53 protein-coding genes are annotated in these 54,899 nt (G+C 70.7%); 24 read left to right on the top strand and 29 right to left on the bottom strand.

Translation table 11 applies throughout. From position 1 onward, the window contains the following. Positions 1–43: 43 nt before the first annotated feature. Positions 44–358, bottom strand: coding sequence for a heme-degrading protein HmuQ (gene hmuQ / locus KPL78_RS00265; RefSeq protein WP_219760643.1), 315 nt, complete (start codon positions 356–358; stop codon positions 44–46). 57 nt (positions 359–415) lie between these two features. On the opposite strand from hmuQ, the gene KPL78_RS00260 reads away from it, so the two are divergent. Beyond that, a complete protein-coding gene (locus KPL78_RS00260) occupies positions 416–1,417 on the top strand; it encodes a hypothetical protein (protein WP_219760642.1) in 1,002 nt (333 codons plus the stop codon). Here KPL78_RS00260 and KPL78_RS00255 read toward each other — a convergent pair. Continuing rightward, entirely contained in the window at positions 1,404–1,835 is a 432-nt protein-coding gene (locus KPL78_RS00255) for a WapI family immunity protein (protein WP_219760641.1), read from the bottom strand. The genes KPL78_RS00260 and KPL78_RS00255 overlap by 14 nt on opposite strands. 7 nt (positions 1,836–1,842) lie before the next feature. Then, a complete protein-coding gene (gene gltX, locus KPL78_RS00250; protein WP_219760640.1) occupies positions 1,843–3,246 on the bottom strand; it encodes a glutamate--tRNA ligase in 1,404 nt (467 codons plus the stop codon). Between the two features lie 198 nt (positions 3,247–3,444). On the opposite strand from gltX, the gene KPL78_RS00245 reads away from it, so the two are divergent. After that, positions 3,445–5,565 carry a ComEC/Rec2 family competence protein gene (locus KPL78_RS00245; RefSeq protein WP_219760639.1) on the top strand — a complete coding sequence of 707 codons (2,121 nt, stop codon included), beginning with the start codon at positions 3,445–3,447 and terminating at the stop codon, positions 5,563–5,565. 14 nt (positions 5,566–5,579) lie between these two features. Here KPL78_RS00245 and KPL78_RS00240 read toward each other — a convergent pair whose 3' ends face one another. After that, positions 5,580–6,563, bottom strand: a complete 984-nt coding sequence (locus tag KPL78_RS00240; RefSeq protein WP_219760638.1) for a Bug family tripartite tricarboxylate transporter substrate binding protein — start codon at positions 6,561–6,563, stop codon at positions 5,580–5,582. A gap of 27 nt (positions 6,564–6,590) precedes the next feature. Continuing rightward, positions 6,591–6,980: a hypothetical protein gene (locus KPL78_RS00235; RefSeq protein ID WP_219760637.1), complete on the bottom strand. Its 390-nt coding sequence runs from the start codon at positions 6,978–6,980 to the stop codon at positions 6,591–6,593. An 87-nt stretch (positions 6,981–7,067) separates the two neighbouring features. On the opposite strand from KPL78_RS00235, the gene KPL78_RS00230 reads away from it, so the two are divergent. Then, on the top strand, positions 7,068–8,168 hold the full coding sequence (locus KPL78_RS00230) for an isocitrate/isopropylmalate dehydrogenase family protein (protein WP_219760636.1): 1,101 nt from the start codon (positions 7,068–7,070) through the stop codon (positions 8,166–8,168). Positions 8,169–8,188: 20 nt separating this feature from the next. Here the strand turns inward: KPL78_RS00230 and KPL78_RS00225 are convergent, their stop codons facing one another. After that, positions 8,189–8,830, bottom strand: coding sequence for a lysozyme inhibitor LprI family protein (locus KPL78_RS00225; protein ID WP_219760635.1), 642 nt, complete (start codon positions 8,828–8,830; stop codon positions 8,189–8,191). Between the two features lie 108 nt (positions 8,831–8,938). After that, a complete protein-coding gene (locus tag KPL78_RS00220) occupies positions 8,939–9,754 on the bottom strand; it encodes an SDR family oxidoreductase (protein WP_219760634.1) in 816 nt (271 codons plus the stop codon). Between the two features lie 227 nt (positions 9,755–9,981). Between KPL78_RS00220 and KPL78_RS00215 the strand changes: the two genes are divergently transcribed. Together KPL78_RS00215 and KPL78_RS00210 are read left to right on the top strand one after the other, a co-directional pair. Further along, entirely contained in the window at positions 9,982–11,004 is a 1,023-nt protein-coding gene (locus KPL78_RS00215; protein WP_219760633.1) for an amidohydrolase family protein, read from the top strand. 124 nt (positions 11,005–11,128) lie between these two features. Then, on the top strand, positions 11,129–12,553 hold the full coding sequence (locus tag KPL78_RS00210) for an alkaline phosphatase family protein (RefSeq protein WP_219760632.1): 1,425 nt from the start codon (positions 11,129–11,131) through the stop codon (positions 12,551–12,553). A gap of 344 nt (positions 12,554–12,897) precedes the next feature. Here the strand turns inward: KPL78_RS00210 and KPL78_RS00205 are convergent, their stop codons facing one another. Both KPL78_RS00205 and KPL78_RS00200 read right to left on the bottom strand, forming a co-directional pair. After that, on the bottom strand, positions 12,898–14,697 hold the full coding sequence (locus tag KPL78_RS00205) for a lytic transglycosylase domain-containing protein (protein WP_255568478.1): 1,800 nt from the start codon (positions 14,695–14,697) through the stop codon (positions 12,898–12,900). A 139-nt stretch (positions 14,698–14,836) separates the two neighbouring features. Next, complete coding sequence (locus KPL78_RS00200; protein WP_219760630.1) at positions 14,837–15,643, bottom strand: uracil-DNA glycosylase; 807 nt, start codon at positions 15,641–15,643, stop codon at positions 14,837–14,839. Between the two features lie 85 nt (positions 15,644–15,728). On the opposite strand from KPL78_RS00200, the gene KPL78_RS00195 reads away from it, so the two are divergent. The 3 genes from KPL78_RS00195 to KPL78_RS00185 are packed head-to-tail and all read left to right on the top strand — an operon-like array spanning position 15,729 to position 18,201. Beyond that, entirely contained in the window at positions 15,729–17,357 is a 1,629-nt protein-coding gene (locus KPL78_RS00195; RefSeq protein WP_255568477.1) for an electron transfer flavoprotein-ubiquinone oxidoreductase, read from the top strand. Beyond that, the gene (locus KPL78_RS00190) at positions 17,354–17,599 is read left to right on the top strand and encodes a hypothetical protein (RefSeq protein WP_219760629.1); all 246 of its coding nucleotides are present in this window, start codon (positions 17,354–17,356) and stop codon (positions 17,597–17,599) included. The genes KPL78_RS00195 and KPL78_RS00190 overlap by 4 nt, the downstream gene beginning before the upstream one ends. Further along, positions 17,593–18,201: a glutathione S-transferase family protein gene (locus KPL78_RS00185; protein WP_219760628.1), complete on the top strand. Its 609-nt coding sequence runs from the start codon at positions 17,593–17,595 to the stop codon at positions 18,199–18,201. The genes KPL78_RS00190 and KPL78_RS00185 overlap by 7 nt, the downstream gene beginning before the upstream one ends. A gap of 70 nt (positions 18,202–18,271) precedes the next feature. Here KPL78_RS00185 and KPL78_RS00180 read toward each other — a convergent pair whose 3' ends face one another. Next, positions 18,272–18,892 carry a Tat pathway signal protein gene (locus KPL78_RS00180; protein WP_219760627.1) on the bottom strand — a complete coding sequence of 207 codons (621 nt, stop codon included), beginning with the start codon at positions 18,890–18,892 and terminating at the stop codon, positions 18,272–18,274. A gap of 90 nt (positions 18,893–18,982) precedes the next feature. Here KPL78_RS00180 and KPL78_RS00175 point away from each other — a divergent pair, with 90 nt between their 5' ends. The 3 genes from KPL78_RS00175 (at position 18,983) to KPL78_RS00165 (ending at position 21,478) form a co-directional block, all read left to right on the top strand. Beyond that, a complete protein-coding gene (locus KPL78_RS00175; protein WP_219760626.1) occupies positions 18,983–19,630 on the top strand; it encodes a NeuD/PglB/VioB family sugar acetyltransferase in 648 nt (215 codons plus the stop codon). Then, complete coding sequence (gene dctP, locus KPL78_RS00170) at positions 19,627–20,592, top strand: TRAP transporter substrate-binding protein DctP (RefSeq protein ID WP_219760625.1); 966 nt, start codon at positions 19,627–19,629, stop codon at positions 20,590–20,592. Before KPL78_RS00175 ends, dctP begins: the two co-directional genes overlap by 4 nt. An 82-nt stretch (positions 20,593–20,674) precedes the next feature. Continuing rightward, positions 20,675–21,478: an enoyl-CoA hydratase/isomerase family protein gene (locus KPL78_RS00165; RefSeq protein ID WP_219760624.1), complete on the top strand. Its 804-nt coding sequence runs from the start codon at positions 20,675–20,677 to the stop codon at positions 21,476–21,478. 345 nt (positions 21,479–21,823) lie between these two features. Here the strand turns inward: KPL78_RS00165 and KPL78_RS00160 are convergent, their stop codons facing one another. From KPL78_RS00160 to KPL78_RS00150, 3 genes are all read right to left on the bottom strand, one after another. Beyond that, entirely contained in the window at positions 21,824–22,372 is a 549-nt protein-coding gene (locus tag KPL78_RS00160) for an NADPH-dependent FMN reductase (protein WP_219760623.1), read from the bottom strand. A gap of 124 nt (positions 22,373–22,496) precedes the next feature. After that, entirely contained in the window at positions 22,497–22,958 is a 462-nt protein-coding gene (locus tag KPL78_RS00155) for an STY0301 family protein (RefSeq protein WP_219760622.1), read from the bottom strand. A gap of 17 nt (positions 22,959–22,975) precedes the next feature. Then, positions 22,976–23,920 carry a mitochondrial fission ELM1 family protein gene (locus KPL78_RS00150; RefSeq protein WP_219760621.1) on the bottom strand — a complete coding sequence of 315 codons (945 nt, stop codon included), beginning with the start codon at positions 23,918–23,920 and terminating at the stop codon, positions 22,976–22,978. A 63-nt stretch (positions 23,921–23,983) separates the two neighbouring features. Here KPL78_RS00150 and KPL78_RS00145 point away from each other — a divergent pair, with 63 nt between their 5' ends. The 5 genes from KPL78_RS00145 to KPL78_RS00125 all read left to right on the top strand — a co-directional run bounded on the left by KPL78_RS00145 (position 23,984) and on the right by KPL78_RS00125 (position 29,000). Beyond that, positions 23,984–24,703: an orotate phosphoribosyltransferase gene (locus KPL78_RS00145; protein WP_219760620.1), complete on the top strand. Its 720-nt coding sequence runs from the start codon at positions 23,984–23,986 to the stop codon at positions 24,701–24,703. Continuing rightward, a complete protein-coding gene (locus KPL78_RS00140; RefSeq protein WP_219760619.1) occupies positions 24,703–26,352 on the top strand; it encodes a peptide ABC transporter substrate-binding protein in 1,650 nt (549 codons plus the stop codon). Before KPL78_RS00145 ends, KPL78_RS00140 begins: the two co-directional genes overlap by 1 nt. 451 nt (positions 26,353–26,803) lie before the next feature. Beyond that, positions 26,804–27,727 carry an ABC transporter permease gene (locus tag KPL78_RS00135; RefSeq protein ID WP_369412579.1) on the top strand — a complete coding sequence of 308 codons (924 nt, stop codon included), beginning with the start codon at positions 26,804–26,806 and terminating at the stop codon, positions 27,725–27,727. Further along, positions 27,724–28,548 (top strand): ABC transporter permease, encoded by an 825-nt coding sequence (locus KPL78_RS00130; RefSeq protein ID WP_219760618.1) that lies wholly within the window; start codon positions 27,724–27,726, stop codon positions 28,546–28,548. Before KPL78_RS00135 ends, KPL78_RS00130 begins: the two co-directional genes overlap by 4 nt. A 59-nt stretch (positions 28,549–28,607) precedes the next feature. Further along, positions 28,608–29,000, top strand: a complete 393-nt coding sequence (locus KPL78_RS00125; protein WP_219760617.1) for a hypothetical protein — start codon at positions 28,608–28,610, stop codon at positions 28,998–29,000. Between the two features lie 107 nt (positions 29,001–29,107). Here KPL78_RS00125 and KPL78_RS00120 read toward each other — a convergent pair whose 3' ends face one another. Beyond that, complete coding sequence (locus KPL78_RS00120) at positions 29,108–29,473, bottom strand: hypothetical protein (protein WP_219760616.1); 366 nt, start codon at positions 29,471–29,473, stop codon at positions 29,108–29,110. Between the two features lie 537 nt (positions 29,474–30,010). On the opposite strand from KPL78_RS00120, the gene KPL78_RS00115 reads away from it, so the two are divergent. The 3 genes from KPL78_RS00115 to KPL78_RS00105 all read left to right on the top strand — a co-directional run bounded on the left by KPL78_RS00115 (position 30,011) and on the right by KPL78_RS00105 (position 31,930). Further along, a complete protein-coding gene (locus KPL78_RS00115; RefSeq protein ID WP_219760615.1) occupies positions 30,011–31,300 on the top strand; it encodes an NAD(P)/FAD-dependent oxidoreductase in 1,290 nt (429 codons plus the stop codon). Positions 31,301–31,327: 27 nt separating this feature from the next. Continuing rightward, positions 31,328–31,531 carry a YgaP family membrane protein gene (locus tag KPL78_RS00110; protein ID WP_219760614.1) on the top strand — a complete coding sequence of 68 codons (204 nt, stop codon included), beginning with the start codon at positions 31,328–31,330 and terminating at the stop codon, positions 31,529–31,531. Between the two features lie 114 nt (positions 31,532–31,645). Continuing rightward, positions 31,646–31,930 carry a hypothetical protein gene (locus tag KPL78_RS00105; protein ID WP_219760613.1) on the top strand — a complete coding sequence of 95 codons (285 nt, stop codon included), beginning with the start codon at positions 31,646–31,648 and terminating at the stop codon, positions 31,928–31,930. Here KPL78_RS00105 and KPL78_RS00100 read toward each other — a convergent pair whose 3' ends face one another. The 3 genes from KPL78_RS00100 to KPL78_RS00090 form a co-directional block, all read right to left on the bottom strand. Then, the gene (locus KPL78_RS00100) at positions 31,931–33,748 is read right to left on the bottom strand and encodes an ABC-F family ATP-binding cassette domain-containing protein (RefSeq protein ID WP_219760612.1); all 1,818 of its coding nucleotides are present in this window, start codon (positions 33,746–33,748) and stop codon (positions 31,931–31,933) included. It abuts the gene before it with no gap. A 377-nt stretch (positions 33,749–34,125) separates the two neighbouring features. Further along, positions 34,126–35,415, bottom strand: a complete 1,290-nt coding sequence (locus KPL78_RS00095) for an adenylosuccinate synthase (protein ID WP_219760611.1) — start codon at positions 35,413–35,415, stop codon at positions 34,126–34,128. 4 nt (positions 35,416–35,419) lie between these two features. Further along, positions 35,420–36,559, bottom strand: a complete 1,140-nt coding sequence (locus KPL78_RS00090) for an ATP phosphoribosyltransferase regulatory subunit (RefSeq protein ID WP_219760610.1) — start codon at positions 36,557–36,559, stop codon at positions 35,420–35,422. 201 nt (positions 36,560–36,760) lie between these two features. Here KPL78_RS00090 and KPL78_RS00085 point away from each other — a divergent pair, with 201 nt between their 5' ends. Together KPL78_RS00085 and KPL78_RS00080 are read left to right on the top strand one after the other, a co-directional pair. Then, on the top strand, positions 36,761–36,919 hold the full coding sequence (locus KPL78_RS00085) for a hypothetical protein (protein ID WP_219760609.1): 159 nt from the start codon (positions 36,761–36,763) through the stop codon (positions 36,917–36,919). 99 nt (positions 36,920–37,018) lie between these two features. Further along, complete coding sequence (locus KPL78_RS00080) at positions 37,019–37,570, top strand: hypothetical protein (protein WP_219760608.1); 552 nt, start codon at positions 37,019–37,021, stop codon at positions 37,568–37,570. A 54-nt stretch (positions 37,571–37,624) separates the two neighbouring features. On the opposite strand, the gene serA is transcribed toward KPL78_RS00080, so the two are convergent. After that, positions 37,625–39,211, bottom strand: coding sequence for a phosphoglycerate dehydrogenase (serA, locus tag KPL78_RS00075; protein WP_219760607.1), 1,587 nt, complete (start codon positions 39,209–39,211; stop codon positions 37,625–37,627). 3 nt (positions 39,212–39,214) lie between these two features. Next, positions 39,215–40,390, bottom strand: a complete 1,176-nt coding sequence (locus tag KPL78_RS00070; protein ID WP_219760606.1) for a phosphoserine transaminase — start codon at positions 40,388–40,390, stop codon at positions 39,215–39,217. Between the two features lie 116 nt (positions 40,391–40,506). On the opposite strand from KPL78_RS00070, the gene KPL78_RS00065 reads away from it, so the two are divergent. Further along, positions 40,507–41,529 carry an AI-2E family transporter gene (locus KPL78_RS00065; RefSeq protein WP_219760605.1) on the top strand — a complete coding sequence of 341 codons (1,023 nt, stop codon included), beginning with the start codon at positions 40,507–40,509 and terminating at the stop codon, positions 41,527–41,529. Here the strand turns inward: KPL78_RS00065 and KPL78_RS00060 are convergent. The 3 genes from KPL78_RS00060 to glmM form a co-directional block, all read right to left on the bottom strand. Continuing rightward, positions 41,513–42,334, bottom strand: a complete 822-nt coding sequence (locus KPL78_RS00060) for a DUF1217 domain-containing protein (protein WP_219760604.1) — start codon at positions 42,332–42,334, stop codon at positions 41,513–41,515. The genes KPL78_RS00065 and KPL78_RS00060 overlap by 17 nt on opposite strands. Before the next feature lie 34 nt (positions 42,335–42,368). After that, positions 42,369–43,178, bottom strand: a complete 810-nt coding sequence (thiD, locus tag KPL78_RS00055; protein ID WP_219760603.1) for a bifunctional hydroxymethylpyrimidine kinase/phosphomethylpyrimidine kinase — start codon at positions 43,176–43,178, stop codon at positions 42,369–42,371. Between the two features lie 385 nt (positions 43,179–43,563). Continuing rightward, a complete protein-coding gene (gene glmM / locus KPL78_RS00050) occupies positions 43,564–44,934 on the bottom strand; it encodes a phosphoglucosamine mutase (RefSeq protein ID WP_219760602.1) in 1,371 nt (456 codons plus the stop codon). Between the two features lie 116 nt (positions 44,935–45,050). On the opposite strand from glmM, the gene KPL78_RS00045 reads away from it, so the two are divergent. Together KPL78_RS00045 and KPL78_RS00040 are read left to right on the top strand one after the other, a co-directional pair. Further along, a complete protein-coding gene (locus KPL78_RS00045; RefSeq protein WP_219760601.1) occupies positions 45,051–45,275 on the top strand; it encodes a hypothetical protein in 225 nt (74 codons plus the stop codon). Positions 45,276–45,348: 73 nt separating this feature from the next. Further along, positions 45,349–46,248 (top strand): MBL fold metallo-hydrolase, encoded by a 900-nt coding sequence (locus KPL78_RS00040; RefSeq protein WP_219760600.1) that lies wholly within the window; start codon positions 45,349–45,351, stop codon positions 46,246–46,248. A 4-nt stretch (positions 46,249–46,252) separates the two neighbouring features. On the opposite strand, the gene folP is transcribed toward KPL78_RS00040, so the two are convergent. The 7 genes from folP to KPL78_RS00005 all read right to left on the bottom strand — a co-directional run. Next, positions 46,253–47,299: a dihydropteroate synthase gene (gene folP, locus KPL78_RS00035; protein WP_255568473.1), complete on the bottom strand. Its 1,047-nt coding sequence runs from the start codon at positions 47,297–47,299 to the stop codon at positions 46,253–46,255. A gap of 435 nt (positions 47,300–47,734) precedes the next feature. Further along, entirely contained in the window at positions 47,735–49,660 is a 1,926-nt protein-coding gene (ftsH, locus tag KPL78_RS00030; RefSeq protein ID WP_219760599.1) for an ATP-dependent zinc metalloprotease FtsH, read from the bottom strand. Then, the gene (tilS, locus tag KPL78_RS00025; RefSeq protein ID WP_219760598.1) at positions 49,657–50,964 is read right to left on the bottom strand and encodes a tRNA lysidine(34) synthetase TilS; all 1,308 of its coding nucleotides are present in this window, start codon (positions 50,962–50,964) and stop codon (positions 49,657–49,659) included. Before tilS ends, ftsH begins: the two co-directional genes overlap by 4 nt. A 381-nt stretch (positions 50,965–51,345) precedes the next feature. Further along, on the bottom strand, positions 51,346–52,206 hold the full coding sequence (locus KPL78_RS00020; RefSeq protein ID WP_255568472.1) for a tol-pal system YbgF family protein: 861 nt from the start codon (positions 52,204–52,206) through the stop codon (positions 51,346–51,348). Positions 52,207–52,251: 45 nt separating this feature from the next. After that, positions 52,252–52,713, bottom strand: coding sequence for a peptidoglycan-associated lipoprotein Pal (gene pal, locus KPL78_RS00015; RefSeq protein WP_219760597.1), 462 nt, complete (start codon positions 52,711–52,713; stop codon positions 52,252–52,254). 109 nt (positions 52,714–52,822) lie between these two features. Then, the gene (gene tolB, locus KPL78_RS00010) at positions 52,823–54,178 is read right to left on the bottom strand and encodes a Tol-Pal system beta propeller repeat protein TolB (protein ID WP_219760596.1); all 1,356 of its coding nucleotides are present in this window, start codon (positions 54,176–54,178) and stop codon (positions 52,823–52,825) included. Next, positions 54,175–54,899: hypothetical protein (locus KPL78_RS00005; protein WP_219760595.1), on the bottom strand; the 725-nt coding region annotated here is incomplete at its 5' end. The genes tolB and KPL78_RS00005, both read right to left, overlap by 4 nt.

Genomic DNA, 54,899 nt, shown 5'->3' with positions numbered 1-54,899 from the left:
CGAGTGAGGGCACAATCCCCCCGCCTGGGCAAGCAGCGCCAGGTCAGGCCGAGATGGTCTGCAGCACCTCGAAGCCTTCGAACTGGGGCGGGCCGATGGTGGTTGGCTTGGCCTGGCCGGCGCCCGCATGCGCCTTGCGGAACTGGTCCGAGCGTGTCCAGGCTTCGAAGGCGTCCTTCGACGCCCACAAGGTGAAGGAAGAATAGAGGATGTGGTCCTCCCGCTCTGGTCCCTTCAGGAGGTGGAAGGTGACGAAGCCCGGCACGTCCTTGAGATGGCTGTCGCGGGTTTTCCAGCGCTCCTCGAAGGCTTCGGCTTCGGTGGGGATGACGCGGAATCGGTTGGTGGCGATGAACACGATGGGGTCCTCATTCGATGCAGGCATCCGGCTGCCGCAGCGCGCCGCAGGCCCACGATGACGGGGGCCGGCGCTCTCGAGGTGGCGGGCGAATTCTACCACGCCTGGTTCACCGGCACAGTCCTGCACGCCGTGGCGCGCCATGGCGAGGAGACGGCGGCGGAGCTGATGTTCCGCGTCTTCCGCCACCAGCAGCAAACGACCTTCCTGCCGGGGCTGAAGAAGCTGGGACTGGACGGGCTGCCGCCGGCGGTCGCGGCGGCGCGGTATCACTACCTCTCGAACTTCATCGGCGGTGTTGGTGTCGAATATGTCGAGGAGAGCCCGCGCAAGGCCTGGATCCGCTATCCGCCGCCGCGCTGGGTGTGGCCGGGGGCGACGATCTGCGGAATTCCGTCATCCGTGAACGCCGCGATGCTGCGCGGCTGGCATGCGAACAACGGCGTGATGCTGGGGCGGCTCGGCCTCGGCTTCGTCTGCACGGGGCAGACGGTGGATGGCGATCCGGGGCTCGAAGGCTACTACGTCGAGCATGATCGCGACCTGGCTGAGGATGAGCGGCTGCGCTTCGCGAAGCAGGAAGCCATGCCACGCTTCGATCCGGCCGCCGCGCCGGCGCTCCCGGCCGCCGACTGGCCGGCGGAACGCATCGCCAAGGCGAAGCGCGGCTATGCGATGGAATATGCGCGCACCGTCATGCAGGTGGCGATCGGATTGCTGGGCGAAAGCGAGGGCGGTGCGCTGCTGGGGCATGCCGCGCGGCTGGTGGGGATGCAGCACGTCCATGCGCTGGCCGCGGCGCTGGGCGTGACCAGCCTGCCGGATTTTCTCTGCGCGATGGCGCGGGCCGAGGGCGATGCCGAGGCGACCCTCTCCGCGCAACCGGACGGTAGCGTGGTGCTGCGGCGCCAAGCCCTGCCGCTGTTCCGCGGCATCGACACGACCCCCGCCATGCAGGCGGCGTGGGAGGAATTGATGCGCGGCGCGCTGCTCGCCTGGGACCGCTTCGCGCGGCTGGAACGCATCGGCCCGATGGCCTGGCGGATCAGCGCGGGCTGACGGGCGGGAAGTGCCGGACCATCGCGCGCAGTGAGGCGAGCAACGCAGGCAGGTCGCTCTGGTCGAGCGCGAAGGTGAAGCTGTGTGACTGCGTCAGGTGATCCGGCGTGATCGCCACGTGCATCGTAACCTGCCCGAGCGTGCCGGCCTGTAGCGTCACATCCAGGCCCGGCTCCAGGCAGTCGGGGTGCGCGCTGCCACGCAGATCGTGATGCAGCACCGCCACGGCCTCCGCGAAGGCGGCGAGTTCCACGCCGCGCAGCCAGGGCCCGTGCAGTTCCACCACCGCGCCGGGCGCTTCCACCCGCGCGATGGCCTCGATCCAGTCGCGATCCCAGGCATCGGCGCTGTCCGGCGCCGCGCGGCGCAGGCATTCGATGGTCAGCCCGGCGGTGCGCAGCGCCGCCTCGCCGGGCATGGCCGTGTCAGGCTTCGCCGTTGGCCGCGGCCAGGATGCGGAGCAGGCTCTCGTCGCGCCCCAGCGCCCAGAGCACCGCATTGATCGGCGGGCTGGTCAGGCTGCCGCACAGCGCCGCGCGCAACGGCTGTGCGATGTCCTTCAGCTTGACCTCTTTCACATCGGCATAGTCGCGCAGCCACTGTTCGAGATCCGCCTTCTCCCACGGCGCGGCGGAGAGGAATTCGGCGAGGTCGGCCAACCGCGTCCGCGCCTCCGGCGTCAGCGCGGCATGCGCCTTCTCGTCGATCGCGGGCAACCCCTCATGCACGACGAAGGCGGCGGCGCCGGCCAGTTCCTCCAGCGTGCGGGCGCGTTCCTTGAGGTCCGGCATCAGCAGGCCGACGCGCTCGGCGCCATCGGTGCCGAACAGCGTGCCGCGCTTCGCGAGGATCTCCAGCACCTCCCGCGTCAGCCGCGCATCGTCGGTCTGGCGCAGATAGACGCCGTTGAGATGCGTCAGCTTCGCATAGTCCATGCGCGACGCCGAACGCCCGACATCCTTGATGTCGAACAGTTCGATGGCGCGGTCGCGCGGCACGATCTCCTCGTCGCCATGGCCCCAGCCTAGGCGCAGCAGGTAGTTGCTCACCGCCTCGGGCAGATAGCCCTCGTCGCGGAAGTCGAGCACGCTCACCGCGCCGTGCCGCTTCGACAGCTTCGCGCCGTCGGCGCCGTGGATCAGCGGGATATGCGCGAAATGCGGCCGGCGCCATCCCATCGCGTCATAGACCATGCATTGGCGGAAGGTGTTGGTCAGGTGGTCGTCGCCGCGGATGACATGGGTGATGTCCATGTCGTGGTCATCCACCACCACCGCATGCAGATAGGTCGGCGTGCCGTCCGACCGCAGGATGATCATGTCGTCGAGCTCGGCATTGCCGACGCGGACCTCGCCCTGCACCAGGTCTGCCACCACGGTCTCGCCGTCGATCGGCGCCTTGATGCGGATGGCGAAGGGCTTGCCCTCCTGCTCCGGGCCGGGCTCGCGATCACGCCAACGGCGGTCGTAGCGGGGCGGGCGGCCCTCGGCCATCGCCTTCTCCCGCATCTCCTGCAGTTCCTGCGGCGTCGCCCAGCAGCGATACGCCTTGCCCATGGCAAGCAGCGCATGGGCGATCTCGGCATGGCGCGCCTCGCGCGCCGCCTGGAAGACCGGCGGCTCGTCCGGCGACAGGCCGAGCCAGGCGAGGCTTTCGAGGATCTGGTCCACCGCCGCCTGGGTCGAGCGTTCCTTGTCCGTGTCCTCGATGCGCAGCAGGTAGGTGCCGCCGTGGTGCCGGGCAAAGAGGTAGTTGAACAGCGCGGTGCGTGCCCCGCCGATATGGAGGTAGCCGGTGGGGGAGGGAGCGAAGCGGGTACGGACGGTCATATCACCTGAACTCGGTCGCGGAGGCGCCCCTCATACCAGCGGTGCCCGCCGATGGCACCCTCGGCATGGCAGGGGGTTGCAGGCTGGCCGGGCGCGGCGACCGCCCCCTCTGCGCGCAGGCACTCCTCGCCGCCAGCCTCCCTGGCTAGAATGAACGCAGGAGTTGTGGAACCCGGACCTGTCCAGCACCATCGCGCGATGTGTCCCCTGCGTGCCCTGGCTTGGCTGAACGCCCTCGCCGGCCGGGCAGGGCTGCTGCTGGCGGGGGAACGGGGGCGGCTCGCGCCCTGGCTCGCCGTCGCCATGGGCGCCGGCATCCTGGTCTATTTCGGATTGCGGCAGGAACCCTCCGGCTGGACCGCCGCGCTTGCCCCGGCGCTGATACTGGTCGCGGTGCTGGTCGCACCCCGAGCACCGCATGCCGGCTGGGCGATCGGGCTGCTCGGCGCGGGTGCGTTGGGCTTCGCCGCCGCGGCCTGGCATGCCGCGGCCGCCCCGCCGCTTGCCACGCCGCCGCGTGGGGCGGTGATGCTCAGTGGCATCGTCCAGGATGTCGACCTGCTGCCAGAAGGCCGGCGCCTGACCCTGTCCGAGGTCCGCTTCGCGCCGGACGACCCACCGCAGCCCCGCAGCTTCCGGGTCCGCCTGCGCGCCAATGATCCGGCGCAGACCGCGCCGGGGGATCGCGTGACGGTTCGCGCCCTGGTGCGGCCGCCCTCGGCGCCCGCTTATCCGGGCGCCTGGGACTTCCAGCGCGCGGCCTTCTTCGCCGGCCAGGGCGGGGCGGGTTTCGCCATCGGGCCGGCCGAGGTCATCACCACCGGCGGGCGCGCGCGGCCACTTTCCGGCCTGCGCAGCACGCTGGAAGCGCGCGTGACGGCGGTGGTGCCCGGCCCAGCCGGGGCAGTCGCCGCCGCGCTGCTGACCGGCGGGCAGAGTGCCATTCCCCGCCCCGACATCACCGCCATGCGCGATGCGGGACTCGCACATCTGCTCTCGGTCTCCGGCCTGCACATCGCCATCGTCATGGGCGTCAGCTTCTTCGTCGTGCGGCTGCTGATCGCCTGCTGGCGCTGGGTCGCGTTGCGGGTGGACGGCAAGGCCTGGGCGGGCATCGCCGCCCTTGTCGCCGGCGGATTCTACATGGTGCTGACGGGGTCGCAGGTGCCGATGCAACGGTCCTTCGCCACCGCCGTGCTGGTCACGATCGCACTGCTGACGGGGCGGCAGGCGATCTCCCTGCGCAGTCTGGCCCTGGCGGCGGCGGCGGTGATGCTGCTTTCACCCGAGGCGTTGCTCGGCCCGTCCTTCCAGATGTCCTTCGCCGCCGTGTTGGCGCTGATCGCGGGATGGGAGGCGCTGAAGGCCCCGATGGCCCGGCTGCGCGGCGATGGCGCCTGGTGGCGCAAGGGGCTGGTCTTCGGGGCGGGGCTGCTCGGAACTTCGGTGCTGGCGGGGCTGGCGACGGCGCCCTTCGGCCTCGCCCATTTCGGGCGTCTGCAATGGTACGGCGTGGCGGCGAATGCCGTAGCGGTGCCCCTGACCTCGATGCTGGTCATGCCGGCAGGGATGGTCGCCGCAGCCCTGATGCCCTTCGGCCTGGAAGGCCCGGCACTGGCGATCATGGGCTGGGGCTGCGAGGCGGTGCTGGCCGTGGCACGCGAGGTCGCCGCCTGGCCCGGCGCGGCGCAGGTGGCGCGGCCGATCCCGGCCTGGGGCCTGGTCGCCACGGGGTTCGGGATGGTGTGGGTCTGCCTGTGGCGGCTCCCTTGGCGCTGGTTCGGTGTACCGGTGCTGGCGCTCGGCCTGGCGAGCCCCGTCCTGCATCGCCCACCCGACCTGTTCGTCTCCGGGGATGCGCGGCTGATCGGCGTGGCGGCGGATGGCGGGTTCTGGCTGCAGCGGCAATCGGGGGCTTCGGCCCTGACGCGCGACAGCTGGCTGCGCACGCATGGCCTGACCGAGGCGCAGCCTCTCCCCGCGACGGGCACGGTCGCCGTGGGCTCGATCGCCTGCACGCCGGGCGCCTGCCGCCTGCATGACCGGCCCGAGGTCGTGCTGCTGCGGCGCGACCCGCCGGATGGCTATTGCGGCCGCGCCGCGCTGCTGGTCTCGGCCGAGCCGATCCGCGGGCGATGCGCTGGCAGCCAGGTCCTGGACCGCTTCTCCGTGTGGCGGAACGGGCCGCACGCCGCCTGGTTCGACAGCGACGGCGTGCGTGTCCTGTCCGACCGGGCCTGGCGGGGAACCCGCCCCTGGGTGCCGCCCCCGCCCGTGCCACGCAGCCGGGAGGAGGCGCCACCGGCAGCGGTAGAATAACCCCGCTTGGGCGCTCAGCCTTCCAGCCGCACGTTGGCCGCCTGCGCGACCTCCCGCCACTTCGCGATTTCCGTGCGAATGAAGGTGGCGCATTCCTCCGGCGTCTGCGGGTCGGCAACCGCGCCCATCTGGGTGAAGCGCTCGGCGATCGCCGGGTCCCGCAGCACCGCGACGACATCGGCGTTGATCTTGCGGACGATCTCCGCGGGCGTTCCAGCGGGGGCGACCAGCGCGCTCCAGCCTGCGGCCGAATACCCCGGCACCAGCGTCTCGGCGATGGTCGGCACTTCAGGAAGCTGCGGCACGCGCTGCGCGGAACACAGCGCGATCGGCTTCACCCGGCCCTCGCGGATATGCGGCAGGGAGGACGCCACGGAATCCGTCATCAGCTTCACATTGCCGGCGATGACATCGGCGATGGCCGGCCCGCTGCCGCGGTAGTGCACGATGTTGAAGCGGATATTCGCGCGCAGCATCAGCAGCTCGGCGGCCATGTGCTGGCTCGTCGCCGGCCCGGCGGAGGCCATGTTCAGCGCCCCCGGCTGCGCCCGCGCCGCCGCCGCGAGTTCCTGCATCGTGGTGTAGGGCACGGATGGATGCGCCACGACTAGCAGCGGCACCATCGCGACGTTGGAGATGCCGACGAAATCCTTCTCCGCATCATAGGGCAGGCGCGGCAGGACCGAGGGATTGATGCCGAGCGGCCCCGATGTCCCCGCGATCAGCGTGTAGCCATCGGCTGGGGACCGCGCCCCGGCTTCCATGGCGGGCGCGCCGGCGCCGCCGCCTCGGTTCTCCACCACCACGCGCTGCGGCCACCGCTTCGACAGCTCATCCGCGACCAGCCGCGTCAGGATGTCCGAGGCCTGGCCCGGCGGGAAGGGCACGATGATGCGCACGGGGCGGTTGGGCCAGTCGGACTGCGCCTGCGCGACGGCAGGCAGCATTGGCAGGCTGGCGGCCCCGAGCAGCGCCCGGCGGCGGATGATGGCGGACATGCGGTTTCCTCCCGAAGTGGCCGCATCCTATCCGCGGGGCAGCGCATCCTCCAAGCGGGCCTGGGCGCGGCGCGCGGCGTCGCGGCGGCGGGCGGCGGCGCGACGATCGCGCAGCGTGCCGATCACCTTCTCCGCGCTGCGGGCTTCCGCGAGGGCCGCGCGTTCCGCTTCCTCCGCGGCCTCGGCGCGTGCCGTGGCTTCCCGCTGCGCCTGGCGCAACGCCAGGCCATGGGCGAGGAAGGTGCCATAGGTGACCGGAGCCTCGCCGGGCTGTTCGGCAAGCAGCGTGGCCTCCGCCGCGGCGGCGGCCTGCTGCTGGCGAATCAGGGCGACGCGCGCCTCGGCAAGGCTGCGCTGGGCGGCCTCGACCTCGATGCGGCGGAGCTTTGCGAGCGTGGCGAGCGGATCGCGTGGCATAATGCCGGAACACTGCCACAACGATCCTTGCCGCCCGGTGAAGGCCCGTGGGAGATATCGCGCCAAGCACATCACCGAGGAAGCGACATGCCCCTGCCCTCCAACACGCTGCGCATCGCGGTCCTGCCCGGGGACGGCATCGGCACGGAGGTGACGGCGGCGACGATCGCGGTGCTGGAACCGCTCGCAAAGCGCCACGGCATCGGCCTGGCCTATGAGGAGCTGCGCGCCGGCGCCTTCTGCTATCGCGACACCGGCACGGCGATGAGCGAGGAGACCTTCGAGAGCGCCGCGAAAGCCGACGCGATCCTGCTCGGCGCCATGGGTTGGCCCGAGATCCGTACGGAGGACGGGACGGAGATCGCGCCGCAGCTCGACCTGCGCTTCCGGCTCAACCTCTATGCCGGCGTGCGGCCGTTCCGTGCGCTGCCGGGGGTACCGGTGGCTCTCGCCGATCCGCGCGCGCGGGACATCGACCTGGTCATCGTGCGGGAGAGCACCGAGGGCCTGTTCTTCTCCCGCGACCGCGGCACGGTCACTCATGACATGGCGGAGGAGACGCTGCGCATCACGCGGGGTGTGACGGAGAAGCTGGCGCGCTTCTCCTTCGGCCTCGCGCAGCAGCGCGCGGCACGGCGCGGGCGCCAAGGCACGGTGACGCTGGTGGACAAGGCGAATGTCTTCCGCGCCTTCGCCTTCATGCGCGGCATCTTCGCGGAGGTCGCGGCGAGCTATCCCGATGTCGCGCATGGCGCGCACTACGTCGATGCGATGGCGCTCGACCTGGTGCGCAAGCCGTGGGCCTTCGACGTGCTGCCGACGGAGAACATGTTCGGCGATATCCTCTCCGACCTCGGCGCCGGTCTGATCGGCGGCATGGGCTTCGCGCCGAGTGCCGATATCGGCGACACCCATGCCGTGTTCCAGCCGGCGCACGGCACGGCGCCTGACATCGCCGGCACGGGCATCGCCAATCCGACCGCGACGATCCTGTCAGCCGCGATGATGCTCGACTGGCTGGCGGGCAAAGGTGCGGGGCAGGCCTATGCCGATGCGGCGGCCGAGCTGGATGCAGCGGTCGACGCCGCTTTCGCAAGCGGCCTGCGTACGGCCGATATCGGCGGCCAGGACGGCACCGCAGCCGCGGCCAAGGCCGTCGCGGCGCGGATCGGATCCGCGCCGGATTGAGCCACGTGCATTCCGGCGCTCTATCCGCCCGAACGTAGATAAGGTCCTTCGAAGGTGGCGTTGAGCCCGCAGGGGCTCGACCCCGCCCTTTGCGTCAGCTGCACTCCACCTCGGTCGGCGCTGACGACGATCTCGATGTCGTCGCTCCGGCCAATGAGCCGTCCGGACACCTCATGCGCCTCCACCGTCAGCTCGCAGGTGCTGACATTGCCACTGTCCATGGCGGTCTGGATCGTGATGCGCCACCGACCCTGGACGATCGCGGCGATCTGCATCTCGCCTGTGAATCCGGCCCGCGCATAACGCCAGCGTCCCGTCCAGCCGTCAGGGGCCGTCGCGCCCGAGAGTTCCGCGATACGGCCCCGATAGAGCCCGGCGAGACATTCGGTGTTCACAGCGCGATCGGCGCGACAGGCCGCATCGCGGGACCGGATCCAGGCGCGCTGCTCATCGGTCAGCACCTGCCTCTGCTGTCCCTGCGTCGATGCGCGCTTCTGCGCATAGATCTGGCTGAGCTGCCGATCGAGCTGCGCGAGCTCGGGCGCCGCGCAGATCGCCCTCTCGATCGCACTGGCGGCCCGGGCGCAATCGAAGCTCGCCTGGGCCCGCGCATGCTCGGACACGACGCAGAGCGCCAGCACGCCCAGCAACACCATACGCATCCCGGCAACTCTCCTGGTCATGGGCGCAACAGAACGGTTCACCCGGCGCGCATAACCAGGGACCAGCCCGGCGGCAACGGCCCGACGGCCGCTCCGTCGCGGCGCGGTTCAGGGAGCCCCCGGCCCCGCCGCCAGCCACACTGCATCGGCGGCGAGCTCGGGCCACCCGATCGGCCGCATCGCCGCCGGAGCCTGCGGCGTACCCGCATCCCATCGCCCGGCGGTGATGCGCTGCCCCGTCACGCCATCCGCCGCATCCGACAGCAGCCAGGCGAGCGGCGGCCCCATGATCGCCGGCCGCAGCATCCGCTCGCGCGGCCAGGACGCACCCGCGCCGATGAAGGCCGTATCGGTCGGCCCACCCGGGATCAGCACATTCACCGTGACGCCGCAGCCGGCCAATTCCTCCGCCCAGACGGCAGACGCCGATTCCAGCGCCGATTTCGTCGCCCCATAGGGCAGCACGCGCAGCATGGTGCGGAAGGAGGTGGTGTTGTTCACCACCCTCCCCCAGCGCGCGGCCTTCATCATCGGCAGTGCGGCGCGCGTCAGCAGCATCGGCGCACGGACATTGATCGCGAAGAAGCGATCCCAGGTGGCGGCGTCGAGCTCTTCGATGGTGGGCAGCCGCGTCTCCGCATCCGGTCGCAGGGAGGACGGACCGATGCCAGCATTGTTCACCACCGCATCGATGCGCCCGAACCGCGCGATCGTATCGTCGATGGCTGTCGCGCAACCGGCCTCGGTCGCGAGATCGGCGAGGATCGGATGCAGCGCCGCGCCGGGATGTGCGGCGGCCAGCGCCTCCAGCGCCGCCGTATCACGATCGAGTGCGGCCACCGAATGTCCGGCGGCAAGCGCCGCCGCGACCATGGCTCTGCCGATGCCACCGGCCGCCCCGGTGATGAGCACAATGCGCGCCATGCCGTTCGTTCCTGTCGTTTCCCGCGACGGAGCCTGCCGCCGAACCGGTCCCCTGGCCAGGGCTGACCGCGCCGCCGCAGCGGTCTATCGTCCCGTCCCGGAGAGGGAACGGGCATGCGCGTGACGATCGCGGGCAAGACTGCGACGAAATCGAACATCACGCCGGCCCGGCGCGAACGCCGCGCATGGATGCGCTCTCCCCACCCCACGCCATCCTGGAGAACCGCATGAGCCAGCATTACCTTCCCGTCCGTGACGCCTGGCTGGCCGCGCGGCAGGAGGAGATCCTCGATCCCGGCCAGCGCATCGTCGATCCGCATCATCATCTGTGGGAACGGCCGGGCTGGCGCTATCGGCTCGATGACATCCTCGCCGATATCCGCACCGGCCATGACGTGCGCGCGACGGTGCTGGTGCAGGCCCGCGCCTTCCATCGCGCCGACGGCCCGGAGGAACTGCGCCCGGTCGGCGAGACGCAATACGCCGCTGGCGTCGCGGCGATGTGCGAGAGCGGCATCTACGGCGATGTCCGCGTCTGCGCCGGCATCGTCGGCTTCGCGGATCTGCGGCGCGGCGCCGATGCGGGCGCGGTGCTGGACGCGCATATCGCCGCCGGCAATGGCCGCTTCCGTGGAATCCGCCACATCGCGACCTGGGACCCTGATCCCGAGATGCTGAACCCGGCCTATACGCCGGCCGAGGACATGCTCGACAGCGCGGAATTCCGGGCCGGCATCGCCGAACTCGCCAAGCGCGGCCTGTCCTTCGATGCCTGGATGTATTTCCATCAGATCCCGAAGCTCACCGCCCTCGCGCGCGCCTTTCCCACCGTGCCGATGGTGCTGAACCATTGCGGCGGCGTGCTCGGCATCGGGCCCTATGCCGGCAAGCGTGACAGCGAGGTCTTCGAGGCCTGGTCGATGCATATGCGCGACCTCGCCACCTGCCCGAATGTGATGGTGAAAGTCGGCGGCCTCGGCATGCGCCTGCCGGGCTTCGGCTTCGAGGATGGCGAGATCGCGCCCTCCTCCCAGACCCTCGCCGACGCCTGGAAGCCCTGGACCGATGCCTGCATCGCCGCCTTCGGCACGGCCCGCTGCATGTTCGAGAGCAACTTCCCCGTCGACAAGGGCAGCTACGGCTACGCCGCGGGCTGGAACGCCTTCAAGCGCCTGGCCGCGGAGGCCAGTCCGGAGGAGAAGGCCGACCTGTTCTGGCGCAGCGCGACGCGATTCTATCGCCTGCCGTGACAGCGGTCTGTCACCGTCACGTCACCGTCCTGTCATCCGTCCATCGCCGCCTGCATGCCATGCGGGCGGCGCATCTTCAGGGGATCAGGACCATGTCGCATACCACCATCGCCGGGACCGCGTCGTGACCCGCATCATCATGGTCGCGCTGGACGGCATGCGTCCGGACATGATCGATGCGGCAACGACGCCGCACCTCGCCGCCCTCACCGCGGAGGGCACGCGCTTCGCCAATGCGCGCAGCGTGTTTCCCTCCGAGACGCGCGTCGCCACGCCCTCGCTCATCACCGGCTGCCGGCCCGGCGGGCATGGGATGGTGGCGAATACCCTGTTCGATGCGTCGGTCGCGTCCGATCGCCTGCTGCGCACCAAGTTGGTCAGCGACGTGATGACGCTCGCCAACGGCGCGGAATCGCCCTTGCAGCGGCCGAGCCTCGCCGAACGGCTGGCCCCCGCCGGACTCAGCTTCGCACTGGTCAGCGCAGGCACGCAGGGTGCGGCGCAGTTGCTGCATCCGGCGGCGGAGCGCCTCGGCTCCTTCCGCTGGAATGTCGAGGACACCGATGGCGCCACCGCCGCCGAGGTGCGCGACGCCCTTGGCGCCACGCCGCCGCACGAGACGCCCAACATCCCGCGCGTGGACTTCGCCGGGCGCGTGCTGCTCGACCACGTGCTGCCGAAGCACCGGCCGGATGTCGCGCTGCTGTGGCTGTCGGAACCCGACATCTCCTTCCACTGGGGCGGTCTGCGCGCGCCGCACACGTTGCAGGCGTTGGCGGCCGCCGATGCGGTGCTCGGGCGCATCCGGGCCTGGCGTGACACGCAGCCCGATGCCTCCGAGATCGGCATCGTCGTATTGTCCGACCATGGCCATGTCACCGGCCGCGGCAAGCGCTGCCTGCGCAGCGAGCTGATCCGCGCCGGCTTCCGCGCCGGCACCGGCATGGCCCCGGATGTGGACGTGGTCGTCGCCCCCGCCGCGGCGCCGGGGATGTGGCTGCGCGACCGCGCCCTCGCCCCGCAGATCGCCGAGTTCCTCGCCGGCCAGGATTGGGCGGGGCCGTTGCTCGCGCGCGATCCGTCGATCCTGCCGGAAGGGCGGGCGATGCCGCTGTCGGTGCTCGGCAGCGGCCACGCCCGCAGCGCCGATCTGGTCGCGACCTTCGCCGGGTCCGAGGCACCGGACGAATGGGGCCTGCCCGGCCACGCCCCCTTCGACGCGCCCGACGTGCCGGAAGGCGGCGGCATGCATGGCGGGCTGCATCGCTCGGAACTCGCGACCGTGCTGGTGATGCAGGGCGGGCCGTTCCGCCGCGCGGCGGTGGCGCAGGAAGCCGCCGACCTGACGGATATCGTGCCGACCGTGCTGCATCTGCTGGGCCAGCCGGTGGATGGCATGGAGGGGCGGCCACTGCTCGGCGCGGTGGACCGCGCCGCGGACGCGGCGCCGGCGCGGGAAGTTCTGCACCTGCCGGGCGGCTTCGTGCTCGAGGCGATGCGCGGGCCGACGGGGCGATTCTATCCGACCGGGCTTCGGCGGGCAGGCTAGCGCGCAGCGAGAGACCAGAGAGGGGCTTTGCCCCTCTCCGGACCTGGTCGGCAGTGCCGCCACGCCCCCCCAAGGCCGAAAGGCCTTTGGAACCCTCAACTTGGCACTGGGCGCCGCTGACCGGCTCAACGCCTAGAGCCGCCTTCGCGCACCAGGCGCATTTGGCGGGCACAGACCGCCTGTCGTGCCCAACATGCCCAGCATCCTGGGGCAACCCATTGGCGGGGCGGTTCCGACAGGCGGCGCCCCTGCGATTGCCGCCGCCTCGAATCTATCCGGGCCATCGGGAAGTCCCTTCAACCCTTGGGGCCCGGACATGAGCATGGCCGCTCTCCGGCCGCCTCTCACCGCGCCGCGGTCCGCCACCCTCCTGGCACATCCTCGGTCCCGCTGAAGCGCGGGAAGGCCCCGCGTACCAGTGCCTCCAGGCTCGGTGCAGCGAGGCCCAGCCGGGAGGCATAGATCCACGAATAGGCCAGCACGCGCTGCACGTAGTGCCGCGTCTCCTCGAAGGGGATGGCCTCGATGAACAGGAAGGGGTCGTCGCGATGCCCCGCCGTCGGCAGCCAGCGCGCCAGGTTGCCCGGCCCCGCATTATAGGCGGCGAGCAGCCGGATCAGGTCGCCCTGCACCGACTCCTGCCCGGCGAGCTGCAACAGGTAGCGCTGCCCGATCTCCAGCGAGAGCCCCGGATCATGCAGCCGCGCCGCGCCTTCCGCGCGGAAGCTCGGATCGCCGGCGACATAGGCGGCGGTGGCGGGCATCACCTGCAACAGGCCGCGCGCGCCGGCACGCGACACAGCGCCCGGATCGAAGTTCGATTCCTGCCGCGCCAGGCCGTAGAGCAGCGCCGGATCGACGCGGAAGCCCTCGGCGGGTTGGAGCCGCGGCAGCGGGAAGCGCTGCAGGTCGCGCGGCCGCCCATCCGCCCCCTGCGCCAGGCCGGCGAGTTGCGCACCGAGATTGGTCATGCCCGCGCGGGACGCCACGGCCAGCATCGCGCCCGCCAGCGCCGCATTGCCGCGCGCGGCGGGCCACAGGGCGCGCAATTCGGCCTCGGCGCGCGCGGTCTGGCCGACCTGCAACAGGGCGAGCGCCCGCCAGCCACCGGCCGATTCCGCGAGCGCGGCCGCCCCGGCCTCGTTCGCCGTGCCATGCCAGGCGAAGCCCGGGGCCAGCCCCAGCGCTCGCCGCGCCAGCAGCCCGTGGAAGGTCCGCGGTTCCTGCGCCGCCTGGAGCATCCAGGGGACGTATTGGGTGGGCCGCCTTGCGCGTACCGCCGCCCGTGCCGTCCAGAAGGCCGCCGAGGCCCGCGCCGCCGCCGAGGCACCCTCGGCCCGCGCGGCCGCCTCGAAATAGGGCAGCGCCACGTCGTAGCGTCCAAGGCCCCAGGCGGCGAGCCCGGCGGCGAAGGCGGCTCGGCCGGTCTTCTCGCGCCCGCCGCGGGCGGCCTCGCTCGCCAGGCGGAAGGCCGCCGCGTCCTCGCCCCGACGGAACAGCGCCTGGGCGATATCGGCGCGCAGCGCGGCGGCATAAGGCGCCGTCATGCCACGGGTACGGCGGATCTGGTTCAGCGCGCCCTGGGTGTCGCCGGCGGCGGCGCGCTCCCGCACATCGCGGTCGAGGGCCGGATTGCGGACGAAACCGCGGGCCGGCGGCTCGCTCTCCTCGGGCACCGCCTCGCCATCCTCGGGCAGGGCGCCTTCCTCGGGGGCGGGCGGCAACGCTGCGCCCTGTGGCGACAGGGCGACCAGCAGCGCATGCAGGCGCGGCGCATCGGGCTGATCGCCATAGCGGGCAAGCCAGGCGCGCAGCTCCTCGGCCTGCGGCGCCACCGCGCGGGGGCCGAGCCAGCGATCGGCGAGGATCGGGCCATCGAGGCGACGGTCGCGCAACGCCTCCTGGTCGCGTTTCGCCGCCTCGTATTCGCCTGCGGCCTGGAGGCGGAAGATGCGCGTGATGCGCGCCGCATCGGGGGCGGCGAGGGGTCGGGGCAGTCCGACCGCGCCGCCGCCAGGCTGCGCCGGGACGGGGGCGGCCGAGGCGGTCTGGTCGGCCCGTTGCGCCTGGACCGGAAGGGGGGTTCCGAACCAGAGCGGCAGGCCGAACGCGGCCAGAAGAGCCGCCGGCCTGCACCGGGCCATGGGGCAGATCGCGCACATGGCGAGTCGCGACTAACGGCCGCTCAGCCGCTGGCGCAATATCCATGATCGAGACGAATCCCGCTTTTCAGGATCACCCTTCACGATACCAGGACCTTGCGGCGGGTTCTCCACGCGCGGTCTACGCTCCATCCGCGTCGATGCTGCGTCGCAGCATGAGCAGATCGGCCCAGGCATCGCGCTTGGCCGCCGGGGTCCGCAGCAGATAGGCCGGATGCAGGGTGGCGAGCGCGGGCACGATGCCGAGCCCCTCCACGGATATCGGATGCCACTTGCCGCGCAGCCGGGTGATGCCGTCCTTGGCCCGCAGCAGCGCCTTGGCCGAGGTGCCGCCCAACAGCACCACGCGCCGCGGCTTCACCAGCGCGATGTGGCGCAGCACGAAGGGCAGGAAGAGCGCGATCTCGGCATCCGTCGGCGTGCGGTTGCCGGGCGGGCGCCAGGGCAGGATGTTGGTGATGCAGAAGCCGCCCTCATCGCGCCGCAGGCCGATCGAGGCCAGCATCCGGTCCAGCAACTGCCCCGAAGGCCCGACGAAGGGCCGCCCGAGCCGGTCCTCCTCCCCGCCCGGCGCCTCCCCGATGAACATGAGGCGGGAGGCGGGGTCGCCGTCGGAGAACACCAGGTTGGTCGCGGTCTCGCGCAGGGAGGACCCGTCGAAGGCGCGGATCGCCTCGCGCAACTCGTCGAGAGTGGTCGCGGCAGCGGCGGCCTCGGCGGCGCGGCCGGCGGCCGGCGGGGCCACTGCGACCACGGTGGCGGAGGCTGCCAGCGGGCGCGGCGCCGGCGGCTCCCCGGCCGCCGGGATGACGGGCATGGGCCGTGCAGGGGCGCTGCGGTCGGGCGGCGCATCCTCCAGCGCCTCCTCCGCCCCCCAATCCAGTTGCAGCGCCAGCGCCGCGAGCAGACCCGCCCGATCAAGCTCCATGGATGCGATATCGGCCCGGCGCGGGGTTCCGTGCAACCCGGGGTGCCGCTAAAGGAGCCGAGTCAAGCGAGGAGAATGCGGGGATATGTCCGTCGAGCGCGAGGCCATGGAATTCGACGTGCTGATCGTGGGGGGTGGCCCGTCCGGCCTCGCCGCGGCGATCCGCCTCAAGCAGCTCGCGCCGGATGCCTCGGTATGCCTGGTCGAGAAGGGCTCCGAGATCGGCGCCCACATCCTCTCCGGTGCGGTGCTCGAACCCCGGGCGCTCGATGAGCTGATCCCCGACTGGCGCGACGACCCGCCGGCGCTGGCCACCCCGGCCGCCGAGGATCGTTTCATGTTCCTCACGGAGACGAAGGCCTACAAGCTGCCGACGCCGCCGCAGATGAACAACCACGGGAACTACATCGTCTCGCTGGGCAATGTGTGCCGCTGGCTGGGGGCGAAGGCCGAGGCGCTGGGCGTCGAAATCTATCCGGGCTTCGCCGCCTCCGAGACCATCATCGAGGACGGCGTGGTCAAGGGCGTGGTCGCCGGCGTCATGGGCATCACCAAGGATGGCGAGGAAGGCCCGAACTACCAGCCGGGCATGGAACTGCGCGCGCGCTACACGCTGTTCTCCGAAGGTTGCCGCGGCTCGCTGACCAAGAAGTTGTTCGAGACCTTCAACCTGCGCGACGGCGTCGAGCCGCAGACCTTCGGCATCGGCATCAAGGAGCTCTGGCAGGTTCCCAAGGCGAACCACAAGCCGGGCACCATCTGGCATTCGACCGGCTGGCCGCTGAAGTCCGACACCTATGGCGGGTCGTTCCTCTACATGCTGGGCGAGGACCTGATCTCGACCGGCTTCGTGGTCGGGCTCGACTACCCGAACCCCTGGCTCTCCCCCTTCGAGGAGTTCCAGCGCTTCAAGACCCACCCCTCGGTGAAGCCCTTCTTCGAGGGCGGCAAGCGCATCGCCTATGGCGCGCGCGCGATCAACGAGGGCGGCTTCCAGTCCATCCCGAAGCTGGTCTTCCCGGGCGGGATGCTGATCGGCTGCACGGCGGGCTTCCTCAACGTGCCGAAGATCAAGGGCACGCACACCGCGATGAAGTCCGGCATGCTGGCGGCCGAGGCGGTCGCCGCCGCGCTGCCGAACGAGAGCGCCCCGGCGCAGCTCGACGGCTACAGCGATGCGGTGAAGAACAGCTGGATCTGGCCGGAGCTGAACGCGGTGCGCAACATCCGCCCAGGCTTCGCCAAGTGGGGCCTGTTCGGCGGCATGCTGAACGCCGCACTCGAGACCTACGTCACCCGCGGCAACTCGCCCTGGACGCTGGCGCACCACAAGGACAACGAAAGCCTGAAGAAGGCGTCGGAGTCCGAGAAAATCGCCTATCCCAAGCCCGATGGCGTGCTGACCTTCGATCGCCTTTCCTCGGTGTTCCTGTCGAACACCAACCATGAGGAAGACCAGCCTGCGCATCTGAAGCTGATCGACCCGTCGCGCTGGAAGGGCGTGAACTGGGACCAGTTCGCGAGCCCCGAAAGCCGCTACTGCCCGGCCGGCGTCTATGAGGCGGTGGGTGTGGAGGAAGGCGAGCCGCGCCTCGTGATCAACGCGCAGAACTGCGTGCACTGCAAGACCTGCGACATCAAGGACCCGTCGCAGAACATCGACTGGTGCACGCCCGAGGGCGCGGGCGGTCCCAACTACATCGGCGGCATGTGAGCGCACCGCATCCCGTCATCGGCGTGCTGCGCGCCGGTGCGCTGCTCGGCATGGGCTGGGTGGTGGCCGCGGGTCTCGCCTGGGAATTGTTCGGCCTGCCCTGGGCTGTGCTGATCCTGCTCGTCTGGCTGCTGCTGCAGCGCCTGCTCCATGGCGCGGTGCAGCGCCTGGGCGAGGCGATCCGCGCCGAAACCGCGCCGCGCGCCGCGTCCCGCGCGCCTGAAGAGGACCCCACATGCTGAAGATCCACGGCATCCCGCGCTCCCGCGCCTTCCGCTGCATCTGGGCCGCCGAGGAAGCGGGCCTGCCCTATGAGGTCGTCCCCCTCGGCTTCGCGCCCGGCTTCAAGCTGGAACGCCCGCTGCCGATCAATCCGAACAACAAGATCCCGGCGCTGGAAGACGGCGACCTCGTGCTGTTCGAAAGCCTGGCGATCAACCTGCACCTCGCCGGCAAGGCGGGTGCGCCGCTGATGCCCGCGGGCGACGATGCCTCCCGCGTCATGCAATGGACGCTGTGGACGGCGACCGAGGTCGAGGCCCCGGTCATGCGCTGGGGCTACAACACCTACCTGAAGCCGGCCGCCGAGCGCGATGCCGCCGAAGCCGCGGCGGGGAAGGAAGCGCTCGATGCGCGCCTCGCCGTGCTCGAAGGCGTGCTGGCAAAGAGCCCCTTCCTGCTGGGCGACACCTTCAGCGTCGCGGACCTGAACCTCGCCTGCGTGCTCTACGCGCCCTGGCTGAACGGGTACGACCTGGCGCGGTTCCCGAAGGTGAAGGCGTGGCTCGATGCCTGCCTGACGCGGCCGGCGGCCAAGCGGGCGCGTCAGCAGCGCGAGGGGTAGGGCGATTGGAGAGGGGCACTGCCCCTCTCCGCTTTCCGTCCAGGCAGAAGCCGCGCCTCTCCTGCCTTTCCTACCGCCAGGCGAAGTTCCGCATCGAGCAGGTCTCGACATTGCGCCGTTCCATCACGCGCCGATCCATGTAGACGACGCGCATATCCACCGTGCAGACCTCCCCGCGTGGCAGCGTGATCTGCATGGAAGCCCCGGGCGGGAGGATGTTGCGCGGCCCCAGCCGGTCGGCGCCCCAGTTCCGGTTGCTGGTCAGCGACACGTAGATCTCGCGGATCGTCTCTCCGCTGCGATTGACGAAGGTGAAGGACGGGTTGGCGACGACGCGTTCCGGCGGCGGCTCGGGCGTCGGCTGATAGGGCACGTCGCGGCCGAAGGTGATGCGCGAGAGGGTGCAGGCATGCACGCCAAGATGCCCGTCCTCGGTCCCATCCGCGAAGCGCACCCGGATATCGAGGTAGCAGTCGGGGAAAGTGGGCTCGACCCAGACCTGCATCCCGGGGCGGATCGGCCCCTGGGTCAGGATGTTCGGCCCCCATTCCTGCACCCGCGACGGCGAGACATTGGCCGCGACGATCGTTCGGTCGGTATTGTTCTGCAGCCAGAAGCGGTTCTGCGCCGAGGCCGGTGCGGCACCGGCGACCATCGCAATCAGGGTGGCAATGACGGCGAGGATGCGCATCCATCTCCTCCGGGTAGGCTGGTCGACGCAGTGTAGCTCCTTCGGCGCGGCAGGGTGATGGCACCGACCCTCTGCGTGTAGTGTGGCGCGATGCATGACGACAAGCCGGCGATCCTGGTGCTGGGGGCGGGTGGGCACGGCAAGGCGGTGCTCGACCTGGTGCTGGCGCATGGCGGGTGGCGCCCCGCGGGCGTGGTGGATGCGGCACCGAAGGTCGCGTCGCTGCTCGGCGTGACGGTGCTGGGCGACGAATCGCGCCTTCCCGGGCTGGTGCGATCGGGCGTCACGCGGGCCCATCCGGCGATCGGCCACAATGCGCAGCGCGTAGCAGCGGCCGGGCGCCTTGCGGCGGCGGGCTTCGGGTTGCCGGCGCTGATCCATCCGGCCGCCATCCTCGGTCACGGTGCGACGATCGGCGACGGCTGCGCCGTGCTGGCCCGCGCGGTCATCGGGCCCGAGGCGCAGCTCGGCCGCCTCGTCCTGGTCAACACCGGGGCCATCGTCGAACATGACTGCGTGGTCGAGGACGCCGCCCATATCGCGCCGGGCGCCATCCTGACCGGCGGCGTGCGGGTCGGCGCGCGGGCCATGATCGGCGCCGGGGCGGTGATCCGCCCTGGCGTGACGATCGGTGCGGGCGCCATCATCGGCGCGGGCGCGGCGGTTCTCGCCGACGTCCCACCCGGCGCGACCGTCGCCGGCGTGCCCGCCAAAGCCCTGCCGGAGCCCGCGCCATGACCCTTCCCCGCCGCCTGATCCTCGCCGCGCCGGCGCTCGCCCTGGGCTCGGCCCATGCCCAGACGCCCGGCTGGACGGCCGCGTCCGAATATCCGGCGACCTCCATCCCCGGCGAGGGCGTGACCTTCTTCGCCGAGGCCGCGACGCGCCGCGGCGTGCCGGTCACGGCCGCGCCGGGCGCGCCGGACGGGTATCGCTCGGCCGCGGCCTTCACCGCGCTCGCGCAGGGGCGCTTCGCGGTGGTCGATGCCTTTTCGGGATCGCTGAACGCGGTCGATCCGATGTTCCTGCTATCCTCCCTGCCCTTCCTCACCGCCTCCTATGCCGATGCGGCGCGGCTGCGGGACCTGGCGCGGCCGCACTACGCCGCGGCGGCCGAGAAGCAGGGCGCGGCGCTGCTCTGGACCACGCCCTGGCCGCCATCGGGCCTGTGGACCAAGCGGCCGGTGACGAAGCCCGAGGACCTGCAGGGCCTGCGCGTGCGCACTTATGACGCCACGGGCACCGCGGTGCTGCGCGCCGCCGGCGCGAATGCCGAGGTGCTGTCCTTCGCCGAGGTCGAGGCGCGGCTCGAATCCGGCGCGCTCGATGCGGTGCTGTCCTCGGGCGATGGCGGCGCGGGGCGGCGGTTGTGGCGTTGGCTGCCGAACTTCACCATCGCGGACTACGCTTGGCCGATCTCGCTGGCCTTCGCGTCGAAGACGGCCCTGGCGGCCCTGCCCGCCACGGGTCGCGAGGCCATCACGGCCGCGGCCGCGGAAACCGAGACGCGGCAGTGGCAGGCCATCGAAGGTCGGCTCGCCGCCAACCAGCGCACGATGCGTGAGAACAACGTGGCGATCCACGAACCGACCGACGCCCTGCGCGCGGCCCTGCGCCAGGCCGCCGCCGGCGCGACGACAGCCTGGGAAGCCCAGGCCGGCGACGCCGGGCGGGCGATCCTCGCTGCCTACCGGCGCTGACCCTGGCTTGGAGGGGCGCCGCCCCTCCCCCTATCCTGCACGGGCCGTCGCAGACCGGCCGCCCAGGGAAGGGAACCGCCCCATGAATGACACCGCACCGGCGCCTGCCGAGGAGGCGACCACCCACGCCGCCTTCGCCGACGGCGTCCTCGAACTCACGCTCAGCCATCCACGCCGGCGCAACGCCCTCGCCGCCCCACTGCGGGAGGCGCTGATCCGGCACCTGGAACACGGCCTCGCCGACCCGGCCTGCCGCGTCATCATCCTCACCGGCGCGGGCGGGCATTTCTGCGCGGGCGGGGACATCTCGGCCATGGGCCAGCAGACGCCGCTGGAAAGCCGCGCCCGCATGATGCGCACGAGCCACCACATCATCCGCCTGCTGGTGGAAGGCGAGAAACCCGTCATCGCCGCGGTGGAAGGCCATGCCGCCGGGGCGGGCCTGTCCCTCGCCGCGGCCTGCGACATCGTGGTCGCGGCGCGCAACGCGGTCTTCACCTGTTCCTTCAACCGCATAGGCCTGGTGCCGGACATGGGCGCGGGCTGGACGCTGCCGCGGCGGATCGGCTCCGGCCCGACCAGGCTGCTGATGTTCCGTGGCAAGCCCCTGCCGGCGGAAGAAGCCGCTCGCCTCGGCCTGGTCGAGACCCTGGCGGAACCCGGCGCGGCCCTGGACCAGGCGCGCGCCATCGCGCGCGACATCGCCGCCGTCGCGCCGCTGTCGAACGGGATGGCGAAGCAGTTGCTCGCGCGGTCGCAGGGTAGTCTGGCGGAGTTCCTCAAAGCCGAGGCGGATGCCCAGGCCCTGCTGCGCGAAAGCGAGGATCACCGCGAAGGGCGCGATGCGTTCCTGTCGAAGCGGGCGCCGCATTTCGTGGGGCGGTAGCGCGGGCTGCGGCGGCGCGCGTCCTGGCACGAGATGGAAGGCCCCGCTGAAGATCCTGGTGCCTTCACTGTCGCTATTGGAGGGGCTCTGCCCCTCCAAGCCACCCCGCCAAAGGCCCGAGGCCTTTGGAAACCGATACCTGGTGCGGGGCAGAGCGGGAGTTCGCAACGCCGATGCGCACGCCATGCCCGGCGCCCGGAGTCTTGCCGGCGTCGTGCCTTCTGCGCGGCTCATCCCATCGGCCGGCCCGCCGCGCCCGGCGCCAGGTGACGGTTTCCAAAGGCCCTGTGGCCTTTGGCGGGGAGAGGCTTGGAGAGGGGCAGAGCCCCTCTCCAATCCCCCACGTCACTTCCCCACGAACGCCACGAACCCCGCCAGGTAGTCGCGCAGCATCTTCGTCACCGCCGCATCCGTCAGCGCTCCCTCCGCGTCGAACACTCCCCCGGCGCGCGACACCATCAGGCGTCCCCCGGTCCACAATTCGCAGCCCAGCGTGCGGAGCACCGGCAGCCAGGCATTCTGCGCCAGGATGGTGCCGAAGCCGCCCGGCGAGGCGCCGATCAGCGCCACCTTCCGCCCGGCGAAGACCCGGCCTGCATCAGCGGGCGGACGGGATAGCCAGTCGATCGCGTTCTTGAAGGGGCCAGGGATGGAGTTGTTGTACTCCGGCGAGACCATCAGCAGCGCATCGGCGGCCGCGATCTTGTCCTTCAGAGCGGCGACGGCGGGCGGGATGCCCTCGGCCGCCTCGGCATCGCCGTCATAGACGGGGATGCCATGGATGGTCTCGACCGAGAGTTCCGCGCCCTCCGGCATCAGCCCGGCCGCGGCGCGCAGCAGGGCGGTGTTGAAGGAACCGCGGCGCAGGCTTCCGGATAGTCCGACGATCTTCATCAGGCAGGAGTCCTTTCGGGGCTGGATCAGATCCCGATCAGGTGAAATCAGCTGATCGGGTGAAGATGCTCGCGAAACAAGAGACTGGAGTCGTTGCCGCGAGCGAAGACGAACGGGAACGGCTCTAGCGGCAGGCGACCACCACCTGCTCGGGTCCGCTGACGATGCGGCCATGTCGCATGCCGCGGCTGTTCTCGCGGAAGCTGGAGACCTCGCAGCGGCGGGCCGCGGCGGGGACCGTCGCCATGATGCCGGCTTCGAGGCCCTCATAGCGGCAGACGAGGCGATAGGGCTGGCGGTTGCCGCCAAGGTCCCACCATTCCCGCCGCGTCCGCTGATCGCCATCGGGGCGGAGCTGTACGCGATCGGCGGGGTCGCCTTCATACAGGTCGGCGCCGCGCAGCCAGTGGCGCTGGGGTTCGGGGCGAAGTTCCCAGCCATTGGGCGGACGGATCTCGTCGCGGGATTGCACCTCGATCGAGGGCGGGCAGGCGAGCAGCGGCGGCGCCGGCGTGCGAGTGGCCTGCTGCGCCCCGGCCGTGCCGGCGAGGAGCAGCAGGGGCAGGGCGGCGAGGACGGGACGCATGGGGCTCTCTCCGGATGTCAGGGGCGAAGGAAGCGTTGCGTGATCTCGAAGGCGACGCGGCCAGTTTCGTCGAAGGGGGCGCGGGCGAAGGGGGTGGGGGCCTCTGCCAGCGGCCGCGCCTGGCCGGCAGCATAAAGCGTTTCGTGCAGCCTGTGGTGCCGTGCGCCGAGACCGCCCGGATCGGCGATGAAGACCGGGACGGTGGTGGCCAGGGCCTCGGACAGCATGGAGACGGAATCGCCCGTCACCACCACTGCATCCGCCCAGGCGAGCAGCCCGGCATAGGGGTTGGGACCGGCATCGCCCCAGCGATGGAGGCGGTGCGGAACCGCGGCCAGCGCATCGGCCACAGCGTCTTCGGCGTCGCGGCCCGTGCGGCGCGACCCGGTGGCCAGGACCGATCCGCCAAAGCCTGCGACCTGGCGCGCGATGGCGGCGGCGGCGGCGGGGTCCATCCCCTCGCCGCGCGGTGGGCCACCGAGCATCAGGGCGATGCGGGGGCCGGGATAGTCGCCCAGGGCCGCGAATTCCGCGCGCGCTGCGGCCAGCCGGCCGGGCGACATGCGGTGGGTGGCGCCGAGGATAGGCAGGATGTTGGGCGCTTCGGGCGGCGCATCGTGGCGGCCGATCACCAGCAGGTCGAAGCGGGTCTCGGCAAAGCCGGGGCGCATGCAGTGAACGGTGCGCGCACCCCGCCGCCCGAGCCACAGGGCGACCGGCGCGCTGCGCCGCCCGGCCGAGAGGACAACCTCCGGCCACGGCGCGACGATGCCGCCGCGGCTTTCTGGCGTCAGCCCGACAAGCGTCGGCCAGCGCAGCGGCAGCCGCGCGAGGCGCCCCCAGGCCAGCGGGACGGTCCGGAACGGCCGGCCGAGCCGTTCCGCGATGCCGATCGCCTGCGCCGCCGTGCCGGCGCGCGGGTCCGCCAGCACCCAGATGCGATTCGGATCGTCCTCAGTCATGGACGCGGCCGGCCCTGCCGATTACGACAGTCCGTGGACAGACCACCGCCAGGACGAACCCCCATGACCGCGCTGCACGCCTCCGACTGGGACCGCGACGCCGCCCTGACCACCGCGCGCATCCTGCTTGAGATCAAGGCCATCAATTTCCGGCCCGAAGAGCCCTATACCTTCACCAGCGGCTGGAAGAGCCCGGTCTATATCGACTGCCGCAAGATCATCTCCTTCCCCCGGGCGCGCAACCGGATCATGGAGCTCGGCGTCGAGAAGATCGGCCGCCATGTCGGCTATGAATCGATCGACGTGGTGGTGGGCGGCGAGACGGCGGGCATCCCCTTCGGCGCCTGGATCGCCGACCGGATGATGGCGCCCATGGCCTATGTCCGGAAGAAGCCGAAGGGCTTCGGCCGCAATGCCCAGATCGAGGGCGAGGTGCCGGTCGGTCAGCGCACCCTGCTGGTCGAGGACCTGACCACCGATGGCGGGTCCAAGATCCGCTTCGCCAACGCGCTGCGCGAGGCCGGTGCCGTCTGCGAGCACACCTTCGTCGTCTTCTTCTACGGCGTCTTCCCCGGGTCCTTCGAGAAGATGAAGGAGATGGGGCTGAACCTGCACCACCTCTGCACCTGGTGGGACGTGCTCGAAGTGTGCCGCGAGAAGCCGTATTTCAGCGAGGCGGCACTCAAGGAAGTGCGCAAGTTCCTGGAAGACCCGGTGACCTGGTCGGCGTCGCATGGCGGCGTGGCGAGCGCGGATGAGGCGAAGCTGAAGGACGCCGTCTGATGCGGCTGCGCGTCGCCGCGCTGCTGCTGGCGGTGGCCTCGCCCGCCGCCGCCCAGCCGCGCGACGCGCTGACCATCGGCATCACGCAGTATCCTTCGACGTTTCATCCCAACATCGAGAACATGGCCGCGAAGTCCTACGTGCTGGGCTTTGCGCGCCGTCCGCTGACCGCATACGGCGCCGATTGGCGCCTCACCTGCCTGACCTGCGAGACCCTGCCGACACTCGAGAACGGCCTGGCCGAACGCGAGACCACGCCTGACGGCAAGGCGGGCATGCGCGTCACCTACCGCCTGCGCGAGGGCCTGCGCTGGGGCGATGGCACGCCGGTCTCCTCGGAAGACCTGCGTTTCGCCTGGGAAGCCGGCCGCAACCCCGCCACCGGCTTCGGTCCCTCCGAATTCTACCGCAGCGCCTATGAGCTCATCGTCGTCGATCCGCGCACCGTCACCCTGCGCTTCGACCGCGTGACCTTCGAATACAACTCCATGGGCGACTTCCAGCCCCTGCCCGCCCATGTCGAGCGCGAACGCTGGCAGGCCGATCCCCGCACCTATCGCACCCGCACCGCCTACGACACCGAGACGACCAACCCCGCCTTGTGGAACGGCCCGTTCCGCATCACCGCGGTACAGCCCGGCGCCTCCGTCACGCTGGAACGCAACCCGGTCTGGAGCGGCGAGGCCCCGCACTTCCGTCGCATCACCATCCGCACGGTCGAGAACACGACGGCCCTCGAGGCCCAGCTCCTCGCCGGCCAGGTGGACATGGTCGCGGGCGAGCTCGGCCTGCCGCTGGAACAGGCCATCGCGCTGGAACGCCGCACCGGCAACCGCTTCCTCTTCCACTACCAGCCGGGGCTGATCTACGAGCATCTCGACGTCCGCCTCGATACCCCGCCGCTGGACGATGTGCGCGTGCGTCGCGCCCTGCTGCTGGCGACAGACCGCAAGACCATCAGCGAACGCCTCTTCGCCGGCCGCCAGCCCGTCGCGCATACCTCGGTCAATCCGCTCGACCCGATGTTCGACCCGGATGTCCGGCAATGGCCCTTCGACCTGGCCCGCGCCCGCGCCCTGCTGGACGAGGCCGGCTGGACCCCCGGCCCCGACGGCATCCGCCGCAACGCCGCCGGGGATCGCCTGTCCCTGGAATTCATGACGACCGCCGGCAACCGTGCCCGCGAACAGGTGCAGCAGGTGCTGCAGGGCATGTGGCGCCAAGCCGGCATCGAGGCCCGCATCCGCAACGAGCCGCCGCGCGTCTTCTTCGCCGAAACCTTGTCCCGCCGCCGCTTCCAGGGGTTGGCACTGTTCGCCTGGATCTCGGCACCGGAATCCGTCCCGCGCTCGACGCTCAATTCCGACGAGATCCCCCGCGAGGCCACCAACTGGTCCGGCCAGAATTTCGGCGGCTACCGCAACGCCGAGGTCGATCGGCTGACGCAGGACATCCCCGAACAGCTCGACGTGCCGCAACGCCGCGAGATGTGGCGCCGGCTCCAGGCGATCTACGCCGAGGACCTGCCCGCCATCCCGCTCTGGTTCCGCGCGGACGCGCATGTCTGGCCGCAATGGCTGGAAGGCGTGCGGCCGACAGGGCAGTTGAACGTGTCGACGCTCTGGGCCGAGGAATGGCGGGCGAAGTGACGGGGCACGGCGCGGCCCCGTCGAGGACCCCGCACCTGCGTTGGGGAGAACTCTGCCCTCCCCAGGCCTCGCGCTTCGATTGGGGAAAGCTCCGCCCTCCCCAAAACCCTCGCCTCGATTGGGGAGAGCTCCGCCCTCCCCAAACCCCTCGCTTCGATTGGGGAGAGCTCCGCCCTCCCCAAACCCCTCGCTTCGATTGGGGAGAGCTCCGCCCTCCCCAAACCCCTCGCTTCGATTGGGGAGAGCTCCGCCCTCCCCAAACCCCTCCGGTCGGGGGAACGTATTCCCCCGAATCCCCCTTCTATTATTGGCCGTTGCACTGGTGCGCGGGGCACCACGCGATGGTCACGATCACGACCGTCGCGCCCAACACCAGGTCGAAGTTTCCAAAGGCCTTACGGCCTTTGGCGGAGTGGGTTCGGGAGGGGCAGAGCCCCTCCCGTCAGCGCCCGTGATCATCCGGCGCCTCCTCCAGATCGCGCTCACCTTGGCGATCCTCTCCTTCTGTGCCTTCGCCCTCATCGCCCTCATGCCAGGCGACCCGATCGAAGTCGCCATCGCCGGCGACCCGCGCCTCACCGCGGAGGATGCCGCCCATCTCCGTGCCCTGCATGGCCTCGACCGGCCCTTCACGGAACGCTACCTCGCTTGGGCCTCCGGCCTGCTGCGCGGCGAGTTCGGCTATTCGCGCCTCTTCGCCCAGCCGGTCGCGTCACTGCTCCGCCCGGCGTTGCTGTCCACGCTGGCGCTGGCCGGCTCGGCGCTCGCCATCGCGCTGGTCGCGGGCGTCGCACTCGGCGCGTTGGCGGCGTCGCGGCCGCGCGCGGCGCCGCTGGTCGACGCCATCGCCGTCCTGGGCCAGGCCATGCCAACCTTCTGGCTCGGCATCCTGCTCATCATCGCCTTCGCCGTGACACTCGGCTGGCTGCCGGCGGGGGGCAGCGCGGATCACGGTCTCGGCCTGACCTATCTGATCTTGCCGGTGACGACACTCGCCATCGCCAATCTCGCCGCCTATGCGCGGCATTCGGCGGCTAGCCTCGAGGCCACGCTCGCCGAACCCTGGATCCGCACCGCCCGCGCGCGCGGCGCGACGGAACGCGGCGTGCTTTGGCGCCACGCCTTCCCCAATGCCGCGCTGCCGATCCTGCAGATCGCCGCATTGGACGCCGGTGCGCTGGCCGGCGGGGCGCTGGTGACGGAAACCGTCTTCGCGCGGCCCGGCATGGGCAAGCTGCTCTACGACGCGGTGATGGGCAACGACACCAACCTCGCTTTGATCGCGCTGCTGCTGGTGGCGCTGGTGACGATGCTGGCGACGCTTGGGGCCGACCTCGCGCAGCGCGCCCTCGATCCTCGGCTGCGCGAGCGATGAAGCGCCTCGCCTTCGGCCTCGCCCTGCTGGCGGTCCTGGCGATCGCCGCGCTGGCCGCGCCCTTCGTCGCGGCGGCGCTGGGCCATGACCCCTTCGCACCCGACCTTTTCGCGCGCTTCGAACCGCCCTCGGCGACGCATCCGCTCGGCACCGACGATCTCGGGCGGGACATCCTGCTGCGGCTGCTCTACGGCGCGCGGGTGTCGCTCGCCGTGGGACTCGCGGCCGCATTGGCGGCGACGGTCATCGGTACGGCGGCGGGGCTCTTCGCCGCCTGGCGCGGGGGCGTGGCGGATGCGCTGGTCATGCGCCTCGCCGACTTCATGCTGGCCCTGCCGGCGCTGCCGTTGCTGGTGCTGCTCGCCGCCGCCGATCCGTCGCGCATCGGCCTGCCGGCGCGGGGCGAGGCCGCCGGCGACGTGCTGCGCATCGTCGTCATCCTCGCCTTGTTCGGCTGGATCGGCGTGGCGCGGCTGGCCCGCGCCGCGGCCCTCGCGACGCTGTCGCGCGACCATGTCCGCGCGGCACGCGCCCTCGGCGCGACCGAGGCGCGCATCCTCCGCCGTCACGTCCTGCCCGCGCTGCTGCCGCCCGTGGCCGTCGCGACCGCGCTCTCCGTCGCCGGCGCGATCCTTGCCGAATCGACCCTGTCCTTCCTCGGGCTCGGCATCAGCCCGCCGGCGCCGTCCTGGGGAAACATGCTGGCGAATGCCCAGGAACTGGTCTTCAGCGCCCCCTGGGCGGCGGTCTGGCCGGGACTCGCCATCATGACGACCGTTGCCGGCTGCTCCCTGGTGGCCGACGGCCTTCGCAGGCGCTAAAGGGCAGGTGATATTTCGTCCATGGCCACCACCGGTCACACTGCCAGGGAAGCAGAACCATGCCGCATACCCCGCTCGCCAAGTCCATGATGGAACTGCTGGCCCATATCAGCCTGCCCGCGGCTGACCGGCAGTTCCCGGCCGGCGATACGGCGCTGGCCGACCCCACAACGCCGCTGCCCGGGACGCTGACCGGCACCGACGGCCTGCTCGACAGCCTGCTGGCCGAGGTCGAGGAAGACCTGCAGGAAGGCCGCAACATGGCGGCCGGTACGGCGCTCGGCCTGGTCGGCACGCGGCTCAGCCTGGACGCCACGCGCGGCGCGCAGCCGCCGCGCCATGTCGAATGGCTCGCCGACCACCTGCGCAAGGCGGCGAACGAGATGGCCGCCAACCAGCCGGGCAAGGCGCTCAAGGCCGTGCGCCGCGCGCGCCTCGCCCTTCGGCCCTGAGGAAAGATTTCAAATCAGTCATTTATCGGAGAGTCTTTCGACACGGATGAAGCAGTAGGAAGGCACAAGGTCACGGCTCCCCCCACCGTTCCGACCGATTCGCATGGTCACAACGGCCAGAAGGATGCCATCACCATGTTCCGCGCCTTTCTCCTCGCCGCCGGGTTGATCCTGGCCCTTGGCTCGTTCAGCGACGCCGAGGCCGCGCGCAGCCGCCCCCGCACCACGGGCACGGACGCCGCCGCGGCCTCGACCGAGACGCCGAGCGCCTCCAGCCGCAGCAGCCGGCGCAGCACGGCGCATCGCCAGCGGCGCAATCGCAGCAGCGCCTCGGCGTCGCACCGCCGTCGTGGCTCGCAGCACGCCTCGGCCAGTGGCAGCCGCCGCAGCTCGCGCGGCAGCAGCGCGCCCACCACGACACCGACGACGGACTGATCGACGCATCCGCTCGCAACACGCGAAAAGGGGGCCACAAGGCCCCCTTTTTTATGTGCCGGGCTTGTGTGGGTGCGCTGGCGAAGGCCTGGCCGAGACCCAACGTGGTGATCGAGCCGGATGTGGAGCCAGGCACCCCGTCCAACCCGCGCCCCGCCAAGTGCTTGGATCACCTGGAACGCTATAGGCGCAGCCACCGCGCTGTCCTCTCCAACCGCCCTTCCCGCGCGAGAACGGGCGTCGGTGCCATTCCGGCGGCGGCCCGCGGCGTCAGGTCGAGGTTCTCAACGGCGTTCGGCCGAAGCAGGTCCTCATTCGCGTCGCCAGGCAACGTGAATGGGGACCCGTGCTGGGGTGGCTTGGAGGGGTAGCGCCCCTCCAAAGCCGCAGTGGCGGCGATTCGGGCCGCCGCGAATCCACACCACGCAGGGCAGTCGCCATCCACAGGACAACCTCCGTGCTCGGTTGATCCCCGACCCGGCAATCGCTGCTTGATTCCTTTAAATTCGAACTTACTAATATTCAGAACAAGTGACGCTGGCTGGGCATCAATCCGGCCCGACGGGAGGAAAATCATGGCGCGTATCGTCATCCTGGGCGCTGGCCTCGGCGGTGCCATCATGGCCTTCGAACTGAAGGACAAGCTCCGACCGGCTGACGAGGTGGTAGTCGTGAATGACGGGCCGACCTATTCCTTCGTTCCCTCCAACCCCTGGGTCGCCGTGGGCTGGCGGGACCGGCAGGACGTGGTGGTGGATCTCGCGCAGGTCTTCGCCCGCCGTGGCATAGCCCTGCGCCCGGAAGGTGCGGCTCGCCTGCATCCGTCCGAGAACCGCCTCGACCTGCGCGACGGCAGCAGCCTGACCTATGACTACCTGGTCATCGCGACGGGCCCCGACCTCGCCTTCGACGAGATCCCCGGCCTCGGCCCCGATGGCCATACCCAATCCATCTGCCATATCGACCACGCTGAGAAGACGCGCACGGCCTTCGAGGCGCTGGTGAAATCCCCCGGCCCGATCGTGGTCGGCGCGGTCCAGGGTGCGTCCTGCTTCGGCCCGGCCTATGAGTTCGCCTTCATCCTCGACACCGCGCTGCGCCGCGCGCGGGTGCGCGACCAGGTGCCGATGACCTTCGTCACGCCGGAACCCTATGTCGGGCATCTCGGCCTGGATGGCGTTGGGGACACCAAGGGGTTGCTCGAAAGCGCGATGCGCGAGCGGCACATCAAATGGATCACCAATGCAAAGGTCACCGGCGTCGAGGCCGGCCGCATGACCGTCGCGGAAGTGGACGCCAAGGGCGAGACCGCCGCGACCCACGACCTGCCATTCACTTTCTCCATGCTGCTGCCGGCCTTCCGCGGCGTGGCGGCGGTGCTGGGGATCGAGGGGCTGACCAACCCGCGCGGCTTCATCACCATCGACAAGCACCAGCGCAACCCGGCCTTCCCGAACATCTTCGCCATCGGCGTCGCGGTCGCCATCCCGCCGGTCGGCAAGACGCCGCTCGCGGTCGGCGTGCCGAAGACCGGCTTCATGATCGAATCCATGGTCACCGCCACAGCCGCCAACATCGCGGCGGTCCTCGATGGCCGGGAGCCCAAGGCGGTCGCAACGTGGAATGCCGTCTGCCTCGCCGATTTCGGCGATGAGGGCATCGCCTTCATCGCCCAGCCGCAGATCCCACCCCGCAACGTGAACTGGTCGTCGCAGGGCAAGTGGGTGCATGCGGCGAAGGTCGGCTTCGAGAAGTACTTCCTGCACAAGATCCGCCAGGGCAAGGCCGAGACCTTCTACGAGAACCTGGTCCTCGACCTGCTCGGCATCCGCAAGCTGAAGGAGATCCGGACGGAGGCCGACTGAGCCCCGCCCGCGGAAGGAGAGACAAAGATGACCATCGACCGTGCCGTATTGTTCTTCGCCGGCTGCGTGGTGCTGGCTTCGGTGGCGCTCGGCGCCTTCGTGTCGCCCTGGTGGCTGCTGCTGACGGCCTTCGCCGGGGCGAACATGATCCAGGCCTCGGTCACCGGGCTCTGCCCGGCGGCCTGGGTGTTCCGCAAGCTGGGGGTGAAGCCGGGCGTCGCCTTCTCCTGATCCGGTGAGGCAGATGCGGCGTCCTTCCTTCGAGTCAGTCGGCGGGAACCGTCTCGAAATCGTGATGATATCCCGACGTCGGCAGGAGTAGCGTCACGGCGGGAGGATACCGCCATGACGAGGCTTCTCCTGTCCCTGGCCGCCGCCATCGCGATCGCCGGACCCGCGGTCGCGCAGAGCCAGCATGAGACCGCGGCGCGCCGCGAATGCATGCAGGCGATGCGCCAACAGGGCGTGCGCGGCTTCGCGATGGAATACCCACGCTATGTCCGGACCAGCGACGGGGCCTCGCTGAACGGACAGATGGTGCAGGGGCCGGTGCGGATCGACTTCGCCTGTGCGCTGGACCGGCGCGCCACGGTTCTGGACCTGACGATGACGCGGCGACAGCCGAACTGATCAGCCGGCTTCCTCGCGCAACATCTCCAGTTCCAGCCAGCGCTCCTCGGCGGCGGCGAGCGCCGCCTGTGCCGTGCCCAGCGCCTCGGTCGCCCTGGCGAAGCCTGCCGGATCGCGCGTGTAGAAGGTGCTGTCGGCGACCTTCGCCTCCAGCGCCGCGATCTCCTTCCCCAGCGTCTCCATGCGCGCCGGCAGGGTCTTCAGCTCGTGCTGCTCCTTGGCGTTCATCCGCACGCGTTTCGGCGGGGGCGGTGCGATGCGCGGTGCTTCGGGTTTCGGCGCAGCGGCCGCCGGCTTCGCCTCGGCCTCCGCGACCCGGGCGCGCACCCCATGGCCGCGCTGGGCCACCATGTCGGTGTAGCCGCCCGCGTATTCCTGCCACCGCCCCTCGCCTTCCCAGGCGATCACGCTGGTGACGGTGCGGTCGAGGAAGTCGCGATCGTGGCTGACCAGGATCACCGTGCCCGCATACTCCGCGACGAGTTCCTGCAGCAGGTCGAGCGTTTCCAGATCGAGGTCGTTGGTCGGCTCGTCCAGCACCAGCAGGTTGGACGGCTTGGCGAAGGCCCGCGCCAGCATCAGCCGCCCGCGCTCCCCACCCGACAGCGCCGAGAGCGGCGTGCGCGCCTGTTCCGGCGTGAAGAGGAAGTCCTTCATGTAGCCGATGACGTGGCGCGGCTGCCCGTTCACATGCACCTGGTCGCCGCGCCCCTCGGTCAGCGCCGCCGACAGGCTGATGGAGGGATCGAGGCTCGCGCGGCGCTGGTCGAGCCCGACCATCTCCAGCCCGGTGCCGAGCCGCACCTCGCCCGTGTCGGGGGCCAGCACGCCGGTCAGCATGTTCAGCAGCGTCGTCTTGCCCGCGCCGTTCGGGCCGACGATGCCGATGCGGTCACCGCGGATGACGCGGGTGGAGACATCCCGCACGACGAAGCGCTCGCCATAGGCCTTGGAAATCGCATCGGCGGCGATGACGAGGTTGCCCGACCCGGCCGCCTCTGCCGCCGTCATGGTCACACGGCCCGGGGCCGTGACACGTTCCCGCCGGCGGCTGCGCAGCGCGTGCAGGTTTTCCAGCCGCCGCACATTGCGCTTGCGCCGCGCGGTCACGCCGTAGCGCAGCCAATGCTCTTCGCGGACGATCTTGCGGGCGAGCTTGTGGGCCTCGCGCTCCTCATCCTCCAGAACCTGGTCGCGCCATTCCTCGAAATGCGCGAAGCCGCGCTCGAGCCGCCGCGTGGTGCCGCGATCGAGCCAGACCATGGCGCGCGACAGGCGTTCGAGGAATCGCCGGTCATGGCTGATCAGCACCAGCGCGGAGTCGAGCGACGCCAACTCCCCTTCCAGCCATTCGATCGCCGGCAAGTCGAGGTGGTTGGTCGGCTCATCCAGCAGCAGGATGTCCGGCGACGGTGCCAAGGCGCGGGCAAGCGCGGCGCGGCGCGTCTCGCCGCCCGACAGCGCGGCGGGCTTTTCCGCCCCCGTCATGCCGAGCTGTTCCAGCAGGTAGCGCGCGCGGTACGGATCGTCCGACGGGCCAAGCCCCGCCTCGACATAGGCCATCACATCGGGGAAGGCCGACAGGTCCGGCTCCTGTTCCAGGTAGCGCATCGTCGCACCGGGCTGGACGAAGCGCGTGCCGGATTCGGCCTCGATGAGGCCGGCGGCGACCTTCAGCAGGGTGGACTTGCCCGAGCCGTTGCGACCGACCAGCGCCAGGCGTTCGCCGGGTGCGACGGAGAGTGAGGCGCCCTCCAGCAGGCGCGTCGAGCCGAAGCCGTGATGGATGTCGGTGAGAAGAAGAAGGGGGGGCGCCATGGGGCGTTACCTCGCTGGCGCGGCGATGCGGGTCAAGGTTGGAGGGGCGCCGCCCCTCCAAACCACCCCGCCAGGTGGTAAACAACCTGGACCGCCGGCTGTTGGTGTTGGGCACGACGCGCGCGCCGCGCGACCAAGTCCGCTCCGTGCGTGGCGGGCTGACCGCGGTACCGGGCGCCAGGCGTGTGCGAGGAAGGCGAAGGTTCTTCCTGCACGATGCCCGGACTTGAACCCAGGGCCGGCGCGCCTGCCTCAATCAAGACCGCCCACCCCGCCCAGCACCCCGTGACGGTTCCCAAAGGCCTCGGGCCTTGGGTGGGCGCGAAGCACTGCTTCCCGGTGTGGAGAGGGGCAAAGCCCCTCTCCACGGGCCCGCGTCACCCCGCGAAGGGATCCCGCATCATGATCGTGTCGTCGCGCTCCGGGCTGGTGGAGAGCAGCACGACCGGCGCCTCGACCAGTTCCTCGATCCGACGGATGTACTTCACCGCCTCGGCCGGGAGCTCGGCGTAGGACCGCGCGCCCCTGGTCGAATCCGACCAGCCCTGCATCGTCTCGTAGATCGGCTCCGCGGCCGCCTGGGCGCGGAAGGCTGCGGGCAGGCGCTTCATGACCTGGCCATTCACCTTGTAGCCGGTGCAGATCTTCAGCTCCGGCAGCCCGTCCAGCACGTCGAGCTTGGTCACCACCAGCCCATTGATGCCGCCCACCTTCACCGCCTGGCGAACCATGCAGGCATCGAACCAGCCGCAGCGGCGCGGGCGGCCGGTGACCGTGCCGAATTCGCGGCCGCGCTCGCCGAGCAGCTTGCCCGTATCGTCATGCAATTCGGAGGGGAACGGCCCGGACCCCACGCGCGTCGTATAGGCCTTGGCGATGCCGAGCACGAAGCCGATCGCATCCGGCCCGATCCCCGCCCCGCCCGCCGCGTTGCCCGCGACGGTGTTGGAGGAGGTCACGTAGGGATAGGTGCCGTGATCGACATCAAGCATCACGGCCTGCGCGCCCTCGAACAGCACGCGCTTGCCGTCGGCGCGCGCGGCATCCAGCAATTCCCAGGCCGGCTCGGCATAGGGCAGCAGCTTCGGCGCGAGGGCGAGCAGCCCGTCGAGCAGTTCCTTCTTCGGGAATTCCGGCGCGCCAAGGCCGCGCAGCAGCGAATTGTGGTGCAGCAGCAGCTCGTCGAGCTTGGCCGACAGCGTCTCGGGCTCAGCGAGGTCGCAGAGGCGGATGGAGCGGCGGCCGACCTTGTCCTCATAGGCCGGGCCGATGCCGCGGCCGGTGGTGCCGATCTTGTCCTCGCCGCGCGCGGCCTCGCGCGCACGGTCCAGCGCGGGGTGCACCGGCAGGATCAGCGGCACGTTCTCCGCGATGCGCAGATTCTCCGGCCCGACCTTGAGGCCCTGGGCGGTGACCTTCTCGATCTCCGACAGCAGCGCATTCGGATCGAGCACCACACCATTGCCGATGACGCCGAGCTTGCCGCGCACCACGCCGGAGGGCAGCAGCGACAGCTTGTAGGTCTGGTTGCCCACGACCAGCGTGTGGCCGGCGTTGTGACCGCCCTGGAAACGCACGACGATATCGGCGCGGCTGGCGAGCCAGTCCACCACCTTGCCCTTGCCCTCGTCGCCCCATTGGGCGCCGATCACGGCGACATTGGCCATGGGTTCAGTCCTTCACCAGGATCGGGACGGGTCTTCCGTCCTTCAGTTCGTGAGTGCAGCGCAGGCGCTGCGGCGTGTCCTCGGGGGCCAGGGCCGCGACGGTCGCGAAGCCCTGGGCGCGGAAGGCTGCGCCATCGGCGCCGGCCGGCAGGAACAGGCGCGGGCGGGGCTCGGCCGCCGGCGCGGCGCGCAGCACCGCATCGGGGTAGAGCGACATGCCCGTCGCCGGTTCGTCATTCTGTGAGACGTAACGCCCGCCGCGGGCGAGCTCCCCCGACATCCCCGGCCCATAGAGGGTGAAGGCGACGCCCGTGTGATAGCGAAAGCCGCGGAACTCGACCGGATCGAGCGTGATGCGCAGCCCCGGCGCGCGGGTGGCAATGGCAGCGAGCACGGCCGCGGCGTTCTCGGCGATGGCGCGGGCGGCCGGCGGCAGGGCCGCGGCCTCCAGCGCGGCGAGCGCGCCCTCGGCCGGGCCGGTCGCGGCCATCAGCGCCGGCAGGCAGGCCAGGGTGCCGTCCTGGCCCTGCACCAGCTCGGCCACCGCGGCGCTGTCCTTGCGGTCCAACGCCCGGGCCAGTCGGGACCGCAGCGCCGGCTCCAGTCCCGCCGCCTCAAGCAGCGCGGGGACCATGGTGGGCAGGGTGACGTCCAGGCTGACGGGAGTGACGCCGATGGCGGCCAGTGCCTCGACCGCGACCACTGCGACTTCGGCATCCGCCGCCGGCGCGGCGCCGCCGATCAGTTCCACGCCGGCTTGGGGAAGCTGGCGCGACGGGGCGAGCTGCGTCCCGCGCACCCGCAGCACCTGGCCGGCATAGCAGAGCCGGAGCGGCCGCGCCTGCCCACCCAGCCGCGTCGCCGCGATGCGTGCGACCTGCGGCGTGGTGTCGGCCCGGAGCCCCATCATGCGCTGGCTGACCGGGTCCATCAGACGGAAGGTCTGCTCGGCCACCGCCGCGCCGGACCCGGCGAGCAGGCTGTCCTCGAATTCCAGCAGCGGGGGTTTCACCCGCTCATACCCATGGGCGGCGAAGACTCCCATCATCGCCTCGACCAGCGCGGCCTCGCGCTCGGCCTCGGGGGGGAGCAGATCGGCAAGGCCCGCGGGCAGCAGGGCGAGGTTCGGCGGATCGTCGGTCATGGCCGGCCGAGGGTGTGGCAGGGCGCCGGGCGCCGGGCAACCCCCGGGGTGCGCAAGGCCGTCCCGCGCCTCGATTCCGCCATGGCGGCGCCGACGGATTGCCACGCCCGCGGGACAAAAGAACGCGATCGGCTTCATCAGTCGTCAACCAATCCCGCCTCAGGATCGCTGTCACGCCAAGTCCAGGCGGAGAGAAACATCATGTCCCAAGCCCGAATTACCGCCCTGCCGGAGCGCAGGTCGCCCCGAGACGAAGTCCTCTCACATGATGACAACCCGGCGCGCGCCTTCGCCAATGGCGTGATGCTGGCCCTGCCGCTGTGGGCGCTGATCGGCGCCATCGTCTGGGCGCTGATCTGACGCCCCTGCCGCGCCTGCCGGAAGCGGAGCGCCCCGGCTCTTCTCGGAACGTGGCCCGCTCGGGCATGCTCCGCCCCGCCAGGTAACACGGAGGGCGGCATGCAACGCAGATTCATCTTGGGGCTGGGCATTCTGACAGGACTTGCCGCCTGCGCGCCGTCGCTGCCGCCTGACTTCAGCTATGGCGGGGCCGGCTTCCAGATCAACAATGTCCGCCTGAACCTTGCCTATGCCGAGCGTAACTTCGGCAACATGGCGCTCTATCGCGGCAAGCCGGCCGAGGCCGCGGCCGCTCTCGCGCAGTTCGAGGCCGCCGTGGCGGGCATGCGCGACCCGGCAACCACCATCGCCCTGCCCATGCGCTACGGCAACATGATCGCTGCCGCGGTGCGAGAAGAGCGCGCGGCGATCGGCGTACCGCTCGATGTGCTGCCCGGCACGGTCGCGGCGGCGCTGGCCAATGCGGTGGGCCCGCTGCAGAGCGGCAACCAGGCCGCCATCACCGCCGCGCTGTCGAACCCGATCTTCACCCTGGGGCCGCAGGAGACCTATCAGCGCCTGTCCAACCTGCCGCGGCTGTGGACGGTGGAATCCGTCGCACCGGAGCTGACCCTCGCGGCGGGCAGCGAGTCGGGCGTCGTGTTGCGCTGAAGGGCGGGAAGCAAATTGGGGAGGGACAAAGCCCCTCCCCGTCACGCCATCCGTTCAAAACGCGAGCTGCGTCGCCTGCATCACCAGCGGCAGCTTGCGCACGCCGGCCAGCACGCCATCCGGCATCGGCCCGTCGAGCCCGACCAGGCAGATCGCATCGCCCCCCGGTGCCGCGCGGCCGAGATGGAAGGTCGCGATGTTCACCCCCGCATCGGCCAGCGCCATGCCGAAGCGACCGATGAAACCCGGCTTGTCCTGGTTGGTCACGTAGAGCATGTGCGGCGCGAAATCCGCCTCCACGGCTATGCCCTTGATGGCGACCAGGCGCGGCTTGTTCTCGGCGACGAGGGTGCCGGCGATGGACCGCTCGAAGCGGTCCGTCACCACCGTCAGGCGGATCAGCGTCTGGTACTCGCCGCTGCGCTCCACGGTGGTCTCGGCGACCTCGATACCGCGCTGCTTCGCGAGCACCGGGGCGTTGACCATGTTCACCGCGCCCATGAGCGGGGTGAGCACCCCGGCCAGCGCCGCGGCCGTCAGCGGGCGCAGGTTCAGCTCCGCCACCGCGCCTTCGTATTCGACGCGGATCGCGGCGATGGCACCGTCCTGCGCGGCGGTGAGCTGCCCCGCCATGCCGCCAAGCAGCCTCGCGAGCTCCATGTAGGGCTTGAGGCGCGGGGCTTCCTCGGCGGTGACGGAGGGCATGTTGATGGCGTTGGACACCGCGCCGGTCAGCAGGAAGTCGGCCATCTGGTCGGCCACCTGCAACGCCACGTTCTCCTGCGCCTCGGCCGTCGCGGCACCCAGATGCGGGGTGCAGACGACGTTCTCCAGCGCAAACAGCGGGCTGCTCGTCGCAGGCTCCGTCTCGAAGACATCGAGCGCGGCACCGGCGAGATGACCCGACTTCAGCGCGTCATACAGCGCGGCCTCATCCACCAGCCCGCCGCGGGCGCAGTTGATCAGCCGTGCGCCCTTCTTCATCCGCGCGATGGCCTCGCGCGAGATGATGTTGCGCGTCTGCTCGGTCAGCGGCGTGTGCAGGGTGATGATATCGGCGCGGGCGATCAGGTCGTCGAGCTCGACCTTCTCAACGCCGATCTCGATGGCGCGCTTCTCGGACAGGAAGGGGTCGAAGGCGATGACCCGCATCTTCAGCCCCAGCGCGCGGTCGGCGACGATGGACCCGATATTCCCGCAGCCCACCAGACCGAGCGTCTTGCCGAACAGTTCGACGCCCATGAAGCGGTTCTTCTCCCACTTGCCGGCCTTGGTCGATGCGCTGGCCTCGGGGATCTGGCGGGCCAGCGCGAACATCATGGCGATGGCGTGCTCGGCGGTGGTGATGGCGTTGCCGAAGGGGGTGTTCATCACCACCACGCCGCGCGCGGTGGCCGATGTCACATCGACATTGTCGACGCCGATGCCGGCGCGGCCGACGACCTTGAGGTTCGGTGCCGCATCCAGCAATTCGCGCGTCACCTTGGTCGCCGAGCGGATGGCGAGACCATCATAGGCGCCGATGATCTCGCGCAGTTCCGCGGGCTTGAGGCCCGGCTTGAAATCCACCTCGAGGCCGCGATCGGCGAAGATCTGGACAGCCGCGGGCGACAGCTTGTCGGAAATCAGGACCTTCGGCATCGGTCAGGCCACCACGATCTCGGCTTCCACCGTGGCGAGCGCCCAGTCCAGCCAGGGCAGCAGCGCCTCGATGTCAGCGGTCTCGACCGTCGCGCCGCCCCAGATGCGCAGGCCCGGGGGCGCGTCGCGATAGGCGCCGGCGTCGAGGGCGACACCTTCCTTCTCCAGCAACGAGGCGATCTTCTTCGCCGCCGCCGCCTGGGCCTCGGCACCCATGACGATGAACCAGGGCGCCGTGATCTTCAGGCAGATCGAGGTGCAGGACCGCGTCGCCGGATCCTCGGCAAGGAAGTCATAGCCCGGCTTGGTCGCGACCCAGCGCGCGATGGCGGCGAGGTTCGCCTCCGACCGCGCGATCAGAGCCTTGAGGCCGCCAATGGATTCGGCCCATTTCAGGCCGTCGATCGCGTCCTCCACGCAGAGCATGGACGGCGTGTTGATGGTCTCGCCCTTGAAGATGCCCTCATTGATCTTCCCGGCCTTGGTCATGCGGAAGATCTTGGGCAGCGGGCGATCGGGGCTGAAGGATTCCAGCCGCGCGACCGCGCGGGGCGACAGGGCGAGCATGCCATGCGCCGCTTCCCCGCCCAGCACCTTCTGCCAGGACCAGGTGACGACATCGAGCTTGTCCCACGGCAAGTCCATCGCGAAGGCGGCCGAGGTCGCGTCGCAGATGGCGAGCCCCTGGCGATCCGCGCTGATGAAATCCGCGTTCGGCAGCCGCACGCCGGAAGTCGTGCCGTTCCACACGAAGACCGCGTCGCGGGCGGAATCGACCTGCGTCACATCCGGCAGCGCGCCATAGGGCGCCTCGATCAGCCGGGCATCCTTCAGCTTGAGCTGCTTCGCGATGTCGGTCGCCCATTCCTTCGAGAAGGATTCCCACACCAGAACATCGACGCCGCGCGCGCCGAGCACCGACCAGAGCACCATCTCGACGGCGCCGGTGTCCGATGCCGGCACGATGCCGAGCCGCCAGTCGGCCGGCATGCCGAGCACGGCCCTGGACCGGTCGATCACCTCGGCGAGGCGCGCCTTCGGTTCCTTCGCGCGATGGCTGCGGCCGAGCAGCGCGCCTTCCAGCGCAGCCAGCGTCCAGCCGGGACGCTTCGCACAGGGACCAGACGAGAATGCGGGGCTCGCCGGACGGAGTCCGGGCTTGGGGGTGGCGTTTGCCATGATGCAGCTCCCTTCCAGAAGCGGATGCGCCCCGGTGGGGGGGCGTGGCCCGCTGTCCGAATACGCCTGTGCGGGGTGCGCGGCAACTGCGTCGGGGTCATGCCCGTTATAGCGGCATGTCGCGCCCGCAGGCCTCCATTCTGATCCTTCTCGGCCTGGTCCTGGCGCTCTTCGTCTTCGTCCCGGAAGTGCCGCTGCTCGGCTTCGCCGGCTTGCTCCTGGCGGCCGCGCTCAGCCTGCCGGCGGGAGTGCTGATGCGCTGGACTGGCCTGCCGCGTGGGGTCGCGGTCCTGATCGTGCTGCTGGCCCTGGTGGGGCTGGCCGTGGCCGCCGGCGCGCTGGCCGCGGGGCCCCTCGCCGCCCAGGCCCACCAATTGGCCGAGGACCTTCCGCGCAGCTTCGAAACGCTGCGCGACCGGGTCAGCGACAGCGATTGGGGCAGTTGGATCTCCGAACGCCTGCGCGTGCCCGAAGGCGGGGCGAGCCAGGGCATGAGCTTCCTGGCGAACGCCACCAACACGACCCTGGGCTGGATCGGCAACGCGGTCGTGGTCCTGCTGGTCGGCGTCTATCTCGCGCTACGTCCCGAGGTCTACGTCGCCGGGCTGCGCGCGTTGTTGCATCCCGCGCTCGACTCGGCAGCGGCCGAGACGCTGGAGGAATGCAGCATCGTGCTGCGGGGCTGGCTGGCGGGCCAGGGCTTCGCGATGGTCGTGTCCGGCAGCCTGATCTTCGCGGGGCTGACCACGCTCGGCATTCCGCTCGCTGGTGTGCTGGCCGTGCTGGCGGCGTTGCTGAACTTCATCCCGAATATCGGTCCAGTCATCGCCGCCACGCCGGCCGTGTTGCTGGCCGCGACCATCTCGCCCTGGATGCCGCTCTGGGTGGCGCTGGTCTTCTTCACGGCGCAATTCATCGAGGGCAACATCCTGACCCCCATGGTGCAGGCGCGCATGGCCGATCTGCCACCAGCGGCGCTGCTGCTCGCACAGGTGCTGATGGCGGGCGCCTTCGGGCTGCTCGGCGTGGCGCTGGCGGCGCCGCTCGCCGCGGTGGTGTCCGTCCTCGTCCGCCACATCTATGCCGAAGGCTGGCTGGGACGCCCCGACGCCAACGGTCGGATCAGACCCGAAGGCTGATGGCGAGGCTGGTGATGGTGGAGAGGGGGTCGCCGCTGCTGGCGCTGGACGCGCTCGCCGCCGCCTCATTCGCCGCGTTGATCAGGTAGCGCTCGGCCAGCTTGCGCACCTGCCTGGGGTCCTGCAGCGAGTCCAGCTTGAGCCGCGAGGTCACGGCGCGACCCTGCGCCTCGACGGATTGGACGGCGATCGCGTCCGGCAGGCCGAGTGCGGTGGTCACGACCTCCCGCAGCGCCGTATTGCCGAGGATCGAATAGACATCCTTGGCGTTCGCGGCGTTCTCCAGGAAGTAGAGCGCGTTCGACAGCCCGGCCTGGCCTTCGTCGAGGCCGCTGCGATACTGGTACTTCACATAGGCGTTGGTGAGGGTCGTGACGAGCTTGTCGTCCTTCAGCCCCGCCAGCCCGGTCTTATAGACCCCGAGGGTCTTCGCCGCATTCTGCCAGGTGCTGCCGAGCTGCGAGGCCAACGACTTGGGGTCGTTTGGGTCGGACAGCAGCGCCTTGCGCAGCAGCGCCGTGTTGCCGACCTGGTCGGCGAGCCCAAGCGCCGGGGCCACGACCTTCAGGATGCGCGGATCGGACAGCGCCTGTTCGATCGTCCCGGCCTTGTCGAGCGCCGTGCGGAACTGCGCGAGCGCGCTGATGGTGACGGGATCCTTCTGCTCCCGCGCGATCCCCTTCGCCTCGGCGCCATCGGCCGTGGCGCGCCGGAGCGCCGGGATCGCCTCCGCCGCCGAGCCGGACGCCGTGCCCGAGGACGACACGCCGAACAGCGCCTGGACCTGCGACAGCGTGATGTTCATGCCGCATCGTGGCATGCGGCCGGTAAGCGAGGCGTTAACCCGGAATGCGCGTCGGATCGACCGTGACGCCGTGGTCGAGCGGCCCATGCCCCGCGCCATAGCCCGGCGCGGCTGCGATCGCTGCACGCACGTAAGCCCGGGCGCGCTGCACCGCATCGCGCAGGGACATGCCCTGCGCCAGGCCCGCCGCGATGGCGCTGGCCAGCGTGCAACCCGTCCCGTGGGTGTGGCGCGTGTCGATGCGCGGGGCGACGAATTCCTCCGCGCCATCGGCCGTGACCAACAGGTCCGTCACCTCGTTGCCTTCGAGATGGCCCCCCTTCAGCAGCACCGCCGGCACACCGAGGCCGCGCAGCGCCGCCGCCGCCTCCCGCATCGCCGGCACGTCGCGGATCGGACGGCCGGTCAGCACCTCGGCCTCGGGCAGGTTCGGGGTGATGACGGTGGCGAGCGGCAGCAGCCGCGCCTTCAGCGTCTCCACCGCATCCGGCGCCAGCAGCGGATGCCCGCCCTTGGCGACCATCACCGGGTCGGCCACGAGGGGAATGCCCTTGGCGCGCGCGGCAATCTCCTCGCAGACCGCCTCGATCACCGGCACGTCGTGCAGCATGCCGGTCTTGAGCGCATCGGCGCCAAGATCGTCCAGCACCACCGCGATCTGCTGGCGGATGAAGTCGATCGGCACGCCGGCGACGCCATGCACGCCAAGCGTGTTCTGCGCGGTCAGCGCCGTGATCGCCGTCATGGCGAAGCCGCCCAGCGCCGTCACCGCCTTGATGTCAGCCTGGATGCCGGCGCCGCCACCGGAGTCACTGCCGGCGATGATGAGGACCCGACCCTTCATGGCGCGTCATGGAGGGGTTGCTTCCCGCTCCAAACCTCTCCCGGCAAAGGCCGAAGCGCCTTCCCGATGACCGCGATGCTTGCGCTGCCGTAGTTGGAGGGGCGCTGCCCAACCAAACCACCCCACCACCGGTGTTCCATTGACGTTGCTCCGCAACGCCAATGGGTGCCCCTGGTGCTTGGAGCACTTGGAACACGAGCTCCTGGCGCCGGGCACGAAGTCCGCACCATCCCCGCCAAGCGCGCTTCGTGCGCAAAGGCGGGTCTCGGCACCGTTCCTGACAACGGGGCCCGGCGCCAGGTGACTGTTTCCAAAGGCTTCGGCCCTTTGGCGGGGTGAGGTCCGGAGAAGGGCAGAGCCCCTCTCTGCGCGCCCTTCGCCGCCATCACGCCGCCCGCGCCTTGGCCCGGATCGCCTCCGCCAGCCGCGAGACCGTCGCTTCCACCAATGCCTCGTCCTCGGCCTCGGCCATCACGCGGATCACGGGTTCGGTGCCGCTCGCGCGGATCAGCACGCGGCCGCGGGTGCCGAGGGCCTCGGACTCCGCCGCGATCGCCGCCTTCACCCCCGCATCGTTCAGTGGGGACGCCCCACCATAGCGCACATTCACCAGGCGCTGGGGCAGCGGCTCGAAGCAGCGCAGGACCTCGCTGGCGGGACGGTTCTCCTCGACCAGCACGTCGAGCACCTGCAACGCCGCGATCAGCCCGTCCCCGGTCGTGCCGAAATCCGGCATGATCATGTGGCCGGACTGCTCGCCGCCCAGGTTGCAGCCGGTCTCGCGCATGCGTTCGCCGACATAGCGATCGCCAACGGCGGTGCGCTGGAGTTTCAGACCGCGGTCGGCGAGGAACCGCTCCAGCCCCATGTTGGACATCACCGTCGCGACCACGGCGCCGCCGCGGAGCTGGTCCCGCGCATGCCAGGACCGCGCGATCAGGGCGAGGATCTGGTCGCCATCGACCACCTGGCCGCGCTCATCGACCAGCACGACGCGATCGGCGTCGCCATCCAGCGCGATGCCGAGATCGGCGCGGCGTTCCTGCACCAGCGCAGCGAGCGCCGCCGGCGCGGTCGAACCGACGCCCTTGTTGATGTTGAATCCGTCCGGCGCCACGCCGACGGACACAACCTCGGCACCCAGTTCCCACAGGACCGTGGGCGCGACCTTGTAGGCGGCGCCATGGGCGCAATCGACCACGATGCGCAGCCCTTCCAGCGTATGGCCGCGGGGGAAGGACGATTTCGCGGCCTCGATATATCGCCCCGGCGCGTCCTCGAGCCGGCTGGCGCGGCCGAGGCGGCTCGGCGCCACCAGGGCTGCGGTCAGGTCGCCGGACATCAGTGTCTCGATGGCGGCTTCCTGCTCATCGGTCAGCTTCAGCCCGTCCGGGCCGAACAGCTTGATGCCGTTATCCTCATAGGGATTGTGGGACGCGCTGATCATTACGCCGAGATCGGCACGGAGCGACCGCGTGAGCAGGGCGATGGCGGGCGTCGGCAGCGGCCCGACCAGCACCACGTCCATCCCGGCGCCCACGAAACCCGCGGTCAGCGCCGGTTCCAGCATGTAGCCGGACAGGCGCGTATCCTTGCCGATGACGACGCGGTGCCGATGGTCGCCGCGGTTGAAGTACCGACCGGCGGCCTGGCCGAGGCGCAGGGCCGTGGCGGCGTCCATCGGCGCGCAATTGGCCGTGCCGCGGATGCCGTCGGTGCCGAACAGGCGGCGGGGGGGCGGTGAGTCCTTGGGCATGCTGGGATCCTCGTCCCCGTTTCCCTAGCGGGCGCAGCCCGCCGCGTCCATGCGCAGGTGCAACCGAGGGCTTTCCCGCGGCGTTTCCCTGGCTGAGGAGAAGGAAGGTTAGGCCCATGTGGATGGTTGCTGCCCTCGCCTTCATGCCCCTGGCGGCGGTGATCTTCGGGACGCTGGCGATCCTGGTGCTGATGTTCCCGGACCTGACGCGCAACGTCGATATCGGTGCGGGCCTGCTCTACGGCGCTGCCGTGCTGAGCATCGTCGTGGCGCTGCCCCTGTCGTGGCTGGCTGCACGGCGCATGACCACGCGGCGTGACCGGCGCATGCTGCACCGCTGAGGAGCGTGCCATGGGTTTGGCGTCGCGGGCGCCCCGTGCTCTCTTGCGCGCAACGCAAGGGAGACGATCGTTCATGCCCACTCCGCCGACCGAACAGGTGCCCGCCATCCATCACCGCCGCGTTGGCGACATCACCATGACGGTGGTGAGCGACGGCTTTCTCGACGGGTCCATGGCCGTGCTGCAGAACATCAGCGTCGAGGATTCCTCGGCCATGCTGCGCGCGGTCTTCCGGCCGGTGCCGCGGCGGACCTCGCTGAACTGCTTCCTGATTCATGGACCGGGCGGCCGCGTCGCGCTGATCGACACCGGCGCCGGGACGCATATGCAGAAATCCTCAGGGCAATTGCCGCGCAACCTCGCCGCGACCGGCATCCTGCCCGGCGAGATCGACACGATCCTGATGACCCACCTGCATCCGGACCATTCCAACGGCCTCGCCACCGCCGAGGACACGGCCGCCTTCCCGAATGCCGAGTTGGTCATGCACGCCGCAGAGCATGCCTACTGGACCAGCGCGGAGGCCGAAGCGGAGGTCATGCGCACCGGCCAGGGCGTGCCGACCGGCGGCGCCTATTTCCCCATGGCGAAGCGCCAGATGGCCCCCTATGCCGACCGCCTGCGCTTCTTCGAAGACGGCGTCGAGGTCTTCCCGGGCGTGACCGCCGTCCATCTGCCGGGCCACACGCCGGGGCATTGCGGCTACCTGATCGCCTCGGGTGGTGAGTCCCTGCTGATCTGGGGCGACGTGATCCACCTGCCGGAAGTGCAGGTGCCGCGCCCTGAAGTCACCATCGCCTTCGACGTGGACCCGGCCCAGGCAGCGGCGACACGCCGGCGCGTCTTCGACATGGTGGCGACCGAGAAGACGCACATCGCCGGCAACCACGTCCATTTCCCGGCCACTGCCCATCTGGCGCGCGAGGGCGACAGTTACCGGCTGTTCCCCGACGCCTGGAACCAGGTGCTGTAGGCGCCTATTCCGGCGCGCGGCCGACCGCGCAGGCACGCCAGACGGCCAGCGCCTGCGCGGTTTCCGCGACATCGTGCACACGCAGGACCGAGGCGCCGCGCGCCGCCCCCGCAAGCGCCGCGGCGACGCTGCCCTGCACGCGGGCCCCGGCCTCCTCGACGCCGGACAGCGTGCCGATGAATCGTTTGCGTGACGCCCCCAGCACCACGCGACAGCCGAGGGCCGCGATCAGCGGCAGCCGGTCGATCAGGGCCAGGTTGTGGTCGACCGTCTTGCCGAAACCGATGCCAGGATCGACCGCGATGCGCCCCCGCGCGATGCCCAGCGCCTCGCAGGTCGCGATGCGGTCGCGCAGGAAGCCCGCGACCTGCACGGCAACGTCGTCATACTCCGCCAGGGCCTGCATCGTCGCCGGATCATCGCCGGGCATATGCATCAGGATGACCGGCACGTCCGATCGCGCGACGAGGGTCATTGCCTCCGGATCATGACGCAGGGCGGAGATGTCGTTGATGACCTCCGCCCCCGCATCCAGCGCCGCGCGCATCGTCGCCGCGTTGCGCGTGTCGATGCTGACCGGGGCAGCCTTCGCCAGTTCCCGCACCACTGGCAGGATGCGGGCGGTCTCCTCTTCCGCCGTCACGGCGGCGGAGCCTGGGCGGGTCGACTCTCCGCCGACATCGAGCATATGCGCCCCGGCCTCAAGCATCGCATGTCCGGCCGCGATGGCAGCCTTCGCATCGAAATGCCGCCCGCCATCCGAGAAGCTGTCCGGCGTGACGTTGACGATGCCCATGATGAGCGGACCATCCGCCGCCAGGCCCGCGAAGGGCGCGGGGCGCTGGGCGAGCGCGTGCATCGCCTCCTGCCAATCCTCCGGCACCTCGCGGATGGGGCCGACGCCGAGGTCCTCGCCATCCTCGATCAGGCGGACGAAGGCGAAGGCGATATCGCCGCCCTGCAGCGGCAGGGCGAAGCCTTCACGCAAGGCATGGAAGGCGACAGGGCCGGTGATGAGGCCCAGGGGTTCGACGAAGCGGCCGAGGATCATGGGCGCGCTTTGCCCCAAGATGGGAAAGTTTGCACGGGGGATTCTGGGACAGGTGCCGTCCATGTGGGCGGCAGGAATGGGGCGGCAGTGGAGCCGGACAGGGGCTTCACCCCATTTCGAACCTTGGCGGCGGTGCAGCCGGGCCCACGAACGGCCGAGAGGCCCTTGCAGACTTCGATCTTGTGTTGGACCGAGCAGACCATCCGCGGCAACGACGGCTGCCGCGCGCGCGAAAGCTGGGCTTGCTGCGGGGCAACGAGCCCTCCGCGAGCTTCGAGATCTCGGCGTCGCAACCGTGCCCGGCGCCAAGTTCCGGCGGTCCAGGGTGCACGGCACCCGGGGGGCCCCATCGGCCTTGCAAGACAACGCCTATGGGGAAGCCCGGCGCGGGTAAGGTCTGGAGAGGGGCGGCGCCCCTCTCCAATCACTACAGCCTCAGGTCGCCGGCGCCGGCCCCGGGTTCAGCCCCGGCGGCCGCGGCGTCGTGGCGCGCCCGGCGGAGGGCACGCTGCCGCGCCCGATATTCACCGGCTCGTCCGGACGATTGCGCACCACCGGCTCGCCGCGGATCACCGAGCGAATCTCGTCGCCCGACAGCGTCTCGTGCTCCAGCAGGCCCTTCGCCAGCAGATGGAGCTCGTCCATGTGCTCGGACAGGATGTGCTTCGCGCGGGCGTAGGCGGTGTCGATGATCGAGCGGATCTCGCCGTCGATCTTCTGCGCCGTGGCCTCCGACAGGTTCTTCTGCTGGGTCACGGAATGGCCCAGGAAGACCTCCTGGCTGTTGTCGCCATAGGCGATCATGCCGATGACGTCGGACATGCCCCATTCGGTGACCATCATGCGGGCCTGGTTGGTGGCCATCTTGATGTCGCCCGAGGCGCCGTTGCTCACCTTGTCCGGTCCGAAGATGAGTTCCTCGGCGACGCGACCGCCCATCGCCATGGCGAGTTCCGCCTTCAGCTTGGACTTGTGCTTGGAGTAGCGGTCGCCTTCCGGCAGCGACATCACCAGGCCCAGCGCACGGCCGCGCGGGATGATGGTCGCCTTGTGGACCGGGTCGCATTCGGGCTCATGCATCGCGACCAGGGCGTGGCCGGCCTCGTGATAGGCGGTCATGCGCTTCTCGGCGTCCGACATGACCAGCGAGCGGCGCTCGCTGCCCATCAGCACCTTGTCCTTGGCCTGCTCGAATTCATGCATGCCGACCGTACGACGGCCCGTGCGTGCGGCGAGCAGCGCCGCCTCGTTCACGAGATTGGCGAGGTCCGCACCGGAGAAGCCCGGCGTGCCGCGCGCGATCACCTTCGGATCTACGTCGGAAGCCAGCGGCACCTTGCGCATGTGCACGCGCAGGATCTTCTCGCGCCCCATCACGTCGGGGTTCGGCACCACCACCTGGCGGTCGAAGCGGCCCGGCCGCAGCAGCGCGGGATCCAGCACGTCCGGGCGGTTGGTCGCGGCGATGATGATGACGCCTTCGTTGGATTCGAAGCCGTCCATCTCCACCAGCATCTGGTTCAGCGTCTGCTCGCGCTCATCATTGCCGCCGCCCAGGCCCGCGCCGCGATGGCGGCCGACCGCGTCGATCTCGTCGATGAAGATGATGCAGGGGGCGTTCTTCTTGCCCTGTTCGAACATGTCGCGCACGCGGGATGCGCCGACGCCGACGAACATCTCGACGAAGTCGGAACCGGAGATGGTGAAGAACGGCACATTCGCCTCGCCGGCGACGGACCGCGCCAGCAGCGTCTTGCCGGTGCCCGGCGGGCCGACCAGCAGCACGCCCTTGGGGATCTTGCCGCCGAGGCGCTGGAACTTCTGCGGGTCGCGCAGGAAGTCCACGATCTCCTCAAGCTCGGACTTGGCTTCCTCGATGCCCGCCACGTCGTCGAAGGTGACGCGGCCCTGCTTCTCGGTCAGCAGCTTCGCCTTGGACTTGCCGAAGCCCATGGCGCGACCGCCGCCGCCCTGCATCTGGCGCATGAAGAAGATCCAGACGCCGATCAGCAGCAGCATCGGGAACCAGGACATCAGGTAGTGGAGCAGCGGGTTGACGTCGCTCTCCTCGGGCCGCGCGACGACGCGGATGTTCTTCTCCGTCAGGCGGGAGACGAGCTGCTGGTCATCCGGCGTGTAGGTCTGGAAGGTCCGCCCGTCCGTCAGCGTGCCCGACAGCGTCCGCCCCTGGATCGTGACGTCCCGAACATGGCCGGCATTCACGTCGTTGAGGAAGTCGGAATAGGCGACCTGCGTCACCCCCGCCCTTCCGGTGCCCGAGGGCTGGAACAGATTGAACAACGCCACGAGCAACAGGGCAACGATCACCCAGAGCGCGAGATTCCGGCCGAAATTGTTCACGTGCGCTTATCCGTCTCCGTGCCGGATGGGTCGCCCGCCCGGCCTTCGCCATGGAACATAGGGTCGGGTTGCCGTCCCTTGAATGGCTGACCCGAAAACTCGCTGCCCGCGCCCCCGGTAAGGATCGGCGCAAAGGCGACCGCAAAGGGCGCGCAGGCTTCAGATGAAGGATAGTCCATCCCAGGCAGCGCGGCCAGCATGCCATTTGGGTCGCGGATCGCCGGCATGGCCTGGAGCACCGCGGATGGCAAGGGAACGTGATCGCGCAGCCGCGCGGCATCGCGGCCCAGCGCGCCGATGCTCCAGCCCGGCCGGCCCGGACCCAGCAGCCGGAAGCGGGCATCCCAGACTATGCCGGGCCGGGCCTCGACCGGAGCCGCGACCGCACCGGGATCGCGCGCCAGCAGCCAGGTTCCGCCGCCAGCGGGCCGCAGCCAGGCGCCAGCCAGGGTGCCGCCGCCGGCGGCCAGCAGGGCGGCGGCCCGATCGCGCGCCGGGAGGAAGCCCGCGCCCCCGATCAGCGCCGTCAGCCAGGCGACGACGCTGACCGCGACGCCATCCCGCCCCAACGCCGCCGGGTCCAGGCGAGCGAAGCCCTCCGGGCGGATCTCGGCGGCCTGGGCGAGCCGTTCGGCCAGCGCCGCCGCTGCCCTCGCCCGCCGCATCGCGAAGGCCGTGGCCGCGCTGCTCAGCGCCGCCACGGCGGCGCCCGTGCCCGCCGGATCGGCCAGCGCCTCGCGCAGCCGGATGCGGGCGAAGCGCGGATCGCGGTTGCTCGGGTCGCGCACCGGGTCCAGCCCCGCCGCGGCCACCACCGCTTCCAGCGCCGCCGGCGGCACGGCGAGCAAGGGCCGAAGGATCAGCGCCGCGCCGGCATCACGCACCGGCGCCATGGCCGCCAAGCCCTCGGCGCCACTGCCGCGCAGGGCGCGGAACAGCAGGGTCTCCGCCTGATCGCCGCGATGATGGCCGAGCAACAGCCAAGGCCGGCCGTCCTGGTTCGCCGCGGCCGTCAGCGCCGACAGCCGCGCTCCGCGCGCCCGTTCCTGCATGCCGGACCCGACCGCCAGCCCCAGCCGCAATACCCGTGCCGCGATCCCCTGCCCCGCCAGCATCTGCGCGACATGCAGGGCCTCCGCAGCGCTTTCGGCACGCAGCCCGTGATCGGCCACGAGCCCCAGGGCATCGCCACCACGCCGCCGCGCCCAGCGATGCGACAGCAGGGCCAGTGCCAGGCTGTGCGAGCCGCCCGACACACCGACCGCCAGGCGCGGATGCGGGCCGAAAGGGCCGAGCGGCGCCATCAGCGCGGCGAAATCGGCCTCGGAAAGCGTCAGGCTATCCCCATGGGCGGGCCGCGATGGGAGACGTGCCCAGCCTGACCCGCCGGAAGAATGGGAGGGGCCTTGCGGCGTGCGCGCGAAGAATGCGGCGCTGGCGGATCGGAGAAGGGCTCTGTCCTCCCCCGAACTCCCACCCGCCAAAGGCCACAGGGCCTTTGGAAACCGTTACCTGGCGTCGGGTGCCACGGCCAGAATGGCGCCGAGACCCGTTCTTGCGCACGAAAGGCGCTTGGAAGATTCCAGCACGACTAACGGGCCCGGCACCAAGACCCGACGGTCCAGGCCATGCCATGGCCTGGCGGGGAGAGCCCGAGACGGGCAGAGCCCCTCTCGGTTCCGGCCTCACCGGCACTGCGCCCGCCGCCGGCTCTCATCCACCCGTCGCGACAGGGCGGCCGACATCTGCGTGTATTCGGACCGGAGCTGGTCGAGCGTATCGCAGGCCTCGCGCCGCGCCCCGAAGCCCTGGAAGGAATTGGCGAGCCCGAGCAACGCCTCCGGCGCCCGCCCCGACCGCCGATTGGCGTTGTAGGCGTCGTTGAAGGCGAGCGCCGCGTTCTGGAACTGCCGCTTGCCGAGCAGCGCCTCGCCGAGCAGCAAATTGGCGTCCTGCGCCCGCGGCCCGGGCCGGCCCTGGAGCACCTCGCGCGCCGCGGCCTCGGCCGTCGCATAATCCTGCCGGCCGAGCGCCGTCTGCCCTTCCGCGATCGCCCGTTCTGCGGTGCGCGGGCCGGGGCTAGCGGCTGCTGCGGTTGGCTGCTGGGGGGCCGGAGCGGGTGCCGCCGCCGGCCCCTGCGGAGGGCGGGGGGCGGCCGCACGACCACTCCCTCCTTCCAGTTGCTGCAGGCGGAAATCCATGTCGCCGCGCAGCTTCTCGACATCCTCGGTCAGGCGCCGGTTGTCGTTCTGCGCGACGTCGAGCTGGCCGCGGAGCTGGCGCACCTGCTCCTCCAGGTCGCCGACGCGGGCGAGAAGCTGCTGCAACAGGTCCTGCGGCGCCGCCGCGCCGCCGCGCGACGGGGCCGGCGCGACGTAGCCGCCTCCGCCGCCGCCGCGGCGCATCGCGTCCAGGTCGCGGCGCAGTTCCAGGATCTGGTTCTGCAGGGCGATCCCTTCCCGACTGTCCATCTGCGCGCTCGCTGGCAGCGGGGCCATCAGCGGCAGGACGGCGAAAGCGGCAAGGAGCGGAAGGCGAAAGGCCATGGCGTGTGGCAGCGGGCCCGGCACGGTGCCGGGCCCCTTCCCTTCTTACTGGACGACGGTGGTGGCGTTGCGGTTCTGGGCCCAGGCGGACTCATCCGAACCAAGCGCCGTCGGGCGGTCCTTGCCGAAGGAGATCGTCGTGATGCGCGCGCCGTTGACGCCCGAGGCAACCAGCACATCGCGCGCCGCATTGGCGCGGCGCTGGCCCAGGGCCAGGTTGTATTCGCGCGTGCCGCGTTCGTCGGTGTTGCCCTGAACCTGGACGCGGACATCGGGGTAGCGGCCCATCCACTCGGCCTGGCGCTGCAGCACCGGGCGCTGGTCGGCGCGGACCTGGGAGCTGTCGAAGTCGAAGAAGACGCGGTCGCCAACATTGGCGACCAGGTCTTCCTGGCTGCCCGGCCGGATAGTGTTGCCGGCCCCGGTCTGGGCCGCGTTCTGATCGGTGTTCGAGCAGGCGGCGAGGAGGGCAAGGGCCGCAACGGCGCCGAGCAGGCGGGTTGTCATCTGGGGGGTCTCCAAGCGGGAGGGTTCAGCAACACAAGGGGGGTAAGCACCCGTCGCCCGCGCGGTCAAGCACGATGCGACGGGAAATTGCCGCGGCGCAGCACACGTTTCAGGATAGCAGGGGCGACCAGGCGGGGTCGGAGGCATCGGTCGGCGTCGGCACCGGCCGTTCGTTGAAACCGGCAATGTCGATCGAGACGATGCGCGACGAGTAGCCCCCGCCCCGGGAATCCGTCGCCCGGCTCTCGCGGAAGAACATGAGGACGCGGCCATTCGGCGCGAAGGTCGGGCCTTCCATGGCCCAGCCCTCGGACAGGATGCGCTCACCCGAGCCGTCGGGGCGCATCACGCCGATCGCGAAGCCGCCACGGCCCATGCGCGTGAAGGCGATGAGGTCGCCGCGCGGTGACCAGACCGGCGTCGCATAGCGGCCATTCCCGAACGAGATGCGCCGGATGTTCCCGCCGCCTGCGTCCATGACATAGAGCTGCTGGTCGCCGCCGCGATCGGAATTGAAGACGATCTGCGATCCGTCGGGCGAGAAGCAGGGCGAGACGTCGAGCCCGCCGCCCGAGGTGAGCTGCCGCTCACCGCCGCCGAGGTTGACGATGAAGATGTTGGCATCGCCGCCGCGCGTCGCGGACATCACCACCGAGCGCCCGTCCGGCGAGAAACGCGGCGACAGCGTCATGCCCGGGAAGTTGCCCAGCACCTGCTGCCGGCCGGAACCGATGTCGAACAGGACCACCCGCGGCTGGCCGCGATCCTGGTAGGACATGAAGGCGATGCGCTCGGCCGAGGGATGGAAGCGCGGCGTCAGTGCGGCGAAGCGGCCATCGGTAAGCATCCGATGGTTCTCGCCATCCTGGTCCATGATGGCGAGGCGCCGGACACGCCGGTCACGCGGGCCGGTCTCGGCGACATAGACGACGCGGGTGTCGAAATAGCCCTTCTCACCGAGCAGCCGTTCGTAGATCACGTCGGAGATCAGGTGCGCGATGCGCCGCCAATTCGCCGCCGGGGCGGTGAAGGCGGTGCCCTGGAGCTGCTGCTCGGGCAGCACGTCCCAAAGTCGGAACTCGACGCGGAGCTGACCGCCCTGGTCGATGACACGCCCGGTCACCAGCGCCTGGGCGCCGATCACGCGCCAGTCCTGGAAGCGCGGCGTCTGGGCGGCGCTTTCCGGCGTCTGGATGAAGGCCTGGCGATCGACCGGACGGAACAGGCCGCAATTGCGCAGGTTATTCTGGATGACGCGGGCGATGTCCCGCCCGCGGCTGTCGCCGGCGAGGTCCGGGATCGCGATCGGAATCGGATCGGTCCGCGCGCGGGTGATGTCGATGACCGCGCCCTGCGGCTGCTGGGCGAGGGCGGGCAGCGGTGTCGCGACGATGCCCGGCGCGACCAGACCGGCGCCGGCGCCGATCAGCACGCGGCGGCGGGTGAAGGCGAAGGAAGCGTTCATCGAACGAGGCCCCTGGGATTGAAGCGGAAGATCGATGCCATGACCGTCGAGTACTTGCTGGGCGGGATAGGCAGAGGGTTGCACTGTGGCGACATGAGGGCGCGACGCGCCGATTCATAGACCGAGCGCGCACGTGGGTCGGAGGGCGGCGAGGAAGCGGGCACGACATTGCGAACGACGCCCTGGGCGTCGAGTTGCACGCGCAGCTCCACCACGATGCTCTCGATCCCGAGCATGCCGCTGTCGACGTTCCAGCATTCCGAGATGCGTTCGGCGAGGCCGCGGATCTCGCCCTGGGTCAGGGCGGCGGTGCCGGTCGGGCTGCCCCCTCCCTGCTGCGGACGGCCGGACGGGTTGGGCCGCGCCGTGGGCGCACGGTCCTGCTGCTGGGTGGTGCGCAGGCGTTCCAGCGTGTTCAGCACCGACTGGCTGCGTTCCTGCGGCCGCGCCACCGGCGGCGTCTGCCCCGTGCCCGCCTGCTGGGACGGTTCGGGCGGCGGCGGCACCGGGGCGGGCGGCAGCGGCAGCGGATCGGGCCGCGGCGTCTGCTGCGCCTGCTGGGGCTGCGGCGGGGTCGGGGTCGGCGGCGTCGGCCGTTCCGTCACCCGCGGCGTGGGGATCGCGTCCGGGGAGGGCGCGGGCGGCGGCGTCGGCGGCGTGGGCTGGGCCTGCTGCGGCGAAGGCGGCGTCGGCGCGGTGGCCGGTGCCGGCGGCGGCGGGG

It is taken from the genome of Roseomonas alba, from assembly GCF_019430885.1.
Classification (GTDB): Bacteria; Pseudomonadota; Alphaproteobacteria; order Acetobacterales; family Acetobacteraceae; genus Neoroseomonas; species Neoroseomonas alba.
The sequence above is the reverse complement of the archived record's forward strand: the minus strand, read 5'-3'. Positions and strand labels throughout refer to the sequence as shown.

Coding starts and splice junctions, on each gene's coding strand:
- KPL78_RS00080 (WP_219760608.1), top strand. CDS start 37,019: ATGCAACGCAGATTCATCTTGGGGCTGGGCATTCTGACAGGACTTGCC.
- KPL78_RS00240 (WP_219760638.1), bottom strand. CDS start 6,563: ATGTCCGCCATCATCCGCCGCCGGGCGCTGCTCGGGGCCGCCAGCCTG.
- gltX (WP_219760640.1), bottom strand. CDS start 3,246: ATGACCGTCCGTACCCGCTTCGCTCCCTCCCCCACCGGCTACCTCCAT.
- KPL78_RS00150 (WP_219760621.1), bottom strand. CDS start 23,920: ATGACTGAGGACGATCCGAATCGCATCTGGGTGCTGGCGGACCCGCGC.
- KPL78_RS00100 (WP_219760612.1), bottom strand. CDS start 33,748: ATGGCGCCCCCCCTTCTTCTTCTCACCGACATCCATCACGGCTTCGGC.
- KPL78_RS00185 (WP_219760628.1), top strand. CDS start 17,593: ATGCTGAAGATCCACGGCATCCCGCGCTCCCGCGCCTTCCGCTGCATC.
- KPL78_RS00230 (WP_219760636.1), top strand. CDS start 7,068: ATGCCCCTGCCCTCCAACACGCTGCGCATCGCGGTCCTGCCCGGGGAC.
- KPL78_RS00165 (WP_219760624.1), top strand. CDS start 20,675: ATGAATGACACCGCACCGGCGCCTGCCGAGGAGGCGACCACCCACGCC.
- dctP (WP_219760625.1), top strand. CDS start 19,627: ATGACCCTTCCCCGCCGCCTGATCCTCGCCGCGCCGGCGCTCGCCCTG.
- tilS (WP_219760598.1), bottom strand. CDS start 50,964: ATGGCGCCGCTCGGCCCTTTCGGCCCGCATCCGCGCCTGGCGGTCGGT.
- KPL78_RS00180 (WP_219760627.1), bottom strand. CDS start 18,892: ATGCGCATCCTCGCCGTCATTGCCACCCTGATTGCGATGGTCGCCGGT.
- pal (WP_219760597.1), bottom strand. CDS start 52,713: ATGACAACCCGCCTGCTCGGCGCCGTTGCGGCCCTTGCCCTCCTCGCC.
- KPL78_RS00175 (WP_219760626.1), top strand. CDS start 18,983: ATGCATGACGACAAGCCGGCGATCCTGGTGCTGGGGGCGGGTGGGCAC.
- KPL78_RS00110 (WP_219760614.1), top strand. CDS start 31,328: ATGACCATCGACCGTGCCGTATTGTTCTTCGCCGGCTGCGTGGTGCTG.
- KPL78_RS00090 (WP_219760610.1), bottom strand. CDS start 36,559: ATGACCGACGATCCGCCGAACCTCGCCCTGCTGCCCGCGGGCCTTGCC.
- KPL78_RS00125 (WP_219760617.1), top strand. CDS start 28,608: ATGCCGCATACCCCGCTCGCCAAGTCCATGATGGAACTGCTGGCCCAT.
- KPL78_RS00215 (WP_219760633.1), top strand. CDS start 9,982: ATGAGCCAGCATTACCTTCCCGTCCGTGACGCCTGGCTGGCCGCGCGG.
- tolB (WP_219760596.1), bottom strand. CDS start 54,178: ATGAACGCTTCCTTCGCCTTCACCCGCCGCCGCGTGCTGATCGGCGCC.
- KPL78_RS00245 (WP_219760639.1), top strand. CDS start 3,445: ATGTGTCCCCTGCGTGCCCTGGCTTGGCTGAACGCCCTCGCCGGCCGG.
- KPL78_RS00195 (WP_255568477.1), top strand. CDS start 15,729: ATGTCCGTCGAGCGCGAGGCCATGGAATTCGACGTGCTGATCGTGGGG.
- KPL78_RS00200 (WP_219760630.1), bottom strand. CDS start 15,643: ATGGAGCTTGATCGGGCGGGTCTGCTCGCGGCGCTGGCGCTGCAACTG.
- KPL78_RS00225 (WP_219760635.1), bottom strand. CDS start 8,830: ATGCGTATGGTGTTGCTGGGCGTGCTGGCGCTCTGCGTCGTGTCCGAG.
- KPL78_RS00020 (WP_255568472.1), bottom strand. CDS start 52,206: ATGGCCTTTCGCCTTCCGCTCCTTGCCGCTTTCGCCGTCCTGCCGCTG.
- KPL78_RS00235 (WP_219760637.1), bottom strand. CDS start 6,980: ATGCCACGCGATCCGCTCGCCACGCTCGCAAAGCTCCGCCGCATCGAG.
- KPL78_RS00260 (WP_219760642.1), top strand. CDS start 416: ATGACGGGGGCCGGCGCTCTCGAGGTGGCGGGCGAATTCTACCACGCC.
- KPL78_RS00040 (WP_219760600.1), top strand. CDS start 45,349: ATGCCCACTCCGCCGACCGAACAGGTGCCCGCCATCCATCACCGCCGC.
- KPL78_RS00065 (WP_219760605.1), top strand. CDS start 40,507: ATGTCGCGCCCGCAGGCCTCCATTCTGATCCTTCTCGGCCTGGTCCTG.
- KPL78_RS00095 (WP_219760611.1), bottom strand. CDS start 35,415: ATGGCCAATGTCGCCGTGATCGGCGCCCAATGGGGCGACGAGGGCAAG.
- KPL78_RS00115 (WP_219760615.1), top strand. CDS start 30,011: ATGGCGCGTATCGTCATCCTGGGCGCTGGCCTCGGCGGTGCCATCATG.
- KPL78_RS00145 (WP_219760620.1), top strand. CDS start 23,984: ATGACCGCGCTGCACGCCTCCGACTGGGACCGCGACGCCGCCCTGACC.
- thiD (WP_219760603.1), bottom strand. CDS start 43,178: ATGAAGGGTCGGGTCCTCATCATCGCCGGCAGTGACTCCGGTGGCGGC.
- glmM (WP_219760602.1), bottom strand. CDS start 44,934: ATGCCCAAGGACTCACCGCCCCCCCGCCGCCTGTTCGGCACCGACGGC.
- serA (WP_219760607.1), bottom strand. CDS start 39,211: ATGCCGAAGGTCCTGATTTCCGACAAGCTGTCGCCCGCGGCTGTCCAG.
- KPL78_RS00105 (WP_219760613.1), top strand. CDS start 31,646: ATGACGAGGCTTCTCCTGTCCCTGGCCGCCGCCATCGCGATCGCCGGA.
- KPL78_RS00140 (WP_219760619.1), top strand. CDS start 24,703: ATGCGGCTGCGCGTCGCCGCGCTGCTGCTGGCGGTGGCCTCGCCCGCC.
- folP (WP_255568473.1), bottom strand. CDS start 47,299: ATGATCCTCGGCCGCTTCGTCGAACCCCTGGGCCTCATCACCGGCCCT.
- KPL78_RS00130 (WP_219760618.1), top strand. CDS start 27,724: ATGAAGCGCCTCGCCTTCGGCCTCGCCCTGCTGGCGGTCCTGGCGATC.
- KPL78_RS00220 (WP_219760634.1), bottom strand. CDS start 9,754: ATGGCGCGCATTGTGCTCATCACCGGGGCGGCCGGTGGCATCGGCAGA.
- KPL78_RS00160 (WP_219760623.1), bottom strand. CDS start 22,372: ATGAAGATCGTCGGACTATCCGGAAGCCTGCGCCGCGGTTCCTTCAAC.
- KPL78_RS00205 (WP_255568478.1), bottom strand. CDS start 14,697: ATGGCCCGGTGCAGGCCGGCGGCTCTTCTGGCCGCGTTCGGCCTGCCG.
- KPL78_RS00045 (WP_219760601.1), top strand. CDS start 45,051: ATGTGGATGGTTGCTGCCCTCGCCTTCATGCCCCTGGCGGCGGTGATC.
- KPL78_RS00070 (WP_219760606.1), bottom strand. CDS start 40,390: ATGGCAAACGCCACCCCCAAGCCCGGACTCCGTCCGGCGAGCCCCGCA.
- KPL78_RS00085 (WP_219760609.1), top strand. CDS start 36,761: ATGTCCCAAGCCCGAATTACCGCCCTGCCGGAGCGCAGGTCGCCCCGA.
- KPL78_RS00060 (WP_219760604.1), bottom strand. CDS start 42,334: ATGAACATCACGCTGTCGCAGGTCCAGGCGCTGTTCGGCGTGTCGTCC.
- KPL78_RS00255 (WP_219760641.1), bottom strand. CDS start 1,835: ATGCCCGGCGAGGCGGCGCTGCGCACCGCCGGGCTGACCATCGAATGC.
- KPL78_RS00155 (WP_219760622.1), bottom strand. CDS start 22,958: ATGCGTCCCGTCCTCGCCGCCCTGCCCCTGCTGCTCCTCGCCGGCACG.